Genomic DNA, 56722 nt, shown 5'->3' with positions numbered 1-56722 from the left:
CGGCGGGCTGGTGGAGGAGCCAGGCGAGGGCCAGTTCGCCGGGCTCGTGGCCGAGTTCGTCGGCGAACGCCTCGTACTGCTCGATCTGGGGACGCAGCTTCTCGAGAGTCTCCTTGGCGCGACCCTCAAGACGGCGTACGCCTTCGTTCTCCTTGCGTACGACGCCGCCGAGCAGGCCGCCCTGCAGCGGCGACCACGGGATCACGCCGAGGCCGTAGTGCTGTGCGGCCGGCAGGACCTCGCGCTCGACGTCGCGGACGAGCAGGTTGTAGATCGACTGCTCGCTGACCAGGCCGATGTAGTTGCGACGGGCCGCGGCCTCCTGGGCCTGCGCGATGTGCCAGCCGGCGAAGTTGCTGGATCCGGCGTACAGGATCTTGCCCTGCTGGATGGCGACGTCGATCGCCTGCCAGATCTCGTCCCACGGGGTGGCCCGGTCGACGTGGTGGAACTGGTACAGGTCCACATAGTCGGTCTGCAGCCGCTTCAGCGACGCGTCCAGCGCCCGCCGGATGTTCAGCGCGGACAGCTTGCCCTCGTTCGGCCAGCCGTCGCCCATGTCGCCGTACACCTTGGTGGCGAGCACGGTCTTGTGCCGGTTCGCCGGGTCCTTCGCGAACCACTCGCCGATGATCTCCTCGGTCCGCCCCGGGTAGATGGCCCGCCCGTACCCGTTCGCGGTGTCGAAGAAGTTGATGCCCTTGTCATGCGCCGCGTCCATGATCGCGTGCGCGTCCCCCACCTCGGTGTGAGGACCGAAATTCATCGTCCCCAGCACGATCCGACTAACCGACAACCCAGTACGCCCAAGATGAGTGAAATCCATATCTCCACCCTCGCGCGCTGACGCCAACTCTTCCAACAAAAGAATCAGGACAGTGCCATCACTTGAGCTTCTGAGTCAGCCTGGTCCGCGCGATCTCGGTCGGATCCGCCCCACCTTCGGCGATCGCATCCAGCAACGCGCCGAGCAAAGCGGGGTCATGCGTGTGCTGGAGGTCGAGAACCAGTTCACGGCGTGAGCAGGTACGCCGAAGCGCGGTGAACAGAGGCGCCTCCGGCTCCCGGACCAGACCGCCGCCGACCACCACCGTGACCGGGTCCGTCAGCCCGCACGTCCGCGCGAGGGTTTCGATGTAGTCAGCCAAACGCTCCGTCTGCGTCTCCACCAGCCCAGCCACCACCGGATCGTCATCGATCAGCGCCAGAACCGACGGAGCATGCGCAGCCAGCGACGCAAACGACACGGTGTTCCCGCGCCGAGTGGTGGTCTCGAGCATCTCCTCCGGAGTCGATGCGCCGAACAGAGGCGGCAGTACGGCGCCAAGCTTCGTGGACTCGCCCAGTCCCAGCTCAGCCAGATACACCGCCCGTAACGCCTCGCTGACCAGGCCCGCACCGCCGAGTGGGTGCTGCAACCACCACGACAGCGCCCACTCCTTCACCGGCCCGCGGCCTGCGAGTGCAGCGCCCGTACCCAGAACAACCGAGATGCCCTGCCCATCGAGCCGACCGCACCGAATCAGCGCGAAACCATCGTTCTTGACGCTGAACGAGCCGAAAGGCAGGGCAGCCTCCCAGAACTCCCCGTCAACGGGCCAGTCCACCCCAGCGAGCCGAAACGCCGCATGCCTGATGTCGGAGGACTGCAGGCCGGCGGAGTCCAGTACATCGCCGACCAGCCCGAGTACGACGGACTTCGCCGCCTCAGGCCCGGCCGGGGCGTAGATGTCGCCGACGCCGCCCCGGGCGAGGCCGAGGAGTTCGCCGTCGGCCGTCGTCACACCCGCCCAGGTCTTGGTGTTCCCGGCGTCGACGGCGAGAAAGGCATCCTTCACCTGAGCAGTCTCTCCGGCAGGTAGGCCGCGTGCGCCGCGGCCATCTCGTCGTACAGGTTCTCCGCGATCGACAGGTCGGGCACCAGTGGGTTTGCGACGAGTGCCCGGATCGCGTCGGCCCGCGTCCCCTCCCAGGCCGCCTTCGCCGCCAGCCTCTGGTAGTCGGCCAACTGCCGCGTGATGCCCCGGACAGCAAGCGGCAGCGGCTGCTGCGGCTCGATGTGGCAACCCTTCCGATCGACCGTGCAGTAGACCTCGACGACAGTCTCCGCATCGAATCCGGGCAATGCATTGTCAACATTAGGAAGGTTGACAGGTAGACGCGCGCCGGTGTCGTTGTAGTAGGCGCTCATCACGTCGATGGCGAGCTCGAGCTCATGGATCCCGCCGCGCGACCGGGCCGGATCGAGGTGGGGATGCGTGGCGTCAGCTTGCTCGCGGTAGTGGTCCCAGTAGCCCGGAACCGCGTCCATGATCACTTCCGAACGAGTCCGGCGCGCAGCCTGCTGGTCGCGGAACACCTCGTTGCGGAAGTAGTAGTAGTTGAAGTAGTCCGACGGAATCGACCGCATCACGACCGCGAGGTGCAGGGCCCGCTTCGAGTTCGGATCCAGAGTCGGGTCGTCCTTGCGGCGTTCCCACGCGGCGTCGAGCAGTGGCATGACGTCCTGGTCGTCGTACAGGTGTTCGTAGCTCCAGCAGTTGTGGTTCACCCCGGCCATCGTGACCTTGGCCCGCTCGGGGTCTAGGCCGGCCGCCCTGAGGACCACGGGCGGGAACACGATCGGGCCTTCGCACATCGAATAGATCGGTACGGGCGTGTAGTCCGCGACCGCCTGGGACACGATGTTGACCGGGTTGGTGTAGTTGAAGATCACCGCGTCCGGCGCGACGGCCTGCAGGTCATCGGTGATGCTGCGCATGTCGTTGATCGACCGCAGCGCCATGAAGAACCCGCCGGGTCCTTGTGTCTCCTGACCGATCACACCGTGCTTGATCGGGATGCGTTCATCGAGCGCGCGGGCCGCAAAGTTCCCGGGGCGGAAGCTCGTCAGTACGGCGTCGACGTCGGCCAAACCGGCTCGCTGATCGGTGGTCGCCGTGACGGTGATGCCGTCACCACCCTCGGCGGCGAGCTTCTTGGCGATCGTGAGGACGGTCTCGAGGCGCTCCGGATCCTTGTCGATGAGCACCACCTCCGATCCCGCGAACTCCTTCCCGTGCCACAAGAACGAAGCCATCGTGCCGGCCGCCCGCGAGGAGCCGCCGCCGATGTAGGCCATCTTGATTCGAGCCATGCTTATGAGACTCCTTCTCGTTCTGAATTCAGAGCGGCTGCTTCGTCCGCGTAGATGCGGGCATTGCGGCAGGCGTGGACGATGGTCGCCGGCCAGTTCGGGTCATAGCTGTCGGTACGCCGGATGCGATCGAACGCGTACGCCTTGTTCGGTCCCCACAGCAGCATGACCGCGGAGTGCGAGAGGCCGGCCAGTTCCGCCGTACCGATGGTGACGCCGTACGTCGGAACGTCGGCGATCGACTGCAGATTCGCGAAGGTGGAGAGGTTGTCCCGACGTGTTGAGTCAGGCAGCTCGACGACCCGGGTGGGTGCGTCGCGCGGCGTCCCGGGTCCGTTGAGGGCCACGTGGCCATCGCCCTGACCACTGGCCAGCAGGAAGAGATCGATGCCACCCAACGCGAGGATGTCCCGCTCGAAGGCACCAGGGTCGTTGGGATTGGGGGCGAGTAGACAATCCGAATGTAGACCGAGGGGCCCTATCAGGTTCCTCTGCGCCCAACCGACGCAGCTGTGGGGCGTGTGTGCGGGCAACAGTTGCCATTGGCCGGGCTGCCCGACGACGTACTCATCCATCATCACGACCCGCAAGCCGTCCAAGCGGACGCCGCACTGAGGTGCCAGCCGCTGCAGGGCTTCTGCCACGGGAGTCGCACTACGACCGGCCGGGAAGCCGACGACGTACCGATCGGTGACGGCGAGCTGGTCGAGGATCTGCTCCGCCACGATCTCGCCGATCTCGGCAGCGGAAGGCACTACGGTGATGGGGGTCGTCACGTCACTCCTTGACCGCGCCGGCCATGACGCCGCTGATGAACTCACGCTGGAAGAACAGGTACAAGGCAACGACCGGCAACGAGACGATCAGCGAACCGGCCGCCATCAGGTTGACCTGCAGCACGTGCCGGCCCTGAAAGGCGCCCAAGGCAACGGTCGCGGTCTGCTTGGTGGGATCGCCCAAGAAGATCAGGGACAGGAAGAAGTCGTTCCAGGTCCACATGAACGACAGCAGGACCAGGGTGAGGATCGCGGGACGGGCCATCGGGACGAGGATCCGCCACAGGACGTTCCACACACCCGCTCCGTCGACCGCGGCGGAGTCCATCACCGAGCGGGGGAGTGCTCTGAACGTCGCCCGCATCCAATACGTCCCGAACGGAACGCCCATCCCCAATTGGATGATCACCAGTCCCAGCCAGGAATTGGTGAGTCCGATGCGCTCGAACTCGTAGTACAGCGGAATGACGATCACCTCGGTGGAGACCATCATCCCGAGCAGGATCACCGGGAAGAGGAACCGCTCGCCAACCACGCCGAGTATGCCGAACGCATAGCCGGAAAGGATCGCGAGAATCGTCTGGCCGATCACCGCGCTCACGGTGATGACGAGGGATGCGTACATGGAATGCGCGAGGTTCCCGTCGTGCCAGGCTGCGCTGAAGTTGCCCCACGAGATCCTGGAGAGGTCCAGCGCGCCCGAGCTGTTCGGGCTCAGGGAAGTAAGTACGAACCACGCGACAGGGAACAGCACTCCGATCGTCAGCGCGATGACGATCACGTAGTTGGTGACGCGCTCGGTCCTGGAGATCATCGATCTTTGTTCTCCATGATCCGCGTGATCGCGACCGCGATACCGAGACAGAGAACGGCCAGTACGACGCCAGTCGCCGAAGCCTTACCGACATCCGGATTGACGAAAGCCAACTGATAAAGGAGAAGCGCCGGTGTAGTCGTGGATGTTCCGGGACCGCCCTGGGTCGTGATGTAGACCATGTCGAAGGTCCGGAGCGCACCGGTGATTGTCAACGTCAGGGCAATCGCCATCTGTCCACGCAGACTGGGCAGAGTGATCAGCCGGAACTCCTGCCACCTGCTCGATCCGTCCAACCGCGCGGCCTCGTAGAGCTCGTCCGGGATCGCGAGAATGCCGGCCAGGAACAGCACCATGGTGAATCCGAATCCGCCCCAGACCCCGATCATGCCGAGTGAAGGCAGCGCCCAGGTGAAATCACCGAGCCAGTTGCGGGTCAGACTGTCCAGGCCGATCAGACGCAATGCGCCGTTCAACGGGCCGTCGGGGGCGTAGATGCGCTTCCAGATGATGGCGACGACAACACTCGTCAACACCTGCGGGAGAAAGAGGAACCAGCGGTAGATGCCCTCACCGCGGATCTTCGCCCGGCTGAGCAATGCTGCGCTGATCAGGCCGAGACCCAGCGGGATCAGGCCGAACATGACGATGAGTACGAGCACGTGGACGAACGCGGCGTACATCCTCGGGTCGCGTCCGAATTCCAGGTAGTTCTGGATCCCTATCCAGGTCGGCTGGCTGACTCCATCCCATTTGTAGAAGGAGTAGTTGACCGTTTGGATCAGCGGTACCAGGACGATTGCGGCGTACAACAGAAGGGCGGGGGAGAGGAAGAGTAATCCAATCCAGCGGCGCTTCTTGGCTTGTCGCGAGACGGCCCGCGTTCTCGGCTTCGCGCGTACCGCCAGGGTTTCAGCGGTCATCGTCCGGCCTGGAACTTGTCGTAGTCGGCCTGGACGGCCTTGATCACCTCGTCAGGCGTGCTCCGGCCGGCGAGTAGCGACTGCACCTGGCCGCCGAGCGTGTCCAGCATCGAGGGTGTGGACCAGTCGAAGTACGGGACGTAGCCGTTGTCCTGGTCGAGCGCCCGCTGGCCGGCGATCTCCGTACCGAACTCGGGATTGTCCGCCGGCGCCTTCACCTCGTTGAGGAGGGGGAGCAGCCCATTCTGTACGACGTACTGCGCAGTCTCGGGGCCCGCGAGGAAGTCGAGGAACGAGGCCGCGACCTCCGGGTTCTTGCATTTGGAGCCGAGGGCAACGGCCGTGGAGGCGCCGGTGCCGACGACCTTCCCGCCTTCGACCTGGGGGAGCTGCACGTAGCCGTAGTCCTGCTTCTGGGATCCCTTGAACGCAAGGGTTCCCGTGTACTCGAACCGGAACGCGGACTTGCCCTTGAGGAAGTTGTCGCTGGCATCGGCGTACTGGATGCCGGCATGGTTCGGCGTGAGCCAGCCCTTGTCCGAGTACGACTTGAGGCGGTCCGCGGCCTCCTTCATCCCGATCTCGTCCGCCTTGACGGAGCCCGTCGAGTACACGAAGTCGTTGATCTTCTTCTGGTCGCCGAACAGGTCCTGCAGGGCCAGGAGAATCGCGGTGGACGAACCTTTGTCCTGGGAGCCATAACCGATCGGAATGACGCCGGCGGTCTTGGCCTTCGTGCAAGCGTCCTCGAACGATTGAAGGTCTTTCGGGACATCGGCGCCGATTTTGTCCAGGACGGTCTTGTTGTAGTAGAGGCCGATCAGCGATGAACTGGCGACGGGAGTGGCGAACAACGATCCCGAGCCCATCTCGCTGCCGTCGGGGCTGAACTGAGTCTGGCGCATGATCGTGCTCGGGAACTTGTCCCAACCGAACGCCTTCGAGTAGCCGTCCAGGTTGAGGACGAGGCCGGCCTTCGACAACGTGCCCAGGGACTGCCAGCCGTTGTTGACCGTGATGATGTCCGGCGGGGTCTTCTCCTTCAAGCGCAGGTTGGCGGTCTGGGTCAGCTGACCCCAGTCGACGGACGTGCGCTTGATCGTTACATTCGGGTACTTCTGCTTGTACGCCTTGACCGCGTTGGCGACCCACTGAGCGGCGTCACCGGACCACCAGTCGAGCATCGACAGCGTGACCGCGCCGGCGCCCGCGACATCGATCGACTTGGCGGGCGTGGTCGGGGCGCTGCTGGCTTTGGTGCCCTGCGGCGCGCAGCCCGCCACTGTGAACAGGCCGAGCGCTGCTCCCGACTTCAACACCGTCCGCCTGCTGACCATCGTCGACTCCTTCGTCCTGGGCTTTCCGCCACCTTACGACGTTAAAACCAGTTAGACCAGACCCAACCAGTTTGTGTTAGTCACGCTTCTGATGGTCCAGAACTGGTATAATCTGGGTGTGACAGCCGAAGATTCCGCGGTCGAGCGGATCAAGAAACGGATCCGCGAGGGGATCATCAGCGGCCGCTTCCCGAGCGGCAGCCGACTCCCGAGCGAGCGGCAGTTCGCCCTCGAGACCGGCCACAGCCGGATGACCGTCCGGGCCGGCTTCCAAGCCGCCTCCGACGACGGCCTCATCGCTCCGTCACCCCAACGCGGCTGGTACGTCCGCGATCTAGTACTACGTGAGCCGCCGAGCCGGCTGCAGTCCTTCACCGAGATGGCCCACGAACTCGGCTTCCACCCGAGCTCCGAAATCCTCGACCACCGCGAACGCCCCGCCACCCTCGACGAAGCCCACCGCCTCCACGTCGCCCCCACCGCCCCCGTGGTCGCAATCCGCCGCCTCCGCGGCATGGACGGCCGCCCGGTCACCGTCGAGGACCTGGTCATCCCGCTGGCGGTAGCCCCCTGGCTCCCGTCCGCCGACTTGACCGACGCCTCCCTCTACGAACTCTTCTCAGCCCACGACCTGGAGTTCTCCTACTCCCGCTACACAGTCCAAGCCCAAAACGCCGACGCCCCCCTGGCCGCCCTCCTGAACCTCGCGCCCAACGGCGCCATCCTGGTAGCCACCGAAATAGCCTTCGGCCAAGACACCACCCCCCTCCTATCCGGCACCAACCACTACAGAGGCGACGCCTACCAATTCACCGCCGACCTCACCCGGTAATCCGACAGGCTCGGTATCTCCTGATCAACGACTTGAACGACGGGAGTAAGTCCAAGTCATCCGTGTCGGACGGGGCGCTTCCGTGCAAATCCATACCCGGATGGGTCAGCTGGACTCGTCGAACAGTGTTTCTGCCGCCTTGTCTTGTGGTGTTGAGCGCACGAGAGGCGACTCGTCCTCGGTGTCGAACCAGCTCCGCGTCGTCGCGGCGTCGAGTGATTCAGCATCGATCCTGAGACCGAGTGCCGCGGCCAGCACATGGACGGCCAGTCGGGGCGGGATGGCGTTCCCGATCTGCTGAGCCCTGTCGCGGCCGGACCACGGGTAGTCGCGAGGAAAGGTCTGCAGTGCTCCGGCCTCCGGGGACGTGAAGCGGTCTGTGCTGCCGTTCTGCATCTCGACTCTGTTCCGGGAGATTTTCCCTGTCACCGTCGCGGACGGCTGGTCGGACCGCCGCCGCCCACGTTTCTTCGGATCGCCGCCCGTGCCGTAGTTGGAGATCACCGTGAATGGACCCGATCGGTGGAGGGTCTCATCCATCGTGCGCCACGGAAGCAAGGTGGGATCGCCGTCGGTCCGCGCAACATCTTGCCGGAACGGGCGGTGTGTCGGTGTCGGAAGTGCAGCGTGCGCCTTTCGTCGCGCGATCAGAATCGCCCGACGTCGAGTTTGCGGAACTCCGAACTGCTCGGTCCGCAGGACCCCGCATTCGCAGTTGTAGCCGATGTTGATCAGAACTTCTCGGACCGTCTTCCAGACCGGCAGTACAGCTGGAACCTGCTCCAGGACCACGGCATCGAACGCGTCGCCCGACCGATACGCTTCCAGCACCCAGCGGAGCGGCTCGAGAACGAGCCTGGTGCGCTCATCGACGGTGGTCAGGACCTTCTCGAAATCATCGCCCGAAGCCATGCTTCTTGCTGCCGTGACAACGAGACTCAGCGCGCGCCGACCGGTGCCGTTGCCGGCAACCGTATATGTCTGGCACGGCGGCCCACCGGCCAAGATCTTGGCGTCGGAGAACTGCTTCGGTTTGTAGTCGCGCACGTCTCCCTGGATGGTCGAGAGACCTGCGGCGCGCCGCGTTTCGCACGCGCCGTCGTCCCACTCGATCCCCTCGACCGTGACGCCGAGCCACCTCGCAGCAACGTCGAGTCCACCGGGTCCCGCGAACAGATCCACCATGTGCAGCTTCGACGGCAGACCGTTCTGATCCCGCGTCATGGTGCGAAAGTATAGGGCGTGCCGAACCGGTCGAAGTCCTCGCAACGCCGGCTACACCGTACGCCCTCGACCTCGACGGTTGTGGTGTTGCGGCGGTTCGGAAGACAACGTCGGCGCATCGTGAGAAGTTGGCGTTGTCATGGATATGGATCGCGCAGTCTCACGGTCGACCGCGCCGAGTGCGCAGGCCCACGCCGGTTCGCGTCCGGTACTGACGACGTCGTCGCAGACGTCGTCGAGGATGTCTCGTCAGGCGAGGCGTGATACCAAGCCCGAGATCGAGTTGCGACGGCGGTTGCACCGTCTCGGATACCGCTATCGGGTGAATCATCCGTTACCCGGGATGCCCCGGCGTCGAGCAGACCTCACTTTTACTGCGAAGCGGGTAGTGGTGTTCGTCGACGGCTGTTTCTGGCACGGTTGCCCTGAACACGGGACCAGCCCACGCAACAACGGCGCGTGGTGGGCCGAGAAGCTCCGGAAGAACGTTGAACGCGACCGTGAAACGGACGCGCGGCTCAGCGCGATCGGGTGGATCGTCATCAGGATCTGGGAACACGAAGACTCGGACGCAGCCACGTCGCGCGTCGTCGGAGCCTTGACCATGGCGGCCGGTTCGGGTGACTGTACGTAACGTTCGGTTGTCTAGTCCGATATAGGCGCAGGGGCCTGCGCGTGGACGTACTGGAGACGTGGACAGCGGGCGTGTGTATGTGATGCAGGCGAGCGACGAGTGTAGCGAGCAGGGGAACCTATGAGTGACGAGATCGATGCCAAGTACGAGGTGTTCCAGAACTTGCTGGAGACCGGTACACCCGAGGAGGCGGTCAAGTCTCTCGAGATTCTCGGCCTGCAGGACGACGTGATCCAACGGATCAGGGACCGTCACGAGCAGCGGGTCATCGAGATCCGCGAGATGGACGAGCCGCACGTCGTCTACGCGGGTAATCGATACACCTGGTACACCGGTCCCAGGTCGGGGGACAAGTGTTGGCCTGCGCTCGTCGAGCGGCTCCTCGCGTCGGGATGGGACCAGGACCCGGCGATCGATTCGCTCGATGCCGCGTCGACGAAGATCGTGTCGCTCCTGAGCCATCCGAAGGAGCGCGCGTTCTCGACCCGCGGTCTCGTTGTCGGCTATGTCCAGTCCGGGAAGACGACCAACTTCACCGCGGTCATGGCAAAGGCTGCTGATCGCGGTTACAAGCTCTTCATCGTGCTCGCGGGCATCCACAACGGTCTGCGTCGGCAGACGCAGGCGCGTCTGGTGCAGCAGCTCATCGAGCCGAACCCGACTCGTTGGGCCCAGCTGACGGACCTGGACAGAGACTTCGTTCCGACCGCGAACGCGGCGTCCTTCTTCGGCAAGAGCAACCGCACGCACATCCTGTGTGTCGTCAAGAAGAACGCGACCGTCCTGCGGAAGTTCGCCGACTGGCTGCAGTCGGCATCGCAGTACCTGGGCGACTGCCCGGCGCTGGTGATCGACGACGAGGCAGATCAGGCGACTGTGGCCACCAAGACGATCAACCCATTGATCCGTGAGGTGCTCGAGGTTCTGCCGAAGTCGGCGTACGTGGGCTACACGGCATCGCCCTTCGCGAACCTCTTGATCGACCCGAGCGCGGACGGCGACTTCTATCCTCGCGACTTCGTCGTCAACCTGCCTAAACCGTTCGGTCATTTCGGGACGGAGGTCGTGTTCGGTCGCTACGCGCTCGACGGAGAGGATCCGGAAGACGTCGACGACGGCTACAACATGATTCGTACGGTCCCTGAGTCGGACATCGAACTCGTGCGTCCGCTGCGACGCGTCGACGTCGAGACGTTCCAGCCTGAACTGACTCCGACGCTGCGGACGGCCGTCGAGTACTTCTGGCTGAGTACCGCGGCTCGACGGGTCCGCGGCACCGGGGTGAAGCACAGCACAATGCTGATCCACACCAGTGTCAACACAGTCGTCCACAATCGCTTTCGGAAGCCGCTCGAAGACCTGCGACACGGCCTGCGAGCCGACTTGCACTCGGCCGACGCCCAGAGTCGGCTCCGGAAGTTGTGGGACGCCGAGAGTTCGAAGGTTTCGGCGGCCGCGTTCGGCGAGCGCACCATCACGTTCGACGAGCTGCTCGTCGAGCTTCCGGGTGTGATCGACGACTGCAAGATCATCATGGACAACTCGAGCAGCGAGGACCGGCTGGACTACGAGTCCGGGCCGGTCGTGGCGATCGCTGTCGGAGGCAACACGCTCTCGCGAGGTCTGACCCTCGAAGGCCTGTCCGTCAGCTACTTCGTCCGAGCGGTGTCGGCGTACGACACTCTCCTGCAGATGGGCCGTTGGTTCGGGTACCGCGACGGGTACGCCGACCTGCCGCGGATCTGGATGACTGACGAACTGCAGGACTGGTTCCGACACCTGTCGACCGTCGAGACGGAGATGCGCCGCGACATCGATCTGTACATGACTGAGGACAAGGATCCGTTGACGTTCGCGGTACGCGTGCGAACCCATCCGGCGTTGCGGGTCACCGCGGCCGCGAAGATGAAGGACGCGGTGCGGGCGATGTCGGCGTACGGCGGGCAACGCATCCAGACCAGATACTTCCGGCGCGACGAGACCTGGCTAGGGACCAACCAGACTGCGGCGACGACTCTGGTGGCCCGCGCGAAGGCATCGGGTAGGCACGAGCCGGACGCCAAGCAGGGCCGACATATTTTTCGCGACGTGCCGAGCGAGCACGTCATCGACTTCCTGCGGGCCTACCAGTTCCACGAGAAGTCGCAGGAGTGCGACTCGGATCTGCTCATCCGCTACATAGAGCGCCGGAAGAAAGAGGCTGGATCGCTCACGACGTGGAACGTCGCACTCGTCGGCAATCCGGTCGACTCCGCACTTGGAAACTTCGACTTCGCTCCCGATGTCCAGGTCGGCCGAATCGTTCGTGCACGACTCGGATCGGAGGACGAGGTGGACGAGGACACCGTGGCGGACATCAAGACGCTCATGAGCCGTCGGGACGCGGCGGTCGATCTGTCCGGCGAGAACGGCAAGCTCACAGAGTCCGAGATCAAGGAAAAGCGACTCGACGAACTGCCGAACACCGGTCTGATCGTCCTCTATCCCATCGACAAGGTTTCAACACCGGCGCCGGGGCGGACGCAACGCCGGGCATTGGACGCCGATACCGATGTCATCGGAGTCGGCCTGGTCTTCCCGCAACCGGACGTCGACAGCCCGATCGAGTGGAACTACATCTCCGCCGATCTTTCCAGGATCGACATCGAGGAAGAAGACTTTTCCGCGGTGGTGTCCGAGGAGTCGGCGTGACGGTCGCTCTGCGCGAGATCGTTCAACAGCACTGGGAGGCGCTCGACCGTCACGGTCCGGCCGTCTCCGGGCTTCGTGTCGCGGATCTGCCGGTCGCGACCACCGTCGGACCGGTCGTCGCGGCGGTCGACCGCGTCGGACATCGGCACCTTTTGGTACCGATCGAGCCGCACCGGAAGGTCCGTGGCGGACTCGACGGGCCGGCACTGCTGCTGAAGAAGGCGCCACTCGAAGACGAGGCAGGACGCCGAACGTTTGCCGACTTGTGCTGCGCGCGTCCGGATCTGAACGACGTCTTCACCGGCCTCTGTGCGGACGTGCTGGCGAGCATCGAGGCTCAACCCGGAGACGCGCTGAAAGCGCTCTACCGGCAGCTCGACAGGTGGCGTGCTCTCTTCCAGACGAAGAGCAACGTGCTCGGCATCGAGCAACAGGCCGGCCTGTTCGGCGAACTGCTCGTCCTGGAGCGCCTGCTCGAACGGGATCCGGGCGCGCATCGATTGTGGAAGGGTCCGCTCGGACATCGACACGATTTTGCCTCCGCGCAGTACGCGGTCGAGATCAAGTCGTCGTTGGCGACCGACGGCCGTCGGGTCAGGATCCACGGGCTCGATCAACTCGACGCCCCAGCTGGCGGACTGCACCTGTACTGGATCCGTCTCGAGGCCGGCGCATCAGGCGGACGAAGTCTCAACGATGTGGCGAAGTCGGTTCTCGACGCTTGTGAGGACGAGAGCGCCATCCGTTCGTCATTGTCCGCGGCGGGCTACCGGTTCGTCGACGAGGCTCAGTACGAGAACACGCGGTTCGCCGTGATCGAGGAACGCCGCTACGCGGTCGACGAAGGATTCCCCCGACTTGTGGCGAGCGAAGTGTCGGCGGCCGGTCTGCCGATCAATGTCACCGATGTCGCCTACACGATCGACCTCTCGGCCGAGCCGCCCGTTCCGCTGAAACCCGAGACCGCGGACGAGTTCGTCGTTGCCCTGTTGCGCGAGGGGGCGTGATGTCGACGGAGTGGTTGTCACAGACGTTCCCTCCCGAGGGTGCAAGCGCAGCCGAAGGCATCAGGAACCAGCTCGGAAGACCCGAACTCGACCTCCTGACGATTCTCGTTCGAGAGGCCGCCCAGAACTCGTGGGACGCGCGGCGGAACGACGTACCTGGGGTCGACTTCCGCCTGTCGATCGGAAGCGTGAGCGCCGCCCATCTGTCCTCGTGGCGCGACCTGCTCCTGCGCAGCGCGCCCCTCGACGGACATCTGCCATTGCGTCGAATCCTGCGGAAATCCGATATCCGCACGCTCACAGTCTCCGACCGAGGGACCAGCGGTCTCGGTGGACCGACGCGCGCGGATGCGCTCCACAGCGACAACCACGACTTCATCTCGTTCGTCCGGAACATCGGGGAGCCGAGAGACAAGCAACTCGGAGGCGGCACCTACGGTTTCGGCAAAGGGATCTTCTACTTGCTGTCGACGGCCGGCACCGTACTGCTGCATACCCGATGCGACGACGGCAGCGGACGCCTGCAGACCCGGTTGATCGGCTGCGCCCTCTGGAAGAGCTACGTGGGCAAGGACGGAACGGCCGACCGGAGGTACACCGGCCGCCACTGGTGGGGCGACGTGAGCGACGGCATCGCCGAGCCGTTGGTCGACGACGACGCGGTGGAGGCCGCGCGGAAGCTCGGGCTGGAACCTTTTGAGGACGACGAGACCGGAACCGACGTTGTGGTCGTCGACCCGATTCTCGACGACCGCGATTCGCAACAAGCCGCGGAGTATCTGGCTGAGACTGTTGCCTGGCACCTGTGGCCGAAGATGCTTGCGCGATCGAACAGCCGCTCGGCGATGCGATTCGCGGTCCGCTGCAACGGTGACGACGTACCCGTACCGGATCCGGAAACGATGCGGCCCCTCGATCTCTTCGTGGCCGCCTACAGAAGGTTGCAGGGAGAAGGCGGCCGAGATCTCGAATGCCGTAGCCCGAAGAAGCTGCTGGGCCGGTTGGGGCTGGTCAAGGCGGTCGCCCCCGCTCTTACGCCTACCGACGCCGGGCTGACCGCCGGCGTGGACACGCTGGTGCACCATGTGTGCCTGATGCGACCGGCCGAGCTGGTCGTGACCTATCACCGCGGACCGAAGCCGCCAAGCGAACTCCTCGCGTATGCAGGTGTCTTCCGTGCAGATCAGGCTATGGACGAGGTGTACGCGCGGGCCGAGCCGCCGACCCACGACGGTTGGAACCCCCAGTCCCTGCAATCCCCGGAGAACACCTTCGTCCGGATGACGTTCAAACGCATTCAGGAGGCCTTGGACGGTTTGCTCGAGCTAGGAGGATCCTCTCGTGGAGGTTCTGCCGCGTTGGCACTGGGCGCGGCCAGCAGCCACTTCGCGTCGTTGGTGGTCGGGGTCGACGGACTCGGAGGAGCATCCGACTACGGGTCGTCGCGCGGTCAAGGCGTCGACGGGAAGAAGGGCGGTCGGCACAAGAAGGGTGACCCCCGCCCGGTCGGACCGAGGGCATCGATCGAGTACGTCGACTCTCCCTATCTCGACCAGTACAACGGGGAAACCGTGGTGGTCCAGGCGTTCCGGCTGCCCCTGGGCGGCTTTCATGTCGTCACCGCGAACGTGGCCGTCCTCGCAGGCTCCGGTGCACGCGAAACGGATCCACCGATCGGTGCCGATCAGCCTGTCGTTCTGGGGTGGCAGTCCCGCGAAGGTCAGTTCGTGCCGGATCTCTCGCCACGACTGCAGGGTGGCGACGGGATGACCTGGCGGGTGCTGGTCCGTCCGGCACACGACACGATGACCGAGGTCCTGATCACGAGCCGATCGGACGCCGAGCGATGACACGACAGGCAATGCCGTACAGGATGCCGTCGAGCGAGACCGTGGTCGCCGGAGACTGGGTGCTCGTCATGGGGGAGGAGCAGGTCTCACTGCCGGACAAGCTCCCGGACTGGGATTATCAGACCAACCTGACACTGAGACGAGTCATCGAGATCGATGCGAAGTCGTTGCGCGTCGGCGCCGGTCTGCCGCCGAGCGCGCCACTTGCGCTGGCTGTCGTCTGGACCGCGAGTGGGTCGGGTCTCAAGGCTCCGGGATATCGCGTGACGCTCTCCGGGCAGGACGAAGAGGTCTGTGAGATTGAAGTCGGGATCCCGGGTTCGGAAGTCGGCGGTCGGTTGACCTTGGAGACGGTGGCCGTTCTCGATGCTCACAACGGGAGCCCGGACCCTGCCGCGCCAGGGCGGGCCGGATCGGTACTTTGGCGCGACCGACACGAGATCCAGCTGCAAGGGGACGCTCCACAGTTCCCGATCTCGGTGATCGACTTCGGCAAAACGTCGTTTCCCAACGATGCGGCATGGCATGTCCAGATCTCCGGCAATCTCTACTCGGCGACCATGGGCGGGATGATCCTCCTGGTCAACGAGCGCAACTCCACCATGGTGCGGGCGTTCCAGAACGCGGCGCGGCCTCGCACGGTCGACAAGGCTGTGTTGTCGGCGGTCTACTGCGACGTTGCGCGGACGATGGCAGAGCATGGGCTGCGCTCGGACGAGCTTACAGAAGGTACGCCGTACCCCGAAGGCACCCTCGGTGCCACCGTCATCTCGCTTCTCGATCGCCTGTTCCCCGGAATCTCACTCGTCGAGTTGAGGCTCCGGATGGAACAGTCACCCGCACATTTCGCTTCAGAACTGCGTGCTGCGGTCAGGCTCTTCGAGGAGGTCGAATGAGTCTGTTGTACCCACGGTTGCTGATCGAGCAGGCAAAGCCCTTGCACGAGCAGTACCAAACACTGGACGTCCAAGAACTAGGCGGCCGTGTCGAAGTCTCACACCAGTCGGCCATCTATGCGGCCACCGGTGGCGATCGCGTCTCGTCCGGACAGCTCACAGAGTTGCGTGAGGGTGCCCTCCAGATCGCGATGCAGTCCGGCTTTCCGACGAAGTCGTCGCGTGATGCGCGGGGAGAGATCGATCTTCCGATGGCGCGATATCTTCACGCCGGAATGAAGATCATTCCGGCCGAGGCGGCCTCGGGTGACGTCTGGGCATTTCTCGCCTTGGTGCTGTTGCCGGATCTGTCCTACTGGAGGTACCCACGTCCTCCGGGGGATCGCGTCCTCGGCACCGACATCACCAGGCACGTTCTCGGAAGGCTCTGGTGGCGTGCCCAGCTCGTCCACTCACCCGACGAACCGGATGCCTACAAGGCGCTGGAAGTTCTCGGAGAGGCGGCTTTCGACCAGATCTACTCCCGCCGTAAGGCGCTCGGCGGCAGCCCGATGGTCGTGAAGGCGATCCTGCGAACGTGGTCGGCTCTCGAGCTGGACGGCCTCGGGGAAAGGGCCGTGTTGCGCGACTTTCTCCAGCGGTTGCTGCGACTGAGGCCGTTCGTGGCGTTCGAGGCCTTGGACCCTGTCGTGCTCGATGGAGAACTGCGTGCTGTGGCAATGGAAACGGTGGAAGCGATTCAGGCGGCAGGTGGGGACATGGTTAGGCCTACGGCAGATTGAGGCCGACCGGGACACGCCTTGAGGCCCGCTGCGGACGTAAGGACAGACATTGGTGAGATCACACCTGACGCTGCTGTTCGATCCACTCACGATCGAGCATCTTGGCTACAAGATGTATTCGCACCTGCCCAACGCACTGGCTGAACTCATAGCGAACGCCTACGACGCAGATGCGACGAAGGTTCAGGTCATTCTGCGCGACGACGAGCGGGGTCGCTCCGTGACTGTGCGGGACAACGGTCACGGCATGAATCTGGCTGATCTCCGGGAGAAGTACCTCCGGATTGGGCGCAACCGCAGAGTCGAAGGTGAAGGGCGTTCCGAGTCGGGCCGGCGTGCTGTGGCAGGAAAGAAGGGTCTGGGGAAGCTGGCGTTGTTCGGAATCGGTGAAACCATCCTGCTGACAACGAAACGCCGTGGCGCGTCGGAGAACCTGCATGTCGCGCTCAGTTGGATCGAGATCAAGAACGCGACGGGCACGGAGTACCACCCGGATCTGACCCGAAGCGAAGCGGAGCCAGGTCTCCACGGAACCACAGTCGAGCTGAGCGACCTCCGTCGGCGGACCCCCGTCAACGCGAGAGATCTGGCGCACAGCCTCGGCCGGCTGTTCGGCTACGTCGACAACGATTTCCAGATCGAGGTGATCGACGCGGCGGGTACCAGTCGTCCGATCAACCGTGATTCCCGTCTTGACGGAGTAGACAAGGACGTGGAGTGGCAAGTGCCCGGGGACTTGCCCGACGATCTGCGTGAGGAGCTTCCGAACCTCCTCGTCCGCGGACGTATCGTCGCAGCAGCAAAGCCTGTCGGCGCTGAGCATCGAGGCATTGCGCTCTATGCACACGGGCGTCTCGCCAACGAACCAGAGTTCTACGGAGTCTCGGAGTCGAGCTACGCATTTTCCTATCTCACGGGGTATCTGGACGTCGACTACATCGACGACGGCGTTGCCGATGTGATCTCGACGGACCGCCGCTCCATCAGCTGGGACACCGACCTGACCGCGGAGCTCAATGGCTATCTCCAAAGACTGCTGCAGTGGGCGTCCAGGGAACGGAGGAATGCTCGGCGCACAGCCAACAAAGAGCGGATCAGGGCGGATCACGGAGTGGATGTCGACACCTGGGTCGGGTCCATCAGGAGCAGTGAGCGCGACGCGGTCGGAGAGGCGGCCTCGATCCTGGTCTCACCGGACTCGGCCCTTGCAGATGACGACCGTACTTCGTTGCTCAGAAGTCTTCGGACCATCGCACCCGACTATGCGGACCTACACTGGCGGCATCTGCATCCGTCAATCAAGGCCGTCTCGGAGACCTACTACGAGTCCGGCCATTTCCACGCTGCGTTGTCAGAGGCCCTGAAGAGATTCGTCAACGACATCCGAAAAGTTCTTGGTCTTGACGGACAGCAGGCTGCCGCCATCGTCAATCAGGCGTTCAAAGTCAGCGGCGATGAGCCTGCACAGATCGATGTCACGCTCCCCTACATCGACTCCGGGCTCGACGTGAATACATTGAAAACCATCCGCAACGGACACTGGAGATTGTCCGACGGCGTCGTGGCGGCCTTCCGCAACCCGGTCGCTCACGAAGAGGAACTTCTACTGATCGAGACCCGGGCGATGACCTATCAGGACTGCCTGGACGCATTGAGCATCGTGTCGCATCTCTACAGACATTTCGAGCGAGCCGTGAAGTCGGCCTCACCACCGAACGATGGCCATCCCGAGCCGGTCTGACTGGGCGTCTTGATCAGAGCTCGCGGGTATTGGAGGTGCTGCGACCGGGAGCAGACCGGTGCTGCTGAGCGGGTGGTCTGGATTTCGTTGCTCCGGAGGCAGCGGCGATGTCGGAAGCGGCGGCTAGGGCTTTGCGGAGGTCTGGTGGGAGAGGCTGGCGGATGGGGGCGACTGGGCTGGATAGGTGGGTGAGGGAATCGGTGGCGGCTCGGACGGTGGGTAGGCGGGCGCCGGCTTCGCGGCCCAAGTGGGCTGCGGCTTCTTCGAAAGGGCGGTCGGCGCCGCGGTGGGCGAAGGCAACCACTTGGCGGTACGGCGGGCCGCCGTCTTCTGATTCGAACTCGCGGTAGATGAGTCGGTGGGACGGGCCGAGGTCGATGTTGTGGCGGGTCTCGGGGACGACGGCGAGCTTGATCTCAGCGCAGTCGCTGAGGTCGTGTCGGCGATACCTGAGGCGCTTGCCGGCGAACTCTTCTTCGCGACCATCCGCGAGTACGCGAAGTCCCAGTTTGAGGGCTTGGAACTCGCGAGTTCGAAGGCCACCAGGTCCCTGTGTGCTGGCGGCACGATCGAGGGCTGCGAGTCGCTGCATGACCTCCGGCAGGAGCAGGAGGCGGTACTGCGTCATTGCGGCTTGAAGTCGGACTCGTCGATATCTTCGTCGAGATCCCATCCGATTTGAGCGGCGGCTTCCTCGAGTGGGATCGACGGCTGTGGATTGTCGAGTCGCTCGCGGACAGTGTCGTAGGCGTGGTCGAAGCCGTCCTCGTCGGCGGCCAGCGCGTCGAGCCGACGCCAGACGTCCCAAGGGACGACAACAGCCTCGGGCTGACCCGCGTCGCCAAGGATGAGGGGCTCGGTCTGGCCTGAGCGGAAAAGGTTGAGGAGGCCAGGCAGGTTCTTCGACGCCGCCGAAGGCGACACCACCCAGACGCGTTCGCCATCTGGGAGGAGGTGCGGCGTTTCGTCGGGGTCCATGGCTGTCCTTCCGTGGGGCAAGAGTCATTCTCAGGATAGAAGTCGAGAGCTGACCGAGCGTGGAGTTATCCACAGGAGTCGGATCCATGGCCTTGCACAACCTTGGGTGCCGACCTGGCTCTCTACTGCAGAGCCGACACTCGAGGGCTCACTTCGAGCGGAACTCTGAGTCGTCTATTGGCTCGTCGAGATCCCAGCCGAACTCTGCTGCGACTTGTTCTATTGGGATGGATGGGGTCGGGTCGGCGAGGCGGGCTCGGGCGATTGTGTAGGTGGTGTCGAAGCCTTCTTCGTCGAAGACTCGGGTGTCTAGGGCTCGCCAGAGTTCGAAGGGGACCACTACGCCTTCGGGTTGGCCAGCGTCACCGAAGATCAGGGGGTCGTCGTGGCCGAAGCGGAAGCGTTCGAGCATCTGGGGGAGGAGGCCGGAGGCGGTTGAGGTTTTGATGACCCAGACGTGGTCGCCGTTCGGAAGGAGATGCGGCGTTTCTTCGGAGTCCATCGTGGTCCTTTCGGGGTTGGGGCGGGATCATCAGAATAGGAGGGCGCGGCTGGATGCGGCGGGGGTTATCCACAGGGGCTGGGGGCAACTGATGGGAGTGGCGGATGGGTGAAGGGCATTGGGTTGAGGTTCGGGCCATCGCCGACGAAGGACTGGATGACGGGCGGTGTTTGAAGGCGGTTCAGCAGTTGCGGAAGGAGTTGGCGGGGGAGGGGTTGCCTACTCAGGACGTTGCGGTGAAGGCGATCGGGGTGGCGTTGGTGGGTGGCCCGAAGGCGGCGTCGACGGTGGTCGCCGTACTGCGGGATTGGGTTCGGCGGCGGAAGAATCCGGGGCGGATTGTCGTGTCGTCGGGGACGGCTCGATCGAGATGGAGCGGGCGACGTTTGACGAGCGGGCAGTGGAGCTCCAGGAGTTCTTGAGCAAGCACTGAGACGCTCGTTTGAACACGAATCAGGCGTTGTCGGGTGGGTGGACGGGGCGTAGCGTCGAGTACAGGATTCTGGCGACGCGGCCGGGGGGCTGGTGCGGAGCACGCGGGGGCGCGTGCGATGCACGTGTTGCGTGGGGGGAAATCACGCGATCCGCCGTGAGGAGACTGCCTGGCTCGAGGGGCGGGCCGGGGGTGGGGATCTCCGAGGGGGCAAGACGAATGAGGTCTTCGTTGAGGTGCCGGCGTACGAGCCGGTGCAGGATTCGGGTACACGTCGCTCACAGAGCTGTTCGTTGCGGCCTAGGGGGCGATCGACGGAGGTACGGCGTCCGGCCGCATCGAGCCTGGTGGCAGCAACGCCACAGCGCCTGAGGTCGGCCCGAAGGAGGAAGCTCTGCCCGGAATTCCCTCCAGTCGGGTGGAGCCCAAAGGAGCCCGGAGTGCGCAAGCACTCCGGGCTCTCTATGTAGTGCCTACAGGTTGCGGAAGAAGGTCCGGATGTCGGCGGTCAGCTCCGCGGGGCGTTCGAGGGAGGCGTAGTGGCCGCCGGTCTCGAAGTTGGACCAGTGCACGATGTTGGTGTTGTCGCGTTCGGCCAGCGGGCGGATCGTCTTGAAGTCGTCGGAGAACACCGCAACGCCGGTCGGCGCGTGGTTCTGGGCGGGTTCGGTGCCGGCGTGGGCCTCTTCGTAGTGATAGCGGCCCGCCGCGGCGGAGCTGTTCGTGAACCAGTACAGCGTGACTTCGGCCAGGATCTGCTCCGGCGTGACCAGGCTGGTGCCGTTGCCGAAGCTGTTGAAGAGTTCGTTCCAGGCCAGCTGCCCGACCGGTGAGTCGGAGATGCCGACGGCAACGGTCTGTGGCCGGGTGGAGTTGATCGCGTTGTACCCGCCGACCGACTGGAACCACTTCAGGTGCTCGAGCGCCGCGTAGTCCTCCGGCGTGAACTTCTCGAACTCGGCCGGGTCGCCGGACGGGAAGGAGAACAGTTGCAGCACGTGCAGGCCGAGGAAGCCGTCGGGGTTCAGCAGGCCGAGCTCCCGCGAGATCATCGCGCCGCCGTCGGACCCATGAGCGCCGTACGACGTGTAGCCGAGTCGGCGCATCAGCTTGTCGTAGGTCCGCGCTACCCGGGCCATGGTCCAGCCGCGGTCGACGAGCGGCGTACTGAATCCGAAGCCCGGCATCGACGGGACGACGACGGAGAAGGCGTCCTCGGCCGAGCCGCCGTACGCGACCGGGTCGGTCAGCGGGCCGATCATGTCGAGGAAGTCGATGAACGACCCCGGGTAGGTGTGCAGGAGGAGCAGCGGCGTCGCGCCTTCGACCTTCGACGGTACGTGGATGAAGTGGACGGTCTGGCCGTCGATCTCGGTCAGGTAGTGCGGGAACTCGTTCATCCGCGCCTCCTGCTGACGCCAGTCGAACCCGTTCTGCCAGCGGTCGACCATCTCGCTGAGGTAGTGGTTCGGGGTGCCGTACTCCCAGTCGTCGCCGGGTACGGGCTCGGGCAGCCGCGTCCGCGCCAGGCGGACGAGCAGATCGTCCAGGTCAGCCTGGGCGATGTCGACGGTGAAGGGCCGGATGCTCTCGTTCGTGTTCATGGCTTTACCGTAGAATCCGTATAGGAACATTAGATTCCTATATGGGAGACGGATGTGCTGGAAACTTCGTCGCGGTTGCTTTCCTTGCTGGCGTTGCTCCAGACCCGGCCGGCCTGGACTGGCAGTGAGTTGGCCGAGCGGCTGGAGGTGACTACGCGGACGGTTCGCAATGACATCGATCGGCTTCGCGAGCTCGGGTACCCGGTCGACGCGGCGCGTGGTCCGGCGGGGCACTACCGGCTTGGAGTTGGCGCGAAGCTGCCGCCGCTGTTGCTGGATGACGAGGAGGCGGTGGCGGTCGCGGTTGGATTGCGTACGGGCGCCGGCGTCGTCGGGATGGCGGACAGTAGTGCTCGGGCGCTGACCAAGCTGGAGCAGGTCCTGCCGCATCGGCTCCAGCGGCAGGTGAACGCGATCCACCGGGCGATGGAGAAGGGGCCTGACAACACCGGCTCGAACGTCGAGGATCCGCTGATCGACTCGACTGTTCTCACCACTGTGGCGGCGTGCATCCGTGACGAGCACTATCTGCGGTTCGACTACGAGATTCCGACGGGTGCGATGATGCGTGGCGCTGGGTCGGGCCGTGGAGCCGAGCTTCCGATTCTGGTGGAGCCTTATCGGCTGGTTTGTTGGCAGCGGTATTGGTACCTCGTTGCGCGGGACGAGAAGGGTGAGTGGCGTACGTACCGGGTCGACTGGATGTCGTTGCGGATGGCAACAGGTCGCCGCTACCAGCCGCGGCCGATGCCCAGCGAGGATTACACCGACTTCGTCCTGCGGGATGTCGCGTCGACCGGTTGGCAGGTGCACGCGCGGATCACCGTCTTCGCCTCCGCCGACGAGGTCCTCTCCCGCATCCACGCCGCGGTCGGCATGGTCGAACCGATCGACGACAGTACGTGCGTCCTCGTCACCGGCGCCGACTCCCTCGAAGTCATCGCCGTCTACATCGGAATGCTCAGCCTCGACTTCCACGTAGACGGCCCACCCGAACTCCTGACCCACCTAAAAACAATAGGCACCCGCTACCTCAACGCGATCAGTTAGTTGTCGGTGCCGAGGCCGGCGTTTCGGGCTTGGATTATGGCTGTGGAGCGGTCGGCTATGCCTAGTTTGGTGAAGATGGTGGAGACGTTGTTGGCGACCGTCTTGGCGGCGAGGTTGATGCGGTCGGCGATGGCTGTGTTGGAGAGGCCGGCGGCCAGGAGGTTGAGGATTTCGCGTTCTCGGGTGGTTAGTTCGGGGAACGGGTCGGCGCTGGGTGGGGGTGCGGAGAAGAAGCCGAGGACGCGGCGGGCTACGCCGGGGCCGAAGATGGCTTCGCCTGCTGCGACGGCTCGGATGGCGCGGGCGATCTCTTCTTGTTCGGCGCCTTTGACCAGGTAGCCGCGGGCGCCGGCGCGCATCGCGGCGAAGACGGAGTCGTCGTCTTCGAACATGGTCAGGACGAGGACGGCGACCGACGGAGCCGAGCGGGCGAGTTCGCGGGTGGCCGCGAATCCGTCCAGGTCGGGCATCTGCAGATCGAGTACGGCGACATCGGGGCGAGCCGTGATGACTTCCCGAACCGCCTCACGTCCAGTTGAGGCGACACCCACGACCTCGATGCCGGGCAAGGACGTCAGCAATGCTTCGAGCCCGGCCCGGACGATCGGGTGATCGTCGGCCAGCACGACCCGGATCATCGTCGCTCCACAGGAAACACAACTCGGGTCATCGTCGCTCCCAAGGAAATTCGACCCGGGTCATCGTTGCTCCAAAGGGAAGCGGGCGCGGACCAGGCCGCCGCGGGGGGTGGGGCCGGCTTCGAACTTGCCGCCCAGCTCCGCAGCACGCTCGCGCATCGCCTGCAGGCCGACGCCGGGACGCCAAGCCCCGTTCGGCGGCCCGTCGTCGTTCACTTCGATCTCGAGATCGGTTCCACAGCGCAACGCTAGTACGGCGGAAGTCGCGCGGGAGTGCCGTACGACGTTCGTCAGCGCCTCGGTCGCGATCCGGTAGGCAGCCACCTCTAGCGCCGCGGGCAGTGCCGGGAGACCATCGGCAGACACCTCGACCTGGATCAAAGCACCGTCGGCACGGAACGACAGTTGGTCGGCCCGTTGCCGCAGCGCGCCGACGAGACCGAGTTCGTCCAGCGCAGGCGGTCGCAGATCGTCGACAAGCCTACGTACGTCGCCAATCGCGGTCCGCGTGTCTGCCCGCAACCCCGCGAGGAGTTCGCGTGCTCGCACCGGCTCGACGTCGATCAGGTTGGCAGCGGCGTCGGCGGCAAACGCGACACCGGTGAGCGTGGGTCCGAGGCCGTCGTGGAGATCGCGGCGGATCCGGCGGCGTTCCTCTTCCCGGGCCGAGACGAGCTTCTCGCGGGACGACTGCAGCTCGGCCGACAAGCGGGTTGCATGCACGGCGACGGCGAGTGGTACGGCGACCAGCGCAAGCACATTGCGATCCGCCGACGCCAGCCGGGATTCACCCGACCGCAGACCGATGTCGAGCGTCCCGACGACCTGTCCGCCGTACTCAAGTTCCAGCGGTACGACGGTCTGCGGCCGGGTACCGTCCGCGGCGACAATCCCATTGTCGACAATCAGAGCGGCGTACGGGAGGCGGAGGGCGGATCGGACCGAGGCAACGACACCGGGGAGGCCGGCCGAGAGTTGTTCGCCGACGCGCGACGCAACCCGGGCGGGGTCGCCGCGGTCGCCGTACAAGGCCCGGTCGACCAGGAGCTGAAGCCGGGGGAGGATCGGCGCGATGATCAAGGCCACCAGCACCGTGACCGCGGCGGAGCGACCCACCTGCGATGCGATGAACGAGTCGAGCAGTGCGACCAGAGCGGCATAGGAGCCGATGGCAACCAACGAGAGCAGCGCCCAGGTCAACGCTCGCGACACGACCAGTCGGATGTCGAGCAGCTGGTAGCGCACGATCGCCACCGCGACGGCGATCGGGATCAGCGGAATCGCCAGCAGGACAAGGATCGGCGTACCCGCGACGAAGGCCCACGGGGTGACGAAGAGGATCGCGATGACGGATGCCAGTAGCAACCACAGGAGTTGCCGACGGCCCATTTCATCAGCTCGGCGGTATCTGATGAACAGACAGACGACAGCCAACAGGATCGCGACCAGGTTGCGCAGTTCGGTCGCGGTCCAGAGCGGTTGGAGTGCGTCGTACGACGAAATCGACAGATAACCACGTGGTACGCCGGGAGCGGGCGGGGCGCCGTCGGTCGCCATCTCCAGAACGAAGAAGGGCGACGTGACGATGATGCCGATCGCGACCCAGCGCCACTGTGGCGACAGCAGCCGGCCGGTCGGGAACAGCAATAAGGACAACGGGAGGAAGAGCGCGATCGACCAGGGCCACGACCAGAGGAACAGCGAGACGGCCAGGCGCTGAGCGACGATCGGCGCGCCGGACTCCACCAGCACCTGACCGAGCGGTGCGCCCAGCGCGGTCGTGGCGTGGCCGATGCCGTCGGCGATGAACAGCCAGCCGATCGGGTTCGACGGGCGATGCCACGCGATCACCGCGCCGCACAGTCCGAACGTCAGCCCCATCAGACCGTTCGTCACCACGAAACCTTCGACCAGGTCGTGCCAGTTCCAGCTCAGTACGGCGGCCAGCACCAGCGCGGCGACCACCTCGGCGATCACGAACCCACCAAGGCCGCCGGCCAACGCCCGTCGGCGCGGCTCCAGCGGGTTCGATCCTGTGGTCATAGAGGCAGTGTGCTCCCGGAAGTGTCCCGGCGTCCCGGGATTGCGTTCCCGAGACGCCGGGGAAGCGCTGCTGCGAGTGATCCCGTCGCGCCGGGATCGCAGCCCCGGGTGGGCTGGGGAACCGCCTGACTACGGGGGATTGCGGGCCCAGGTGCGGGACCGGGGCGGGAGCCGATGGTGGAGCCATCGAAACCTGATGAGGGGGTAAACACAATGTCTCGGATGAACAAAGCCGGCCTGATCGTCCTCGGTCTGCTGGCCGTGCTGGATCTGCTCGGGCCGGTGCTGACCGACGGCGAGCACCCACCGATGGAGATCGCGGTCGGTGGCTCGGTGGTCGGGCTGATCAGCCTGGTCTTCGTCGGCCTGGCCTGGCGTGGGAAGCGGTGGGCACTGGCTCCGCTGATCACGCTGCGGCTCGCCTCGGCGCTGCTCGCAGTACCGGCGTTCTTCGCCGCCGATGTACCTGCCGCCGCGGTCGCGGCCGCCGGCTTCGGAGTTGCGGCGACGATCTTCGGCGTGGTGGCGGTCCTGCTGCCGACGCGGGAACTGGTCGGTGCGCGATGACGCAAACGATGGAGCGTACGACGGGTGCCGACGTACGACCGCTGTCCCGCTGGGTCGCGGCGCTGGTGCTGCCGATCGGGCCGGCTGCGATCGCGCTGCTGCGGTACTTCTTGCCCTACGACACGGTTGACGACGTTCCGACGATCGTCAATAAGATTGTCGACAATCTGGATCGCGCATCGTTGGTCGCGTGGTTTGGGTACATCGGGATCCTCACGTTGGTTCCCGGGGCCTACGCGGTTGGCCGGCTGACTCGCCGACGGGCGCCGTGGGTGACCGCGATCGCGCTGTTCCTCGTCGTACCGGGGTATCTGTCGCTGCCGTGGACGGCATCGAGTGACCTGTTCACCTGGTCCGCGGGAACGGCGGGAGTGGACGCTGGGTCGATCGCGAAGGCGGTTGATGTGACGCACGGGTCGATGAACCTGGCCGGCGCGGTGTTCGTGCTCGGGCACGTCCTCGGGACGATCCTGCTCGGCGTCGCGATGTGGCGGTCGCGGATTGTCGTTCGATGGGCCGCGGTAGCGGTGATGGTGTCGCAGCCGATTCACTTCATCGCCGCGATCATCATTCCGAATCACACGCTCGACCTGATCGGCTGGGGTCTGCAGGCAGTCGGGTTCGCCGTGGTGGGGTTGGCGATCCTGCGGATGCGCAACGACGAATGGCAGCCCTTGTCCTAAAGGGGATTGCTCAGAGGGAAGGTGCAGTTCGGGGGTGGGCTCGTCCGGCATCACGTGCCGGACGAGCCCGCGGTTGCTAGGTCAGAGGCCTTGTTGTTTGAGGAAGGTGACGGTCCGGGCCATGGAGGTTGGCCAGGCGGGACCGAAGGCGTGTTCTTCGCCGGGGTAGGTGTACATGGTCGCGTTCTTGCCGGCGGCCTTGAGGGCGGCGAGGGTTTCGCGGGACCAGGCGATCGGGCAGGTCGAGTCGGACGCGCCGTGGTGGATCAGGACCGGTTCGGTGACGCGGTCGAAGAAGTTCACGGCGGACAGGTTCCGCCAGAAGGTCGGGTTGCGCGCGGGTTCGCCGTACGTGCGCAGGATCGTGGTCGCGATCGGACGATCGGGGCGGGTCCAGCGGTTGAAGTTGTCGACGGCATCTGAACTGACCGGCGCGAAGACGACCGCGGCCTTGACGAGACCGGGCTGGGCGACGAGCACGTTGTAGGTGATACCGCCGCCCATCGACCGGCCGAGGAGTCCGATGCGTGCAGGATCGACGTACTCCGAGGTCCGCAGAGCGAGGACCGCATTGATCACGTCCTCGGTGTAGCCGAGCCGCAGGTCGAGTTCGGAGCGCGGATCGTCGGACGATTGCGCGTGATTGCGGTAGTCGGTGTGCAGTACGACGTACCCGCGCCGCGCGAGGTAGTCCTGCTCACGCATCAGCCCGCGGCCGTTGGTGTAGACGGCTGGGTCGATGTAACCGTGGTTGAGGACGAGGGCAGGGTGCGGTCCTGGGGTCGACGGGACGTTCATGATCCCGGAGATTGTCAACAATCCGCTTGTGTACGTGACGTGGTAGCGGGTGTAGGCGGCGTTGCGCGCCAGTACGCGGGCGAGGCGGAGGTTGCCGCCGTTGTACTTCTTCACCATCAAGGCCTGCAGAGACACGGGATGCGGGACGGTCGTCGGGGTCGGCGCGGCGGTCGACGGCGGCGATGACACAGGTGGGGGAGTGGACGGCGAGGGGCTCCCGGACGGCGAGAGGCTTTCGGAGGGCGTTGGGGCGACGGATGGCGGGGCAGGAGTTGTGGAGTTTGCGCTCGGGGCTGACGCAGGGGGTGCCGCGTCGTCGGTAGTACAGGCGACCACGGCCGTCATCACGAACGCGACGACCCCCGCCCACGCCATCCGCCGGTCCATGTCTTCCAGTCTGCCGCTGGACGGTGCGCAACCGGTCGAAAGTTCTCACAACGATCGGCCGGCCGATGCGGCTCGGTGAACGCCGAGGCACCGACCCAGCTGCGGCTCCGGCTCCCCGGCTGGTCAACTCGGTCGACAAGGACAGCTCGACGCCATGATTCGCAGACGGCGACTGAGACGAGGGAGCTGCGGCGCGCTGAGCGAAGACGCGAAACGCACTGGACCGCGTCGGCCGGCGGGTGGGTGACTGATGACGCTGTGTCGTTGTGCCGGAAGAATTCTGTTGGAAGGCGCCACGGATTGCAGGACTACTGGCGCGTACCGTGAATTGTTCGCGCTTTTCTGATGGGCGTGACAGCATTCAGATTCTTCAAGTTGGGGGGCTTGAATATGTCACGAGCCAAACGAGCGATTCATCAACGCCGCGGTCCGCTACTGCTTGTCGTCGGGGTGGTCGCCGCAGTGACCGTCGCCGCCGGGGTGGCGCTCGCGCAACTCGGTGGGCCGTCGGACCAGCCGACCGGTCAACCCACACTCAGCACGACCCATCCCGCACATAACGCAAGCCACGCAGCGAGTGCGCCAACGAGTGGGCCTGCGACGAACGAACCTGCAAAGCCCGCAGCGAGCCAGCCTGCAAAGCCCGCAACGCCTCAGCCGAAGCCGAAGGTCATCAAGAGCGCCGCCGATGCCTGCGCCGACGAGATCCGGACAACCGAAGCAGTGGTGACCTCGGCCTGGGCCGCCGCCGAACATTGGCGCCAACATGTGCAGGCCCGTACGGATTTGCTCAGCGGGAAGAATTCCGAGGAAGCCACAAAAGCGATCTGGAAGCGCACCAGACTCGCCGGTCCCGCGGATATCGCCACGTTGGATTCCGCAGTCTCCGCGCAGGCGAAGGCCGCGGGCGGTTGCAAGAAGTTGTCGGGTACGACGGCAACCGTCTGTAAGAAACGACTCTCAGCGCTCGATCGGGCCGCGAAGGCTGATCGGGCGGCCGCGGGTGATTGGGAGAGTCACCTGTCGATGATGGCGGCTCACGCGGCCGGCGACTTCGATGCGGAGCACGCGCAGGATATGTGGGTCGCCGCGTGGACGGCCGCGCCGAAACACCTCGACGCAGCCTCCCGAGCCAACGCCGCCCTCACCGCAGCCCCAGACTGCCCCAGCTAACGGAAGCCGCAGCTGAGGCGCGCCCCAGCCGAGAGCCCAGCTGACGGAGCCCCAGACGACGGAGCCTTAGCTGACGGCCACACACTCGTCAGCTAGCACCGGCGTGCGGCGTCGGCGTGGCCATTGGACGATCAGTACGGCGGACAGCACCAGCGCGCCACCGAACCACTGGACCGCTGTGAGCTGCTCACCGAACACCAGAGCGGCCGCGACCACCGTCACGACCGGCTCGAGGATGGACAGGATCGACGCCACCGATGGCCCGACCCGAGCCATCCCCGCGAAGAACAGCAAAATCGCCGCAACCGTACTCACCAGCGACAACGCCCCCAGCCACAACCACCCCACCGGCGCGAAGTCCAGCGAAGGCCCACCCCGCAGCAGCCCAACGACCAGGAACGTCCCGAAAGCCCCCACGCAAACCAACGCAGCGAGCGCCAACGGCGGCACCTCAGCCCGATCGCCGACCAAGATGTAGCAGGTGTAGACAATCGCCGCGCCCAGCCCCAGCACGACCCCGAAAAGATCGAATCGCCCACTGAGAGCCCCGCTGAGCACCAGCCCGATCCCGGCCAGCGCAATCCCCAACGCCCACACCCTCCGCCGCGACGCCCGCTCACGTCGCAACACCACGGCACCGACCATCACCAGCACCGGATAGACGTACAGCAGCAAGGCGACCAGCGACGCATCGAGCCGCGTCAGCGCGGAGAAGTACAGACCCGACTGCGCCGCATAGCCGAAGACACCCATGCCCAGCCCGATCAGCACAGCCCGCCGAGACAGACCACGGAACGCGCCACGCGCTAGCGCGATTGTCAACAAAACAACTCCCGCCAGCCCGAAGCGGACCAGCAGCAACGCATCGACCGACACGCCAGCGTCGTACGCCAGCTTGCCGAACACGGCCATCGCCCCGAACCCGGCGGCGGACAGAAGACAGAAAAGGATCCCCACGTCATCGATGGTCAGGCCCGGAGATTGTTCACGTCTATCACGGCTTCCTGGACGAGACCGTGTAGCTATTCTGAACAAATGCTGGATCTGCACCGCCTCCGCCTACTGCGCGAAGTCCACGACCGCGGCACCGTGCACGGCGCCGCGCGCGCCCTCGGCTACACCCCGAGCGCGATCTCGCAGCAGCTGTCAGTCCTGGAGCGAGAAGCCGGTACGCCGTTACTCGAGCGGATCGGCCGCAACGTCCGACTGACCACGGCCGGCCAGGTGCTCGTCCGTCACGCCTCGACACTGCTCGAGGGAGTCGAGGCGGCCGAGGCGGAGTTGGCCACGATCGCGGCCGGCCGAGTGGCCGGGCTGGTCCGGGTCGCGTCGTTCCAGTCCGCGTTCCTGCGCATCGTCGCCCCGGCCATCCGTGCGCTGGCCGCCACTCATCCCGACATCCGCGTCGAAGCCAGCGAGCTCGAGGTCGAGCAGGCCGCGCCGGCCCTGCGACTCCAGCAGCTGGACGTGATGATCGGCGACGAGTACGACGGCCAACCGCGAGCAGTGCACGCAGACCTCCATCGCGAGTCATTGCTCCGCGAACAGATCCGCGTCGTCCTCCCCGAGGACCACCCCGAAGCCGCCGCCGAACGAGTATCGATCGCGCGCCTGGCCGATGTCCCGTGGGCCTCCTGCCATCCCGGCACCGGCCATCGCGAAATGCAGGTCCGCGTCTGCCGAGAACTCGGCGGCTTCGAACCGGACCTCCGCTACAGCTCCGACGACTTCCTGATCCTGCTCGAACTCGTCCGTACGACGGGAGCCGGCGCACTGCTCCCGGACCTGGTGCTCGCCCACGGCACGGCCGGTGTCGCCGTACGCCTACCTGCCGAGGGTGAGGTCGGACGCGGGGTCTTCCTGCTCACCCGCCGTACCCAGAACCCGACCGTCGCCGCGGTCGCGGATGCGCTGCGAACCGCAGCTAGCCAAGCCACCCCAGACTCGTAAGCGTGTCCGTCGTCGGCTTGTACTCACAGGCCGCGACGCCCTGATAGCCGGCCGCCTTCAGCGCATCAAGCGCCGCGTCGATCGGCAACGATCCCGACCCCGGCTCACCACGGCCCGGACTGTCCGCGAGTTGCACATGAGCGACCTGCACAGTCGACGCCGTGCCGATGAGATCGACCCCGTTGCTACCGAGATGGAACGTGTCGAACAACAGCGACAGATTGTCGACATCCTTCAATGGTCCGTCGAGCAAATCCTGTACGTCGTCCGCCGTCAGCAACGGATAGCGCCCGTTGAGCCCCTCGGTCAGCGGTTCGATCAACACGGTCCCGCCGAGAGCATCGACGGCGGAGGCCGCCGAACGGATCGCAGCCACAGCAGTTGCCGCCTGCTCAGCAGGGGCCCAGCGATCGTCGGTCTGCCCGTAGAGCAGATTGAAGAGCCGGCATTCGGTCCGCTCCGCGATCGCGACGACCGCACGAACGTTCGCTGCGAGCTCAGCCTGCCGATCCGGATGCGACGCCACACCACGCTCCCCGCCGGGTATGTCCCCGCCGTAGAAGTTCAGGGCATTCAAAGACACCCCAGCGGCTTCAATCCCACGCACGAACGAGTCGATCGAGGCCGCAGAAGGATCGGGTACGGCGATCGGCCACCACGACTCGACCATCCGGAAACCGGCGGCAGCAGCCGCGGCGAACCGGTCTGGATAGGGCAGTTCGGTGAAGAGCATCGAGACGTTCGCACTCAGCTCATGGCCCCGGTAGTCCATGCGGATGAGCCTAACATCAGCTCTTGCCAGTCGTGCATTCTTGTCTAACAATCTTAAGACCCGACGACTCCGGAGGCGCGATGCACACCGAGCCCGAGCAGACCGCAGCAGTCAAGGCGCGAGTCGACTCCGATCCGGACTGGCCGTTGGCGGCCACCCGCTGGGCCCAGATCACCTTGGCCGAGGACGATCCCGCGCACTTCGACGCGGACTTCTGGCTGCGGCTGATGCGTGACAGCAAGGCCAACGCGACCTGCATCAGCGCGGGAGGGTACGTCGCCTACTACCCGACCCGGCTCGAGTACCACCACCGCAGCACGTTCCTCGGCGACACCGACCCGTTTGGCACGCTCGTCGAGGGTGCCCGCGGTCTCGGCATGAGCGTGATGGCCCGCGTCGATCCGCACGCGGTCCACGCCGACGCCGCGGCCGCACATCCCGAATGGCTGGCCCGCGATCGTGACGGCAACCCGATCGAGCATTGGGCCTACCCGGGAATCTGGCTGACGTGCGCGTTCACGCCGTACCACCGTGAGTTCATCACCGAGGTGATCCGCGAGATCGTCCGCGAGTACGGCGTCGACGCGGTCTTCGCGAATCGATGGGAGGGCTACTACGGCATCTCGTACAGCGAGGCCGCACAGCAATCGTTCCGGGACGAGACCGGCCTCGAGCTCGCCGCCGCGGAACACGCCGAGGGCTGGTCCGAGTACGTCACCTGGCGGCATCGGCGGCTCGGTGAACTCGTCAGCATCTGGGACCAGGCCGTCCGCGACATCCGGCCGCATGCCCGCTTCGTCCCGAACCTCGGTGCACTCGCCGCCCGGGACCTCGCGCACGACCTGGCCGAACCACTCGCACCGATGTTCATCATCGACAAGCAGGGCCGGCACGGGATCGAGGCGCCGTGGGCTGCGGGCCGCAACGGCAAGCGGAACCGCGGTGTCTTCCCCGATCGGCCGGTGCGGCTGATCACCTCGGTCGGCCCGGAACACAAGTACCGCTGGAAGGACTCGGTCGCGCCCGGCGAGGAGACCAAGACCTGGATCGTCGACGGGTTCGCGCACGGGGCGCTGCCGTGGTTCACCAAGTTCAACGCGAGTATTGCCGACAATCGCTGGGTCCAGCCGGTCGTCGACGCCTTCAATCTGCACGCGCAAGTCGAGCCGGTCCTCAAAGATCTGCGGGTGACCGCCGAGGTCGCGCTGCTCGACCCGACGCGGACCGGGCAGCTGCACGCCGGCGACCAGGACCACGAGGACGGCTTCTACCAGGCCCTCGTCGAGGCGCGGATCCCGTTCGAGTTCGTCTCCGACCAGCTCATGTCCGCGGAACGACTCAGCCCGTTCAAGGTCATCCTCCTCGCGAACGCGGAGCAACTCAGCGACGAGCAGTGCACGATCCTCCGCGAGTACGTCGAGACCGGCGGCTCACTCGTGGCGGCGTACCAAAGCTCCTTGTACGACGAACACGGCGACGCGCGGGCGGATTTCGGGCTGGCCGATGTGCTGGGCGTTCGGTTGAGCGAGCCGAGCCGGCGGATCCAGAACAACTACATCGCGCTGATGGACGAGCACCCGCTGAACGCGGGCTTCGAGGGTACGACGCGGATCATTGGCGGCACCCACATTCTGGGCGTCGAGGCCGACGGCGTGATCCCGTTCCGGTTCATCCCTGACTTCCCGGATCTGCCGATGGAGGAGGTCTATCCGCGGGAGGCACCGGATCGACCGGCAGTGGTCTGCACCGAGAACGCGAACGGCGGACGCACGGTCTACTTCCCGTTCAACCTCGGCGCAATCTTCTGGGAAGCCTTGCAGTCCGACCACGGCCGGCTGATCGCGAACGCGGTCGGCTGGGCGCTGGGCAAAGCGCCGGAAGTGACTGTCGAAGGTGCCGGGCTGGTCGATGTCGCCGTACATCGTGGTGACAGTGGGGTGGCCGTTGCCTTGGTCAACCTCACCAACCCGATGGCGATGCGCGGCCCGATCCGCGAGACCCTCCCGCTGCCGCCGCAGCGCGTCTCCGTCGCCGTACCGGACAAGGCCGTGAAGGTGCGCCTGCTCGTGGCCGGCGTGGACGTCGAGCCGGTGATCGCGGACGGCCGGGCTGAGGTGGTCATCCCGACCGCAGGGCTGCTCGAGGTCGTGCACGTGGATTGGAGTGACGCATGAGGATCGGGTTCATCGGTCTCGGCGTGATGGGGCGGCCGATGGCGGCCAATCTGATTGCCGCCGGCCACGACCTCTCCGTCTACCGCGGCCGGACCGACGTCGGTGCGCATGTGTGCGGGTCGGCCAATGAGGTCGCCGAGCTGTCCGAGGTCGTGATCCTGATGGTCCCGGACACCCCGGATGTCGAGTCGGCGCTGTTCGCGCCGGCCGGGGTCGCCGAGGGGTTGCGGGCGGGATCACTGGTGATCGACATGAGCTCGATCTCGCCGACCGCGACGATCGGGTTCGCGCAGTTGATCGAGAAGTTGGGCTGCGACTACCTGGACGCGCCGGTGTCCGGTGGTGAGATCGCCGCGCGGGACGGTTCGCTGACGATCATGGCCGGCGGTCGCCCGGAGGTGTTCGAGCGAGCCCGGCCGATCTTCGACGTACTCGGGAAGAACGTCACGTTGATCGGTGGGTCCGGTGCGGGGCAGACGGCGAAGGTCGCGAACCAGATCATCGTTGGGCTCACCATCGAAGCGGTGGCCGAAGGCCTGCTCTTCGCCGAGCGGGCCGGGGCGGACCCTGCCGTGGTCCGGCAGGCGCTGATGGGTGGGTTCGCGAGCTCGCGGATCCTCGAACTTCACGGCGAGCGGATGCTGCGGGAGACGTTCGAGCCCGGGTTCCGGATTCGCTTGCACCGCAAGGATCTCGGGCTCGCCGTGCAGGTCGCTGCCGAGCTCGATCTCGCTTTGCCAAACACGGCTGCCACACAGCAACTGATGAACGCAGCCATTGCGGACGGCGACGGCGAACTGGATCACTCCGCGCTGTACCGGACGTTGCGCCGGGATCACTCATGAGGCTCTGGTGGCACGAACCGTTCCGGATGTTCCAGACCAACCTGCGCGAAATCGACGCCGGGCTGGACGTGGACAAGGTGCTCGACTACCTGGTCGAGTTCGGCGCCAACACCTGGTTGCTGAGCGTCGGCGGGATCTTGTCGAACTACCCGACCGATCTGGACTTCCAGACCCGCAATCCCCACCTCGCCAAGCGTCCGTCCGGCGATCTGGTCGGTGATGCGGTCAAGGCTGCCGCACAGCGTGGGATCCGGGTGATGGGCCGGATGGACTTCTCCAAGATCGACCATCGCCGGGCGGAGGCCCACCCGGATTGGTGCTTCGTCGGACCGACCGGGGCGCATCAGGTCTACAACGGCCTGACGAGTGTCTGTCCCAGCGGCGACTACTACCAGGTCAAGCTGTTCGAGGTACTGGACGAGGTGCTCGACCGCTATCCGCTCGACGGCTTCTTCTGCAACTGGATGTCGTTCAACGAGGTCGACTACAGCCGCGTCTACCACGGTGTCTGCCACTGCGTCTCTTGTCAGGAGCGGTACGACGGTCAGCTGCCGGACGGCAAGGGGTCACCCGGCTACGACGCTTGGCAGCAGTTCGCAAAGCAAGTGCTGGCCGATCTGACCGCGCGGATCCGGCAGCACCTCGCCGACCGTCGCCCGGAGGCCCCGCTGGTCCTCGGCGATCGCGCCGACATCGTCTTCCACGAGGCGAACAACGCAGTCGGCCGTCCCCTGTGGCATCACCGCACCAGCGAAAGCGTGAGCGCGGCGAAGACCTACCGGCCGACCGTGCCGGTCCTCACGAACTCGGTCGGTTTCGTGGACATGCCGTACCGGATGGCGAGTGAGGATCCGAACCACTTCGCCCAGTACCTGGTCCAGGCGATCGCTCGCGGTGCCAACTCGTCGACGTACATCATGGGCACTCCGGACGACAATCCGTACGCCTGCCTGCCGATCGCCGGCGAGCTGACCCGCTTCCATCGTGATCACGAGGACGTCTATCGCGACCTGGTGCCCGCGGCTCGAACTCTCCTGGTGAGAGGGGCGAACACCCGAGAGTTCCAAGGGCTCTACCTCTCGCTGCTCCAGCGACATGTGCCCTTCGATGTCCTGCCACAGGATCGTCTCGGCGACGTCGATCTGAGTCGCTACCAGGCGGTCGTGCTGCCCGATCTCGGTCCGGTCGACCTGGGGGAGTACACCGGTCGAATAGTTGCCACGGGCACCACCGACGTCAAGCAACTTCCGGTCCGGCGGCTTGCCCGGTACGACACTGAGGAAGCTACTCGCGCCCTGCATCTGGAGGGTGGCGTGCCGGTCTTCGGCGCCTTCGACGTGATCGAGGCGTCCGGCCAGGTCGCGCTCCGCGCCTTCTCGCGAGCGCCGTACGGGCCGCCGGAGAAGTGCTACGGACATGAGCAGTTGGAGCACCCCGGGCTGGTGAAGCAGGGCAATGCGGTGCTGTTCCCGTGGACGATCGGGCGGGCGTACCGCGAAGTGGGGTTGAGCGTGCACCGGGACCTGTTCGTGGATCAGGTGGGTGGCGCGATGGAGACGGATCTGCCGGAGCAGGTGGAGATCGTGGTGGGGCGGTCCGCGGCGGGATTCGTCGTACATCTGCTGAACAGGTCGGGCGATAGCGACCAGCGGTTCGCCCCACCGGTGCCGGTCGGACCGGGGCGCCTCCGGGTGCCGGACGGCGTACGCGAAGTCGAAGCACTCAACGCGGGGGAGCACCTGCCGGTCGAGGACGGCTGGGTGCAGGTACCAGAGATCGAGTTGTTCGAAGCACTGGTCTGCGGGTGAGGAGAGCGAGATGGATCGACGTGAATTTCTCAAGTTGTCGCTAGGCACCGGACTGGCTGCGGCGGCGGTGACCGGCTGCAGCGGTAGCGGTGGCGGCCCGTCGGGTGGCGGCGGTGACGTGACGCTGCGCTATGCCTGGTGGGGCAACAACATCCGGCAGCAGAACTACACCAAGGCCCTGAAGCAGTTCAGTACGGCGAACCCGTCGATCACGATCGAGCCGGAGTTCGCCGACTACACGGCCTTCCAGGAACGGATGACGACCCAGATCGCCGCCCGCGACGTACCGGACATCTTCTGGATCGCGTCGCCGCAGGTGATGACGTACCACAAGAGCAAGCTGTACCGGAAGCTCGACGACATCCCGTCGCTGAAGTGGGACGACTACAGCAAGGATGACCTCGAGACCTTCAAGCTCGCCGGCGAACTGAACACGGTGCCGTTCGCGATCTTCACCCCGGTGATCCGCTACAACGAGACGGTCGCGAAGGCCGACGGGGTGACGGTTCCGGCCGAGGGACCGGGCTGGACGTGGGACTCCCTGGCCGAGCTCCTCATTGCCTATAGCAAGAACAATCCCGGGAAGCGGAAGGGTACGCCGTACGCGCCCGATCACGACCTCACCTTCGAAGCATGGCTGCGGCAGCGTGGTGAGCAGCTGTGGACGGAGGACGGTCAGGCCGGGTTCACCGTGGACGGACTCGGGAGCTGGCTCGACTGGTGGGAGAAGCTGCGCAAGGCCGGGGCCGCGTTGTCGCTGAGCGAGCAGGAGGGGATGGGCCCGGACTGGGCGCAGGTGGGGAAGAAGGTCCTGGTGAACTTCGGCAACTCCAACCACATCATCGACGACGCGAAGATGTTCCCGAAGGAGAAGTTCCGGCTGCGGGCGGCGCCGGTCGCACCGACCTCGACGGCCGGGCACAAGTACCTGTACTTCCCGCGGATGGCGATCTACCAGCGCATCGACGAGGGCAACCTCGAGGCGGCCGGCAAGGTGCTCCAGTACAACGTCAACGACCCGGAGATGCTGAAGACCGTCCGGCTGACCATGGGCGCGCCGACGAACCCGAAGGTGGCCGAGCAGGCGAAGGCGTTCGCGAGTCCGGACGAGACCGAGATGCTCGCGGTCGTCGCGAAGGAGCGTGCGGCCGAACGCAAGCCGCGGTACGAGGCGCCGCCCGGTTCCAGCACCTGGCGGACGGCGATGACCCGCATCTGCGAGGAAATCGCGCTCGGCAAGACCGCCGTACCGGATGGAGCGAAGAAGCTGCTCGACGACATCAACGCCGGGATCAAGCGGGCCGCATGACACGCAGACCTGCCTTCCATCTCAACCGCCAGGGGAGGGCGGCCCATGTCTTCCTGATTCCCTGGCAGCTGGGCTTCCTCGGGATCACCGCGGTGCCGTTGTTCGCGTCGCTGTACCTGGCGTTCACGAACTACGACATCCTGAACGCACCGGAGTGGACCGGGCTGGAGAACTTCCAGCGGATGATCCACGACGACCAGTTCTGGGCGTCGGTGCGGGTGACGCTGGTCTACGTGGTCGTGTCGGTGCCGCTGCAGCTCGGGTTCGCGTTGATCCTGGCGCTGATCCTCGACCGCGGGCTGAGCGGGCTGGCGTTCTATCGCAGCGCGTTCTACCTCCCGTCGCTGCTCGGTTCTTCGGTGGCGATCGCGATTCTGTGGCGGGAAATCTTCGGCGACGACGGCCTGATCAACAAAGGGCTCGCGCTGATCGGGATCCATGGCGAGAGTTGGCTGCAGAATCCTCGGACCGCGTTGGCCACGCTGATCGTGCTGAATGTCTGGACGTTCGGTTCGCCGATGGTGATCTTCCTGGCCGGTCTGCGACAGATTCCCGACGAGCTGTACGAGGCGGCTCGGGTCGATGGCGCCGGGGTCCTCAAGCAGTTCGTGCACGTCACGGTGCCGTTGCTCACGCCAATCATCTTCTTCAACCTGATCCTGCAGACGATCGGCGCGTTCCAGACCTTCACCCAGGCGCACATCATCAGTGGTGGCACCGGCGGTCCGGCCAACTCGACGCTGTTCTACACGCTGTACGTGTACCAGCAGGGATTCGTTGCCTTCGACATGGGTTATGCGTCGGCGCTCGCGTGGGTGCTGATGGTCGCGATCGCCGTGGTGACCGCGCTGCACTTCCTGGTGTCGAAGTACTGGGTCTTCTACGGAGACAGCTGATGACGGCCCGACCGGTGCTGAAGCACCTGGGACTGCTGGTGTTCGTGGCGATCATGATCTATCCGCTGATCTGGATGGTGGTGAGCGCGTTCAAGCCCGGTGACCAGATCCTGACCGAGCCCGGCATCATCCCGAAGGACCTGACCTTCGAGAACTTCAAGGACGGCTGGCATGTGCTCAACCGGCCGTTCTCGGTGTTCTTCGTCAACTCGCTGATCGTCACGATCGGGTCGATCCTCGGCAACCTGTTCTCCTGCTCGTTGACGGCGTACGCGCTGGCCCGGCTGCAGTTCCGGATGCGGACGGTGTACTTCGCGATCACACTGGCCTCTGTGATGCTGCCGTTCCACGTGCTGGTGATCCCGCAGTACATCTTCTTCTCCCAGCTCGGGCTGGTGAACACCTACTGGCCGCTGCTGATCCCGAAGTTCCTCGCCACCGACGCGTTCTTCGTGTTCCTGATGGTGCAGTTCATCCGGACGCTGCCGCGGGAGCTCGACCGGGCCGCCTGGATCGACGGCGCCGGCCCGTTCCTGACCTTCTGGTACGTCGTCCTGCCGCTGATGCGACCGGCCTTGGTCACCACCACGATCTTCACGTTCATCTGGACGTGGAACGATTTCTTCGTACCGTTGATCTACTTGACCAGGACGCAGGTGTTCACCGTGCCGGTGGCGCTGAACTCGATGGTCGACTCCGAGACACAGAGTGGGGTGGGCATGCTGTTCGCGATGTCGTTGCTGTCACTGATCCCGATCCTGATCTTCTTCGCGGTCGCGCAGAAGTACCTGATCCGCGGAATCGCCACGACGGGACTGAAATGATGAAGATCGTTGTAGTGGGCAAAGAATCACCGGCCGTGCTGGCGGCGTCCGACGGGGCCGAGGTCCGGTTCGTCGACTCTCTGGATGATGCCGCCGACATCTTCGGCGAAATGGAAGCAGTCATCGGCCGGGTCCGGCCCGAGGTGCTGGCGAAGGCACCGCGGTTGCGCTGGGTGCACAGTCCGTCGGCGGGCGTCGACGCCGACCTCACGCCGGAGATGCTGGCATCGCCGGTGGTGCTGACGTCGAGCGCCGGCAACGGTGGGATCTCGCTGGCCGAGCACTCGATCTTGCTGATGCTCATGCTGAATCGCGACGTACCGCGGTGGATGCGGGCGCAGGCCGATCACCGCTGGGACCACTTCGTCCACAGCGAGTTGGCCGGGCTCACGGTCGGTATCTACGGTCTGGGCAACTCCGGAATCGACCTCGCCCAGAAGGCGAAGGCGTTCCACATGCGAGTTCTCGGCGTACGACGTCGGCCCGAGCTGCCCACGCCGTACGTCGATGAACTGGTCGAGCTGGACCGGTTGCTCGCGGAGTCGGACTTCGTCGTGGTCACGACCCCGCGGACGCCGTCGACGGCCGGGATCATCGACCGGGACGCGTTCGCGCGGATGAAGAAGTCGGCGTACTACATCTGCATCTCGCGCGGCGGGATCGCGGATGACGACGCGCTGCTGGAGGCGTTGCAGACCGGTCAGATCGCCGGTGCCGGGCTGGATGCGCACGGGGTGGAACCGTTGCCGGCGGAGAGCCCGTTCTGGTCGTTGCCCAACGTCATCGTCACACCACACAACGGCGCAACGAGCACCGGGACCAGGCGGCGCAGCCAGGAGATCATCGCCGAGAATCTCCGCCGCTTCATCGCGGGCGAACCGCTGAACAACGTCGTTGACAAAAGCGCCGGTTACTAGGCCAGTACACTTGCCAGACCAGTTCTCCCGAGGGGGTGGAGTGAGTACCGAAGCGCGCCTGGAGCTCGGTCCGTCGTCGCTGACCGACGCCTTGTACGCGTCGATCCGCAAGCGGATCGTGAATGGCGAGATCCCCCAGGGCGAGAAGCTCACCGAGGTCCGGCTCGCGACCGAGTACAACGTGGCCCGGCCGACGGCGAAGGCCGCGCTGGAACGGCTGACGGCGAACGGTCTGCTCCGCCGTACCGCCCACAAGACGGCTGTCGTTCCGGTGCTCGACCAGGACGAGATCAGGGACCTGTTCTTCAGTCGCGTCACGATCGAGAAGGCCGCGGTGTCCGCGTTGGCGGTGACCGGCGAGGTGCCGGCCGACGCCGCGCGGGCCCAGGTCGCAATCGAGTACGCGGCCCGCGACCGGTTGTTCGAGGACCAGGTCGAGGCGGACATCGCGTTCCACTCGGCGCTGGTGTCGGCCGTCGGCAGTCGGCGGTTGTCGCGGATGCACGAGCTCATCCTGGGTGAGGTGCACCTGACGATGGGTCAGTACAAGGCGCATCGCAAGGCGGCTCCGTCCACGGTCGCGTCCGAGCACGCGGCGATTCTCGAGGCGATCCGGGCCGGCGACGCGAGCACCGCCGCCGACCGGATGGCCTACCACCTCGACCAGGCGCAGAGCCGGCTCCTCACCACGCTGACCGACGGATCAGACGAGGTCGTGCCGGAGTAGGACCGTGCGGCCGTCGAACGTGCGGGTGTCGGCGAGGCGCAGGGTGCGGCCGTCGGCCGGACGGTAGCCCGGCTTGCCGCCGCCGAGGACGACCGGGTGCACGATCACGTGGTACTCGTCGACCAGGCCGCGCTCGGCCAGGGCGGCCGCGACGCTGGCGCTGCCGGTGAGCAGGATGTCCTTGCCGGGCTCGTCCTTGATCGCCTTGATCTCGTCGGCGGTGCGGACGATCCGGGTGTTCCAGTCGGCGCTTTCGAGGGTGGTCGAGAGCACGACCTTGGGCGTCGTACGCCAGACCGGCGCGAACGCGACCGCGTGCTCGTCCGGGTTCATCTCCTCGGCGTTGGGCCAGTACGACGACATCATTTCCCAGACCGTCCGTCCGTACAGGAACGTGTCGGCGCGCTCGGTCAGGCTCATCGAGTACTCGCCCAACTCGTGACCGAGTTCGGCCCAGCCGAACTCGCCGTTCGGACCCTCGATGAAACCGTCGAGCGACTGGTGCACGTAATACATGATCTTCCGCATGATGTCCTCCAGGTGATGTCTGCCTTGTACCCCCTGGTCGGGGCCGACGGGCGGGCTTTGACATCGGCCGCCAACATTTTTCAGGCATTGACGCCACGCCGTTGGCGAGAGAAGGTCGGGGGTGAACGGGCGGGTCCTGGGGGAGGACCGGTGTGCCCGTCGGGGGTTCAGACGCTCTTCGGGGTGAAGGCTCGCGTTGCCCTCGACGCCGGCGACCGGCCTGCGTGGCGTGCGTCGTACGCGCGCCGCTCTGCCGAACACCGACATGCCGGGGAGCGGACATGAGCACGATGGAAGACCTGAGGGAACGGACCAGGGGACAGATCTTCACCGCGGGTGACGAGGGGTACGACGCGGCCCGCCGCGTCAACAATGCGATGCACGACAAGCGGCCGCAGGTCGTGGTGCGGTGCGAGAACGCCGGTGACGTGATGGCCGCGGTGGACTACGCGCGGACCAACGAACTGGATCTCGCTGTCCGCGGCGGCGGTCACAGCGTGCCCGGGTTCGGCACGGTCGACGACGGTGTCGTGATCGACCTGAGCGGGATGCGGAACGTGCGGGTGAACCCGGTCAGCCGGACCGCGCGGGCCGGCGGTGGCGCGACCTGGGGCGACTTCAACGCGGCCACCCACGCCTTCGGGCTGGCGACGACCGGCGGGATCATCTCGACGACCGGTGTCGGTGGGCTCACGCTCGGCGGCGGGATCGGGTACCTGGCCCGTGGGCTCGGGCTGTCCTGCGACAACCTGATCTCGGCCGATGTGGTGACGGCGGACGGGCAGTTCCTGATCGCCAGTGAGAAGGAGAACGAGGACCTGTTCTGGGCACTGCGTGGTGGCGGCGGCAACTTCGGCGTGGTTACCGCGCTGGAGTTCCGGCTGGCGCCGGTCTCGACGATCTTCGGCGGCCCGATGTTCTTCGAGTTGTCCGACGCGACCGCCGTACTGGAGGGGTTCCGGGAGCTGATCGCGGACGCACCCGAGGAGCTCGGCGGGTTCCCGGCGTTCCAGATCGCGCCGCCCTTGCCGTTCATCCCGGAAGACCGGCACGGCGAGCCGTTCGCCGCGATCGTCGGCTGCTGGGCCGGTGATCCCGATCAGGGCGAGGCGCAGATCTCGAAGTTCCGCGAGTTCGCGCCGGTGCTGGCTGAGCACGTCGGCCCGATGCCGTACCCGGCCCTCAACGGTATGTTCGACGCGCTCGTACCGCCGGGCCTGCAGCACTACTGGAAGGCGAACTTCGTCACCGAACTGACCGACGAGGCGATCCAGGCGCACCTGCGGCACGCGCCCGGTCTGCCGGCGGTGAACTCGACCGTGCACATCTATCCGATCAACGGCGCCTGCCACCGGGTCACGCCGGACTCGACCGCTTTCGCCTACCGGGATGCGAACTTCGCGACGGTGATCGCCGGCATGTGGCCGGACCCGGCCCAGAACGAGGCCGGCATCGAGTGGGTCAGGTCGTACTACGACGACGTGGCGCCGCACTCCGAGTCCGGCGGATACATCAACTTCATGGCCGACGACGACCAGAGCCGGATCCGGGACAACTACAAGGGCAACTACGACCGTCTGGTCGAGGTGAAGCGGAAGTACGACCCGGGCAACCTCTTCCACCTGAACCAGAACATCATGCCTTAGGCAACAAACAGTCAGCCCGTACGGCGGACGCCGTACGGGCTGACTGTGGTGGCGCTTCTACAGGGTCAGCAGGCGCTGGAAGAAGGCGCGGTAACGCTGCAGGGCCGAGCGGAGGTCCTCGGTGCTGGGCTCTCCGTCGGACCACTGCTTCTCCAGGTCCTGGTGCTGCTGGTCGAAGGTGTCCGAGAGACGCTTGAGCAGGTCGTCGACGAGCTTGTCGGCCTCGCTCACCGCGTTGCGCGGGTCGTCCACGAACCCTTGCTGAATGACCTCCCACCGGGACCGGAAGTCCACCACAGCGTCGGGATTCACCAACGGCTGCTGGCTGAGATCCTGGGGCTCGCTTGCGGTGCGATCGGTGGTCGCGGCGTCGGTCGTCACCGGGTCGACCGCCGTCCGGTCGTCCAACGCGTCACCGGTGGTCCGGTCGTCCAGGGCATCGCCCGTACGCCGGTCGTCGAGGGCGTCGCCTGTACGGCGGTCGTCCAACGCGTCACCTGTACGCCGGTCGTCCAGCGCGTCGCCTGTACGGCTTTCGTCCAGGGCGTCGCCGGTGGTCCGGTTGTCCAGGGTGTCGTCTGTGGCGCCGTTGCGCAGGCCGGCGTCGGTGCGGTCGGTGCCGGGTTCGGTGAAGACGCGGTCGTCGTCGGTCACGACGCGGTCGTCGTCGAGCGCGTCGGGGCGGCGGTCATCGGGCGTTGTCATGCTTGTGCTCCTTCTCGTCGTCCGGTTGGGTGTCGTCGTTCGTGAGCAGGGCGTCGACCAGCGAGCGGTACGAGGTCACCGCCTGGCGGAGCTCCTCCGTGTCGGTCTCGCCCTGGGCCTGTGCGACCGCGACCCGATGGGCGTCGCGATAGTGGGAGGCCACGTCGGGATGGTCGACCGAGATGTCGTTGACCCGCTGGTCGAACTCGTCGACCGGGTAGCCGGTCTCGCGCATCATCCGCAGTACGAGCTGATCCGCATCGGCGACGGCTTCGGCGGGACGATCGACGAAGCTCTGCTGGATCTTGGCCCACTCCTCCCGGTACAGCTGGGCGGACTGCGCGCTCAGCGGGACGATGTCGAGCTTCGACACCCGGCGTTCGCGCTCACGCAGGTCGCGCTCGGCGCTGCGCCGGTCACCCGATTCCTCGAGGCTGCGTTCGTACTCAGGGCCGAAGCGCTTGTGCAGCTGCTCCGACCGTTTGCGCTGGTACATGAAGACCAGTGCGGCCGCCGCGAGTACGACGACAACGATGATGACGATGGTCAGGACGGTATCCATCAGACCTCCAGTCCGATTTGTGGCGCGGACCTGCGATCTTTCGTCCGTGATCGCGAGGACCTCTGGCAGGCGGTCCCCAGCGCCGCCTCACATCCCCGAAGTCAGACCGGTACCCAGCGACTTCGCACACAAGCATCCGGCCGGTCACCGAGGAATCGGTGACCGGCCGGATCGGCTTGGTTCTCAGGCCTTCGGGGCCAGCTTGTGTACGACGATGCCGGACTTGAAGGTGGTGGTGCCGAGCAGGTCGAGGTGGGTCATGTCGAGGCCGAGGCCGTGGAACATGTTGTCGCCGTCGGCGAGCACCGGGAAGATCCAGAAGTGGTACTCGTCGACCAACTTGTTCTCCAGCAGGGTCTTGGAGAACGAGCCGGTGCCGAACTTGATCAGCGAGCCACCGTCCTCCTGCTTGAGCCGCTTGACCGCCTCGGCGGCGTCGCCTTCGAGCGGCTGGGCGTTCCAGGTCAGGTCGGTCAGTGTCCGGGTTGCGACGTACTTCGGCATTGCGTTGAAGGCGTCCGTGTACGGGTCACCGCCGCGCTGCGACCAGGCCTCCGCGAAGGATTCGTAGGTGGCGCGGCCCAGCACCTGCGCGTCGACGCCCTCCATCAGCGCGAGCGAGTAGCCGGAGTGCTCGTCGTCCCAGTACGGCGCGCTCCAGTCCTGCGGGTTCTCGATGACGCCGTTCAGGGACATGAAGGTGGACTCGATCAGCTTCCTCATGGTTCTGCCTTTCTTTCTCACTGTTGGTAGGGACGCTTGGTGCGCGCGTCCCGGAGCGCTTCGGCCCACCAGACGAGCTGGTCGAGCATGATCTTGGCTTCGGCCTCGTAGCCGGCCGAAGCCCGTGGCCAGCCGCCGTCCGCGGTGAACTGCTCCCAGTAGCAGGGAAGTGCCACCGTGCTGCGGATGGTGACGGCCTGGAGTTCGGTGAAGACTTGGCGCAGTTGCGCGGTCGCGTTCCGTCCACCGGTCTCCCGGCCGTAGCTGACGATCGCCACCGGCTTGGCATGCCATTCCTCGTAGTACCAGTCCAGTGCGGTCTTCAGCGGCGCCGGGAAGCTGCTGTTGATCTCGGGCGTCACCACTGCGAACGCATCCGCGTCCGCCAGCCGTGGCGCCAGTACAGCGACCTCTGTCGGCGTCTCGTCATCGGTGTCGGGGAGGGTGGTGGGCAGGTTGGTCGTGGCCAGATCGACCAGGTCGATCTCGAACTGCTGGGCGGCCTGCTCGGCCAGCCACTGCGCCACGGTCGGTCCGAACCGCCCGTGGCGGGTGCTGCCGATGATCACTGCCAGTCGCATCGCCTGCCTCCTTCCCGGGTGTCGTTCCGGCGTCTTTCCGATGTCCCAGACTCTGCCGGAACCCGTTTACGGTTTCTTTCCGGTCGCTGGGCCGGATGTCGGAATAGGCTGCTGAGATGCGCTTCGGGGTACTCGGACCGGTAACGGCCTGGACAGATACGGGTACGCCGGTCGTTGTGCAGGGCCTCAAGGTCCGTGCGCTCCTCGCCGACCTCCTGGTCCACGAGGGTCGTCCCGTCCCCGCGGACCGCCTGATCGACGACCTGTGGGGCGTGGATCTACCCGGCAATCCGGCCGGCACACTGTCCGCCAAGGTCTCGCAGCTCCGCCGCGCTTTCGAGGACGCCGAGCCCGGTAGCCGTGCCCTGGTCAAGTCTGGCCCCGCGGGGTACTCGCTCACCCTCGACAGCTCGTCGTACGACGCCCTGCGGTTCGCTGACCTGGTTGCGGCCGGGGACCTCGGTGCGGCGCTGGCGTTGTGGCGCGGTCCGGCGTACGCCGATTTTGCCGACGAGGCGTTCGTGGAGACGACGGTGGCGCGGCTGACCGAACAGCGCCTGACTGCACTGGAGAGTTGGCACGAGGAGCGGATCGGCTCTGTCAGCGAGCTCGGTGAGTTGGTTGCCGCCTACCCGTTGCGAGAGCGGCTCCGGGCCTCGCACATGAAGGCTCTGTACCGCAGTGGCCGGCAGAGTGAGGCACTGGAGAGCTATGAGGAACTACGCCGCCTGCTGCTGGACGACCTCGGTCTGGACCCCAGTCCCGAGCTAGTCGCGCTGCATCAGTCGATCCTCACGCAAGAGCTGCCGAATGCCCGGTCCAACCTGCCTGCTCAGCTGACGGAGCTGGTGGGCCGGAGTGAGGCTGTGAAGGACGTTGCGTCGGGTTTGAGCGCATCTCGTCTCGTGACGCTGACCGGGCCTGGGGGAGTGGGCAAGACGCGGCTGGCGATCGCGGCGGCCGCTGATGTCGCCGAGCGCTTCCCGGATGGCGTCGTACTCGTCGAGCTCGCCGCGGCGACGGCCAGCTCACTCACAGACGCTGTACAGGCCGCGTTGGATCTTCGGGACAGCACTGGCGCAGTCGTCGAGCGACTGGCGGCTGTGATGGGTTCACGACTGCTGGTGCTGGACAACTGCGAGCACGTCATCGCAGCGGTGGCTGAGCTGACGGACCGGTTGCTCGCTACGGCACCGGGACTCCGTGTGCTGGCAACGAGTCGGGAGCCGCTGGGCCTCGCTGGCGAAGTGGTGTGGAACGTGCCGCCGCTCGAGGTTCCGGCGCCCGCGCTGGACCTGGACGCGCTGAGTGAATGCAGTGCGGTGCAGCTGTTCGTGGCTCGTGCCGCTGCGGCCTCTCGCGACTTCACTCTGTCCGCAGAGACCGCCGATGACGTGGCTGTGTTGTGCCGGCGGCTTGACGGCATTCCGCTGGCACTGGAGCTCGCTGCGACTCGGGTGCGCGCGCTGGGAGTCCGTGGGCTGGTGGCACGCCTCGATGACCGGTTCCGGTTGCTGGCGACGGGACACCGGGGTGCGGCGCCGCGTCAGCAGACTCTGCTGGCGATGATCGACTGGAGTTGGGAGCTGCTCACTGCGGAAGAGCAGTCCGTCCTGCGACGTCTCGCCGTACATGCGGATGGTTGTACGGCGGAGGCTGCGGCCGTGGTCGGTGATGAGCCAGACGTGCTGGATGTACTGATCCGGCTCGTCGACCGGTCGCTCGTCGTACCCGTGCACGGGTTGCAGGGTCCGCGTTATCGGTTGCTGGAGTCAGTGGCGGCGTACTGCGTCGAGAAGCTGCGTGCGGCCGATGAGTTGGACGCGGTGCGGCAACGGCATCTTTCGTACTACACGTCGCTGGCGGAGTCGGCGGAGTTGTTCGGTTCGGACCAGGGTCGCTGGTTGGACCTGCTGGATGAGGACTCGGCGAACCTGCGGACCGCGCTGGACTGGGCGGTCTCCAGTGCGCAGCTGGACTTGGCTGAGCGGTTGGTGGACGCACAGGCCTGGTACTGGTTCCTGCGTGGGCGTCACGTGGAGGCTCTGCGGTCCTTGGAGAGTGTTCCGGGGTCTGCTCGGTTGGGGGCCTGGCGGGTCGGGTTCCTGTACCTGATGGGTGACAGTGGCGCGGCGGCGGAGCGGGATCGCTGGGCGGACTCGGCGGACGCTCGGGGGCAGTGGTGGATTGCCCACACTGGTATCGACGCGGGCGACCTCAGCACATGCTTCACGCTGCTGGAGCGCGCGTTGAAGACCTTTGAGACCGAGGGCGACCAGTGGGGCGTCGGGGCCGCGTTGTCGGCTCGGGCGAAGCATGCGCATGTCCGAGCCGATCTCGCCGCCCTGTCTGCCGATGCTGAAGCGAGTGCGCGGATCTTCCGGTCGCTGGGGGACCGGTGGGGCATGCTGCAGGCAACTGGCTGGCTCGGCGCGTATGCGGAGCTCACGGGCGATTTCGACGAGGCAGCACGGCTGAGCCTCGAGAGCGCGGAGATCGCCGAGGAGCTGGGCCTCTGGCCGGAGGTGGCCGGCGCACTGGGCATGCTCGGCTGGACGTCGGTCCGGCAGGGGCGCTATGACACAGCCCGCACGCACGGCGAGCGCGCATTGCGGTTGGCGACCGAGCAAGGTCAGCGCTCCACGGAGGCTCTTGCGGAGATCGTGCTGGCGTTCACGGCCCGGCGTACTGGCGCTCTCGACGAGGCGTCTCGGCGCCTGGAGGCCTTGATCGAGGCTGCGCGTCGGCAGAGCGAGCCTGTCCTTTATCTGTCCATGGTGCTGGAGGAGTTGGGCTTCGTCAGGGAACTGCAGGGGGACGCGGCGGGCGCGCTGGCGCTGCACAAGGAGGCCTTCGGGATCTCCGTGGAGTTCGACTCGCTCCGGGGCATGTGCTGGGCGCTGGAGGGAATCGCGGCCTGCCACCCGGACAAGACGCTGGCCGCGACCTTGCTCGGCGCTGCGGCCGCCACTCGGGCGACGGAGAACTATCTGATCGCTTCGACCGAGTCCGAGGACCTCACTCGGGCGGTCACCGCGGCTCGGGTCGCGCCGGACTACGACAGTGCCTTTGCGACCGGCTCCACCCTGTCGCCAGAGGAAGCCTTCCGCCTGCTCTAACGTTGGCCAGCAGATGGTCTGTTATTGAGATTATTCGGCTAGCGAAGTAGTTTTGCTGGCGAGCGAACCTCCGACAGGTGAAGGTGAACCATGGACTACGGCCACGAGCTGGTCTTCGGCACGTTCCTGACCCCCGCGGTCGACAATCCGGCCCGGGTGATCGCGCTGGCCCAGCTGACCGAGCAGGTCGGCCTCGATCTCGTCACCTTCCAGGACCACCCGTACCAGCCGCGCCTGATGGATGCGTGGACCCTGATGTCCGCGGTCGCCGCGCAGACCCAGCGGGTGAAGGTCGCCACGAACGTCGCCAACCTTCCGCTGCGCCATCCCGTCGTACTCGCTCGCAGTGTCGCCACGCTGGACCTGATCACCGGCGGCCGCGTCGAGCTGGGGCTGGGTGCAGGCGGCTTCCTGGACGCGGTCGCCGCGAACGCCGGCCCGGAGCTCACGACCGGTCAGAGCATCAGTGCGCTCGAAGAGGCGATCGCGATCATCCGTGAGGTCTGGACACCGACCGGCGGCGGCATTCGCCTCCCCGGCAAGCACTACAGCGTTTCCGGTGCCAAGCGCGGTCCGCAGCCGGCGCATGACGTCGAGATCTGGCTGGGTGCCTACAAGCCGCGCATGCTCGCCGTCACCGGTCGCCTCGCCGACGGCTGGCTCCCAAGCAGTGCGTACGCCGGACCCGACCAGCTCGCCGCGATGAACAAGCTCATCGACGAGGCCGCTGTCGAGGCAGGGCGCGACCCGGCCTCGGTACGACGGCTCTACAACCTGTCCGGCCGATTTGCTGGGAACGGCGGGTTCCTGCAGGGGCCGGAGGAGCTGTGGATCGACCAGCTCGCCGAGCTGACGTTGGGCGAGGGGATGAGCACGTACATCCTCGGGTCCGACGATCCGGACGACATCCGCCGGTTCGCTGAGGTTGCGGCGGGAGTGCGTGAGGCGGTGTCGGCAGCACGGGCTGGTGAGGTCGTTGCTGCTGCACCGGTCGCTCAGACTGTTGGCGGCTTCAGTGTGATGCCGACACCACCTCCGGCTGTCCGGCGGAGCGCCGTACAGGTACTGGACGAGTCGGAGCGTCCCACTGGTCCGGCTTTGGATCCGGAGCGCACGTACACGCCGTACCAGCTGTCGTCGGGTCAGCATCTGATCGACGTACACGACCATCTGCGTGCGGAGCTCGAGCAGATCCGCGATCTGGTCGAACAGGTCGCGGCTGGGTCGCTCGGTGTCGGGGCGGCGCGTTCACACATCAACACGATGACCATGCGGCAGAACAACTGGACTCTTGGCACGTACTGCGAGTCCTACTGCCGGCTGGTGACTACCCACCACTCACTTGAGGACGCGTCGCTCTTCCCGCACATCCGGCGAGCTGACCCGGCGCTCGTGCCCGTCGTGGATCGGTTGCAGGAGGAGCACCACATCATTCACGACGTACTCGAAGGTGTGGACAAGGCTTTGGTCGCGCTCGTCGATGGGTCCGGGACTATCGACGGTCTGCGGGCAGCGGTCGACCTGTTGGACGACACGCTGCTCTCACATCTGTCCTACGAGGAACGCGAGCTTGTTGAGCCGTTGGCGCGGCTCGGGGTTATTTAGCCTCACCCAGTAGTGAGGCGAGGATGTCGAGCAGGCGAAGCGTCGGCGCTTCGCCTAGCAGCCGGGCGGCGGACGTCTGCGGCTCGGCGATCAGGCGGACCTGCAGCAGCTTGAAGTCGCGGACGTTGGCCGGGTTGACCAGGTCGCGGTGCATTGCGGCCAGGAGCTCCGCACCGGCGGCCGCGTTCGTGTAGGTCATCCGGATGAAGCTGTCGCTGACCGGGTAGAGGAACGGCCGCTTCAGGTGCAGCAGCTTCGACTTCTTCGCCTGACCGAAACCGCGGTGGCCGGTGAACCTCTCGTCCAGCGCCATCGCCGCCTCGAACAGGTCGCTGCCCGGCTTGGCGTCTTCGAGCCGCGCGTCGACCGGGATCGCGGCGAACTCCTTCTCCGCTTCCACCTCGAGCAGCCACGGGATGTCCAGGGCGCGCAGGTCGGATCCGATCACCATCGTCCGGGCCAGGTCCTCGAGCGTCACCTGGTTCGGGTCGGAACCGCCGACGCACGTCATGCCCGGCAAGCCGTCGTAGTACTGCAACACGGCGCCGTTGGTCTCGGCGTACAGCCGCAACTGCGCGATCGCCTCATCGACGACGATCTTCCGAGTACCGATGTTCATGGCCACACCCTCACACTCTTGGTGGCAGACCCGCCAGCGGGCGGACCATCATCCGAACGGATTCCTCACTGTTTCCGCAGATCGTAGGCGACCCGCCGCTCAGCTCCACGCGAGGGTCACTTCCCGTTATCCACACGCAGTAATCATCCCGCCTGCGATACCTCGAAGTTCCTTAAACTCTCAGTGACAGCCCAGCAACTGAACGGAGGCGGACGGTCGCAATTGGTTGCGGCTACAGGGAAATGGGGGCACTGGTGCGGAGGGAGTCTTCGATGGCGCAGATGGTTCTGGTGACCAGCAGGCCCTGGTCGATGCCGGGCCCCAGATCGGTGCCGTCGATGAGGGCGGCGGCGAAGTCTTGGACCATCCAGACGGCGGGGCCGACGGCGGAGCGGCCGATGCGGCCGGAGAGGGGCCACAGCGAGCGCTGGCGATCGGTGACGGTGGTCAGCCCCTGGTGACTGAGGTCCGCGGACAACGAACCCTCGGTGCCGATGACGCCGAAGCGGAAGTCGACGATTCCTTCGCCGGCGTCCGGGAGCACCCAGGCCGAGCTGAGCGACGCGGTGGTGCCGTCGTCGAACGTGAGGAGTGCGCGGATGACGTCCCAGGTGTCCACTCCACGCTGTTCGAGGATGCCGCGGGATCCGACCGCGCTGACCCGGGTCGGCGTACGCCCGGTGAGCCAGGTGAGCATGTCGATCGTGTGCGGCATCAGGAACCAGGCGGGTGACGACTGCGCCGCCCAGGAGAGCATCTGCGTGGGCACGAAGTACGAATTGCTGAGGGTGGCGTTCGACGTGATCGGTACGCCGAGCTCGCCGGCCTGGATGCTCTCGTAGGCCTTCAGTACGTGCGGGTTCCACCGGTTCTCGAATCCGACCAGGCATTGCCCTCCGCCGGATGCGACCGCCGCGGCGATCGCGTTGGCATCGTCGAGCGTGGTGGCGAGCGGCTTCTCGATCAGCAGGTGGAGGCCGTGCTTCGCGACGTCGACGGCTACCTCGCGGTGTGCGAAGTCGGGCGTCGCGACGATCACCGCGTCGGGCGCGAGATCCGAGAGCAGGTCGACGTGCGTCGGGACCACCGGCAGACCCGTGGTGGCCGCGTCCTCGGCCACTCGCGTGGATGGTTCGGCGAACCCGACGACCTCGACGCCAGGGCGGTCCGCCAAGGCGTCGGCGAAGAGCCGTCCACGTAGTCCGGCGCCGACGATTCCGATTCTTAGCACGTGTGTCTGCTTTCGCTGGGGTCTAGAAGAGGGTGAAGCCGCCGTCGACAACGACGACGGAACCGGTCATGAAGCTGGACGCGTCGCTGGCGAGGAAGATCGCCACCGGACCGAGCTCCTCCGGCTCACCCCAGCGCTTCATCGCGGCCGGGTCCACGCACCACGGCTTGAACTCGGGCTGGTCCACCGGCGACATCTCGGTGAGGAAGTAGCCCGGCGCCATCGCGTTGACGCGGATCCCGTACGGCGCCCATTCGGCGGCAAGCCCCTTGGTCAGCTGGTGCACCGCCGCCTTCGAGGTGAGGTACGAGATCTGCCATCGCGGCTGATTCACGATCTGCGCCGACATCGAGCCGACGTTGACGATCGTGCCGCCACCCCGTTCGGCCATCCGCTTCGCGACCGCGCGACTGCAGTACCAAACACCGTCCACGTTCGTCGCCATCACCTCGTGCCACGACGTGTCCGGGGTTTCGAAGGCGGCACCGCCGATCCCGATCCCCGCGTTGTTGAGGAGTACGTCGATCTCGCCGAACTCGGTGCTGACCTGTTCGATCGCGCGCTCGACGTCCTCGACATCGGAGACCTCGAGCTGTACGCCGTACGACCGGATGCCGAGCTTGTCGAGCTCGGCCGCGGCCGCCTGGGCAGCGGCGAGGGTCCTCGCCGTGACCGCCACGGAGGCGCCGGCCTCGCCGAGGCCCTGTGCCATCGCGCGGCCGAGGCCGCGGCTGCCGCCGGTGACGAGTACGACCTTGCCCTCGAGCGAGAACTTCTGCAGTGCGTTCATGAATCCGTCCCGGGTTCGGTCGCTTTCCTGACTAATCAGCGAGGTATGTACACTTTCCGGACTAACTCGTTACGGTGTCAAGAGAAACCTCCGAACTCGCGGACCGGAATGGGGTGGATCCGATCGAGACTGCACCCGCCTACCGGACGCCCTCGCGGGCCGAGTCGGCGCGCCGGCTGATCTCCCAGTCGGACACCGGGCGGCTCAACCGGACGCGTCTGCTGCAGATCCTGTATGACCTGGGTCCGCGGTCCCGCGCCGACCTCGCGCGGATCGCCGGCGTCGCCAAGACGACGATCGGCTCGATCGTCCAGCCGATGATCGACGAGGGCATCCTGCTCGAGGGCGAGCCGCAGCGCGGCAGTGCGCAGGGTGGAAAGCCGCCCCGGCCCATCTGGTTCTCCCCGGCCGGGCGGCCGATCATCGCCGTACATGTGCTGCCCAAAGATGTGTACGCCGCCTTGGTGAGCCCGACGGGCACGATCCTGGCTCGTGCGTCCGGTAAGTACTCGGGCACTCGGAACTCGCGCGAGACGATCGTCGAGCGCATCGTCAGCTGTGTCGAAGAGGTCGTCCCGCCTGACTCGACCGACGTACTGGGCGTTGGGGTGGCGGTCGGCGGGATCGTCAACACCGATGAGGGCACGATCGTCGAGATGAACCTCGCGCCTCGCCTCTCCGGTCTCGCGCTCGGGCCGATCTTGTCCGGTCGGCTCGGGTTGCCGGTTCATCTTGATCTGCATCCGCGGGTGCAGGCGATCGGGGATCGCTGGTTCGGCTCCGGTCGACGCAAGTCGTCCTTCGCTTCGCTTTACTGCGCCGAAGCGATCGGCGTCGGCGTCGTCATCGATGGGGATGTGCATCGCGGTCGGGCGGGTGGTGGCGGCGAGGTCGGTCACACGATCGTCGACCTTGGGGGAGCGGTGTGTCAGTGCGGTCGGCGCGGATGCTGGGAGACGATCGCATCCCACCGCTGGTTGCGCGGCCAAGCGGCGGCGCTCGGGCTCGCGCGCCCGGAATCGATGACGGTCAAGGCCCTCACGCGGCTGGTGGCCGACGGTGTCCCCGGCGCTCGGGAGTTGCTGGAGACGTTCGCTCAGAACGTTGCTGTCGGCATCATCAACCTGCAGCAGACCCTCGCCCCCGACCTGTTCATCGTGCACGGCGAGATCGTCAACGGCGGCGAACAACTCCGGTCGCTGATCGAGCACCACGTCGTCCAAGGCGTCGCCCACCACCCGGGCGGCGAGCCGGTCATCGAGTTCGCCAACACCCAAGACGACATAGTCCTACTAGGAGCAGCAGGCCTGGTCCTATCAGAGTCCCTAGAACTGCTCACCTAACAACCCAACCACCGCCAGTTGATGCCCTCCCCACCTCCCGTCACACCTCACCCCCTCGCACCACTCACCCCTCACCACACCTCACCCACCTCCCGTCACAGCACCTCTCCTTGCGTACCTCCTTGTTGCGGTGGGCAAATTCGGTTGAGGGGTTGCGGGGTGGTGCTCATGATGGGTCGCATGATTGAGACCCGTGGAGTGCTGCTGTTCGAACCTGCTGCCGACTTGGCGCGGGCGCAGCAGCAGACGGGCCTTTGCCGGAGGTCGACGCTCGTTCAGTCGTGATCGCGGCGCTGGTCGCCGGGCTACTGGCCGGCTATGGAGTTGCCATGCCGGTCGGACCCGTGGGGACCTACCTGGTCGCGTTGACCGCTCGGAGCTCGTTACGAGTCGGCGCAGCGGCCGCGTTGGGGATCGCGTCGGCTGACGGAGCCTATGCCTTGGTCGCCGCAGTTGCGGGGTCCGCGTTAGCGCCGCTGCTCGTGCCGATCGTCGAGCCGTTGCGATGGACGTCGGTCGTCATCCTGATCGCGCTCGCCGCGATGGGAGCAGGCAAGGCCGTACGGCGGTACCGCGCACACCGGCTGTCCGTGATCGAGCAGGAGACCGCGATCGGTGCGCGCAGGGCGTACATCGGCATGCTCGGCATGACGATGCTCAACCCCTGGACCGTGATCTACTTCGCCGCTCTGGTCATCGGTGGATCGGGCGCATCGACGGCCCCCAAGCTCTTCGAGCGCGCCGTGTTCGTCGTGGCTGCGTTCCTGGCGTCGGCGAGCTGGCAACTGCTACTCGCCGGCGGTGGTGCTCTGCTGGGTCGCGTGTTGACCGGCCACCTCGGTCGGCTGGTGACCACGCTGGCGTCCAGCCTGCTGGTCGTCGTACTGGCGGTGCGGTTGGTTGCCTAGAGGCTGCGCTCGACGGCCTCGGTGGGGTTGAGGAAGAGCAGAACCGGTGGGGCGGTGTTGGGGAGGATCTCGGCGTACGCCTGCAGTTGAGGGGCGTAGTACGCGACTCGACTCTCCAGCGCCGCCGCCGGGATGGCGTCGGTCTTGTAGTCGACGATGGTCAGGCGGCCGTCGTCCTCGCGGTAGATGAGGTCGACGAAGCCTTCGAGGACGGTGCCGTCGGGTTGGACTGCACCGACGTACGACTCGCGCCAGTGTTCGCGAGCGGCGGCGCGCTTGACCACGTCAGAGGCCAGGGCCGATCGGACCAGGCCGGTGACGACTCCGGCGTACTCGAGGACGCCCTCGGCGAGGCACTGGGTCGCGACCGCGGCTTCGAGGCCGGCGCCGGTGGACAGATCGACGACCTGCAGTACGGCGTGAACCGCGCGGCCGATCGCGGTGCCGTAGCGGCCCTTGGACCAGGGCGGCAGCTCGAGGTCGCGGGGTGCCTTGGCCGTGCCTGGGTCGACGTCGGTGAGCGTGACGTCGGGGCCGGTGCCTTCGCCGACGCTCAACTGATTGCCTTCGTCACCGATCCTGCCCTCAGCCTGCCGCCGATCACCACCGCCGACCGGGAACAAGCCGTGCGACTGGCAAGC

53 protein-coding genes (1 of these 53 cut by a window edge) are annotated in these 56722 nt (G+C 65.9%); 27 read left to right on the top strand and 26 right to left on the bottom strand.

Annotated elements, in window-relative coordinates:
• The 7 genes in view from AB0L70_RS18545 to AB0L70_RS18515 are tightly spaced (at most 58 nt apart) and all read right to left on the bottom strand, a layout consistent with a single transcriptional unit that may run on beyond the window.
• Positions 1-826, bottom strand: partial view of an aldo/keto reductase gene (locus tag AB0L70_RS18545; protein WP_363685499.1) — the 5' portion only. Its footprint begins 149 nt before the window's first position; only the first 826 of its 975 coding nucleotides appear in the window; its start codon is at positions 824-826; its stop codon lies beyond the left edge, outside the window.
• 58 nt (positions 827-884) lie between these two features.
• Positions 885-1838 (bottom strand): hypothetical protein, encoded by a 954-nt coding sequence (locus tag AB0L70_RS18540; RefSeq protein WP_363685497.1) that lies wholly within the window; start codon positions 1836-1838, stop codon positions 885-887.
• Entirely contained in the window at positions 1835-3136 is a 1302-nt protein-coding gene (locus tag AB0L70_RS18535; RefSeq protein WP_363685495.1) for a glycoside hydrolase, read from the bottom strand. Before AB0L70_RS18535 ends, AB0L70_RS18540 begins: the two co-directional genes overlap by 4 nt.
• A gap of 2 nt (positions 3137-3138) precedes the next feature.
• Positions 3139-3912 (bottom strand): hypothetical protein, encoded by a 774-nt coding sequence (locus AB0L70_RS18530; RefSeq protein ID WP_363685493.1) that lies wholly within the window; start codon positions 3910-3912, stop codon positions 3139-3141.
• A 1-nt stretch (position 3913) separates the two neighbouring features.
• On the bottom strand, positions 3914-4726 hold the full coding sequence (locus AB0L70_RS18525; protein WP_363685491.1) for a carbohydrate ABC transporter permease: 813 nt from the start codon (positions 4724-4726) through the stop codon (positions 3914-3916).
• Entirely contained in the window at positions 4723-5649 is a 927-nt protein-coding gene (locus AB0L70_RS18520) for a sugar ABC transporter permease (protein ID WP_363685489.1), read from the bottom strand. The genes AB0L70_RS18525 and AB0L70_RS18520 overlap by 4 nt, the downstream gene beginning before the upstream one ends.
• Positions 5646-6986 carry an extracellular solute-binding protein gene (locus AB0L70_RS18515; protein WP_363685487.1) on the bottom strand — a complete coding sequence of 447 codons (1341 nt, stop codon included), beginning with the start codon at positions 6984-6986 and terminating at the stop codon, positions 5646-5648. Before AB0L70_RS18515 ends, AB0L70_RS18520 begins: the two co-directional genes overlap by 4 nt.
• Before the next feature lie 118 nt (positions 6987-7104).
• Between AB0L70_RS18515 and AB0L70_RS18510 the strand changes: the two genes are divergently transcribed.
• The gene (locus AB0L70_RS18510; RefSeq protein WP_363685485.1) at positions 7105-7818 is read left to right on the top strand and encodes a GntR family transcriptional regulator; all 714 of its coding nucleotides are present in this window, start codon (positions 7105-7107) and stop codon (positions 7816-7818) included.
• 105 nt (positions 7819-7923) lie between these two features.
• Here AB0L70_RS18510 and AB0L70_RS18505 read toward each other — a convergent pair whose 3' ends face one another.
• Positions 7924-9087 carry a DNA cytosine methyltransferase gene (locus tag AB0L70_RS18505; protein WP_363685483.1) on the bottom strand — a complete coding sequence of 388 codons (1164 nt, stop codon included), beginning with the start codon at positions 9085-9087 and terminating at the stop codon, positions 7924-7926.
• 94 nt (positions 9088-9181) lie between these two features.
• Here AB0L70_RS18505 and AB0L70_RS18500 point away from each other — a divergent pair, with 94 nt between their 5' ends.
• From AB0L70_RS18500 to AB0L70_RS18470, 7 genes are all read left to right on the top strand, one after another.
• Positions 9182-9676, top strand: coding sequence for a very short patch repair endonuclease (locus AB0L70_RS18500; RefSeq protein WP_363685481.1), 495 nt, complete (start codon positions 9182-9184; stop codon positions 9674-9676).
• Between the two features lie 120 nt (positions 9677-9796).
• The gene (locus tag AB0L70_RS18495) at positions 9797-12367 is read left to right on the top strand and encodes a Z1 domain-containing protein (protein ID WP_363685478.1); all 2571 of its coding nucleotides are present in this window, start codon (positions 9797-9799) and stop codon (positions 12365-12367) included.
• Entirely contained in the window at positions 12364-13374 is a 1011-nt protein-coding gene (locus tag AB0L70_RS18490; RefSeq protein ID WP_363685476.1) for a PD-(D/E)XK motif protein, read from the top strand. The genes AB0L70_RS18495 and AB0L70_RS18490 overlap by 4 nt, the downstream gene beginning before the upstream one ends.
• A complete protein-coding gene (locus AB0L70_RS18485) occupies positions 13374-15224 on the top strand; it encodes a hypothetical protein (protein WP_363685474.1) in 1851 nt (616 codons plus the stop codon). Before AB0L70_RS18490 ends, AB0L70_RS18485 begins: the two co-directional genes overlap by 1 nt.
• An 11-nt stretch (positions 15225-15235) precedes the next feature.
• Positions 15236-16120 carry a hypothetical protein gene (locus tag AB0L70_RS18480; RefSeq protein ID WP_363685472.1) on the top strand — a complete coding sequence of 295 codons (885 nt, stop codon included), beginning with the start codon at positions 15236-15238 and terminating at the stop codon, positions 16118-16120.
• Positions 16121-16137: 17 nt separating this feature from the next.
• Positions 16138-16902: a DUF6339 family protein gene (locus tag AB0L70_RS18475; RefSeq protein WP_363685470.1), complete on the top strand. Its 765-nt coding sequence runs from the start codon at positions 16138-16140 to the stop codon at positions 16900-16902.
• Between the two features lie 52 nt (positions 16903-16954).
• A complete protein-coding gene (locus AB0L70_RS18470; protein WP_363685468.1) occupies positions 16955-18643 on the top strand; it encodes a TIGR02391 family protein in 1689 nt (562 codons plus the stop codon).
• A gap of 13 nt (positions 18644-18656) precedes the next feature.
• On the opposite strand, the gene AB0L70_RS18465 is transcribed toward AB0L70_RS18470, so the two are convergent.
• The 3 genes from AB0L70_RS18465 to AB0L70_RS18455 all read right to left on the bottom strand — a co-directional run bounded on the left by AB0L70_RS18465 (position 18657) and on the right by AB0L70_RS18455 (position 20123).
• Positions 18657-19271: a hypothetical protein gene (locus tag AB0L70_RS18465; RefSeq protein WP_363685466.1), complete on the bottom strand. Its 615-nt coding sequence runs from the start codon at positions 19269-19271 to the stop codon at positions 18657-18659.
• On the bottom strand, positions 19268-19621 hold the full coding sequence (locus AB0L70_RS18460) for a hypothetical protein (protein ID WP_363685464.1): 354 nt from the start codon (positions 19619-19621) through the stop codon (positions 19268-19270). Before AB0L70_RS18460 ends, AB0L70_RS18465 begins: the two co-directional genes overlap by 4 nt.
• 148 nt (positions 19622-19769) lie before the next feature.
• The gene (locus AB0L70_RS18455; protein WP_363685462.1) at positions 19770-20123 is read right to left on the bottom strand and encodes a hypothetical protein; all 354 of its coding nucleotides are present in this window, start codon (positions 20121-20123) and stop codon (positions 19770-19772) included.
• Between the two features lie 104 nt (positions 20124-20227).
• Between AB0L70_RS18455 and AB0L70_RS18450 the strand changes: the two genes are divergently transcribed.
• Positions 20228-20545 (top strand): hypothetical protein, encoded by a 318-nt coding sequence (locus AB0L70_RS18450; protein WP_363685460.1) that lies wholly within the window; start codon positions 20228-20230, stop codon positions 20543-20545.
• Between the two features lie 484 nt (positions 20546-21029).
• Here the strand turns inward: AB0L70_RS18450 and AB0L70_RS18445 are convergent, their stop codons facing one another.
• Positions 21030-22160 (bottom strand): epoxide hydrolase family protein, encoded by a 1131-nt coding sequence (locus tag AB0L70_RS18445; RefSeq protein ID WP_363685458.1) that lies wholly within the window; start codon positions 22158-22160, stop codon positions 21030-21032.
• Between the two features lie 54 nt (positions 22161-22214).
• Between AB0L70_RS18445 and AB0L70_RS18440 the strand changes: the two genes are divergently transcribed.
• Positions 22215-23210: a WYL domain-containing protein gene (locus tag AB0L70_RS18440; RefSeq protein ID WP_363685456.1), complete on the top strand. Its 996-nt coding sequence runs from the start codon at positions 22215-22217 to the stop codon at positions 23208-23210.
• Here AB0L70_RS18440 and AB0L70_RS18435 read toward each other — a convergent pair.
• Positions 23207-23848 (bottom strand): response regulator transcription factor, encoded by a 642-nt coding sequence (locus AB0L70_RS18435; RefSeq protein ID WP_363685454.1) that lies wholly within the window; start codon positions 23846-23848, stop codon positions 23207-23209. The genes AB0L70_RS18440 and AB0L70_RS18435 overlap by 4 nt on opposite strands.
• A gap of 60 nt (positions 23849-23908) precedes the next feature.
• Positions 23909-25891: a histidine kinase gene (locus AB0L70_RS18430; RefSeq protein ID WP_363685452.1), complete on the bottom strand. Its 1983-nt coding sequence runs from the start codon at positions 25889-25891 to the stop codon at positions 23909-23911.
• 222 nt (positions 25892-26113) lie between these two features.
• Between AB0L70_RS18430 and AB0L70_RS18425 the strand changes: the two genes are divergently transcribed.
• Together AB0L70_RS18425 and AB0L70_RS18420 are read left to right on the top strand one after the other, a co-directional pair.
• A complete protein-coding gene (locus AB0L70_RS18425; RefSeq protein WP_363685450.1) occupies positions 26114-26458 on the top strand; it encodes a hypothetical protein in 345 nt (114 codons plus the stop codon).
• Complete coding sequence (locus tag AB0L70_RS18420) at positions 26455-27141, top strand: hypothetical protein (protein WP_363685448.1); 687 nt, start codon at positions 26455-26457, stop codon at positions 27139-27141. The genes AB0L70_RS18425 and AB0L70_RS18420 overlap by 4 nt, the downstream gene beginning before the upstream one ends.
• Before the next feature lie 81 nt (positions 27142-27222).
• Here AB0L70_RS18420 and AB0L70_RS18415 read toward each other — a convergent pair whose 3' ends face one another.
• Positions 27223-28128: an alpha/beta fold hydrolase gene (locus AB0L70_RS18415; protein WP_363685446.1), complete on the bottom strand. Its 906-nt coding sequence runs from the start codon at positions 28126-28128 to the stop codon at positions 27223-27225.
• A 588-nt stretch (positions 28129-28716) separates the two neighbouring features.
• Here AB0L70_RS18415 and AB0L70_RS18410 point away from each other — a divergent pair.
• Positions 28717-29499: a hypothetical protein gene (locus tag AB0L70_RS18410; RefSeq protein ID WP_363685444.1), complete on the top strand. Its 783-nt coding sequence runs from the start codon at positions 28717-28719 to the stop codon at positions 29497-29499.
• Between the two features lie 66 nt (positions 29500-29565).
• Here the strand turns inward: AB0L70_RS18410 and AB0L70_RS18405 are convergent, their stop codons facing one another.
• A complete protein-coding gene (locus tag AB0L70_RS18405) occupies positions 29566-30456 on the bottom strand; it encodes a DMT family transporter (RefSeq protein ID WP_363685442.1) in 891 nt (296 codons plus the stop codon).
• Between the two features lie 78 nt (positions 30457-30534).
• Between AB0L70_RS18405 and AB0L70_RS18400 the strand changes: the two genes are divergently transcribed.
• Positions 30535-31449, top strand: a complete 915-nt coding sequence (locus AB0L70_RS18400; RefSeq protein ID WP_363685440.1) for a LysR family transcriptional regulator — start codon at positions 30535-30537, stop codon at positions 31447-31449.
• Here AB0L70_RS18400 and AB0L70_RS18395 read toward each other — a convergent pair.
• Positions 31424-32221, bottom strand: a complete 798-nt coding sequence (locus tag AB0L70_RS18395) for a TIM barrel protein (protein ID WP_363685438.1) — start codon at positions 32219-32221, stop codon at positions 31424-31426. The two genes, AB0L70_RS18400 and AB0L70_RS18395, sit on opposite strands and share 26 nt — an antisense overlap.
• An 80-nt stretch (positions 32222-32301) precedes the next feature.
• On the opposite strand from AB0L70_RS18395, the gene AB0L70_RS18390 reads away from it, so the two are divergent.
• From AB0L70_RS18390 to AB0L70_RS18355, 8 genes are read left to right on the top strand one after another with little or no spacing between them, the layout of a single operon-like run.
• Positions 32302-34395: a family 10 glycosylhydrolase gene (locus AB0L70_RS18390; protein WP_363685436.1), complete on the top strand. Its 2094-nt coding sequence runs from the start codon at positions 32302-32304 to the stop codon at positions 34393-34395.
• Positions 34392-35240: a 2-hydroxy-3-oxopropionate reductase gene (locus AB0L70_RS18385; RefSeq protein ID WP_363685434.1), complete on the top strand. Its 849-nt coding sequence runs from the start codon at positions 34392-34394 to the stop codon at positions 35238-35240. The genes AB0L70_RS18390 and AB0L70_RS18385 overlap by 4 nt, the downstream gene beginning before the upstream one ends.
• Entirely contained in the window at positions 35237-37048 is a 1812-nt protein-coding gene (locus AB0L70_RS18380) for an alpha-amylase family protein (RefSeq protein WP_363685432.1), read from the top strand. Before AB0L70_RS18385 ends, AB0L70_RS18380 begins: the two co-directional genes overlap by 4 nt.
• A gap of 10 nt (positions 37049-37058) precedes the next feature.
• Positions 37059-38357: an ABC transporter substrate-binding protein gene (locus AB0L70_RS18375; RefSeq protein ID WP_363685430.1), complete on the top strand. Its 1299-nt coding sequence runs from the start codon at positions 37059-37061 to the stop codon at positions 38355-38357.
• Entirely contained in the window at positions 38354-39253 is a 900-nt protein-coding gene (locus AB0L70_RS18370) for a sugar ABC transporter permease (protein WP_363685428.1), read from the top strand. Before AB0L70_RS18375 ends, AB0L70_RS18370 begins: the two co-directional genes overlap by 4 nt.
• Positions 39253-40077, top strand: a complete 825-nt coding sequence (locus AB0L70_RS18365; protein WP_363685426.1) for a carbohydrate ABC transporter permease — start codon at positions 39253-39255, stop codon at positions 40075-40077. The genes AB0L70_RS18370 and AB0L70_RS18365 overlap by 1 nt, the downstream gene beginning before the upstream one ends.
• A complete protein-coding gene (locus AB0L70_RS18360) occupies positions 40077-40994 on the top strand; it encodes a D-2-hydroxyacid dehydrogenase (protein WP_363685424.1) in 918 nt (305 codons plus the stop codon). Before AB0L70_RS18365 ends, AB0L70_RS18360 begins: the two co-directional genes overlap by 1 nt.
• 40 nt (positions 40995-41034) lie before the next feature.
• Positions 41035-41721 (top strand): GntR family transcriptional regulator, encoded by a 687-nt coding sequence (locus AB0L70_RS18355; protein WP_363685422.1) that lies wholly within the window; start codon positions 41035-41037, stop codon positions 41719-41721.
• Here AB0L70_RS18355 and AB0L70_RS18350 read toward each other — a convergent pair.
• Entirely contained in the window at positions 41698-42249 is a 552-nt protein-coding gene (locus tag AB0L70_RS18350) for a dihydrofolate reductase family protein (protein ID WP_363685420.1), read from the bottom strand. The genes AB0L70_RS18355 and AB0L70_RS18350 overlap by 24 nt on opposite strands.
• Before the next feature lie 281 nt (positions 42250-42530).
• Between AB0L70_RS18350 and AB0L70_RS18345 the strand changes: the two genes are divergently transcribed.
• Positions 42531-43895 (top strand): FAD-binding oxidoreductase, encoded by a 1365-nt coding sequence (locus AB0L70_RS18345; RefSeq protein ID WP_363685418.1) that lies wholly within the window; start codon positions 42531-42533, stop codon positions 43893-43895.
• A 57-nt stretch (positions 43896-43952) separates the two neighbouring features.
• Here AB0L70_RS18345 and AB0L70_RS18340 read toward each other — a convergent pair whose 3' ends face one another.
• From AB0L70_RS18340 to AB0L70_RS18325, 4 genes are all read right to left on the bottom strand, one after another.
• Positions 43953-44600 (bottom strand): hypothetical protein, encoded by a 648-nt coding sequence (locus AB0L70_RS18340; RefSeq protein ID WP_363685416.1) that lies wholly within the window; start codon positions 44598-44600, stop codon positions 43953-43955.
• Positions 44584-45162 carry a hypothetical protein gene (locus AB0L70_RS18335; protein ID WP_363685414.1) on the bottom strand — a complete coding sequence of 193 codons (579 nt, stop codon included), beginning with the start codon at positions 45160-45162 and terminating at the stop codon, positions 44584-44586. Before AB0L70_RS18335 ends, AB0L70_RS18340 begins: the two co-directional genes overlap by 17 nt.
• Positions 45163-45345: 183 nt before the next feature.
• On the bottom strand, positions 45346-45885 hold the full coding sequence (locus AB0L70_RS18330; protein ID WP_363685412.1) for a dihydrofolate reductase family protein: 540 nt from the start codon (positions 45883-45885) through the stop codon (positions 45346-45348).
• A 17-nt stretch (positions 45886-45902) separates the two neighbouring features.
• Positions 45903-46466, bottom strand: a complete 564-nt coding sequence (locus AB0L70_RS18325; RefSeq protein WP_363685410.1) for an NAD(P)H-dependent oxidoreductase — start codon at positions 46464-46466, stop codon at positions 45903-45905.
• 116 nt (positions 46467-46582) lie between these two features.
• Between AB0L70_RS18325 and AB0L70_RS18320 the strand changes: the two genes are divergently transcribed.
• Both AB0L70_RS18320 and AB0L70_RS18315 read left to right on the top strand, forming a co-directional pair.
• Positions 46583-49585, top strand: coding sequence for a BTAD domain-containing putative transcriptional regulator (locus AB0L70_RS18320; protein WP_363685408.1), 3003 nt, complete (start codon positions 46583-46585; stop codon positions 49583-49585).
• Positions 49586-49675: 90 nt separating this feature from the next.
• Entirely contained in the window at positions 49676-51190 is a 1515-nt protein-coding gene (locus AB0L70_RS18315) for an LLM class flavin-dependent oxidoreductase (protein ID WP_363685405.1), read from the top strand.
• Here AB0L70_RS18315 and AB0L70_RS18310 read toward each other — a convergent pair.
• The 3 genes from AB0L70_RS18310 to AB0L70_RS18300 all read right to left on the bottom strand — a co-directional run bounded on the left by AB0L70_RS18310 (position 51183) and on the right by AB0L70_RS18300 (position 53830).
• Positions 51183-51809 carry a DUF6308 family protein gene (locus AB0L70_RS18310; RefSeq protein WP_363685403.1) on the bottom strand — a complete coding sequence of 209 codons (627 nt, stop codon included), beginning with the start codon at positions 51807-51809 and terminating at the stop codon, positions 51183-51185. The two genes, AB0L70_RS18315 and AB0L70_RS18310, sit on opposite strands and share 8 nt — an antisense overlap.
• Before the next feature lie 232 nt (positions 51810-52041).
• Entirely contained in the window at positions 52042-53040 is a 999-nt protein-coding gene (locus tag AB0L70_RS18305) for a Gfo/Idh/MocA family oxidoreductase (protein WP_363685401.1), read from the bottom strand.
• Positions 53041-53062: 22 nt separating this feature from the next.
• Positions 53063-53830: an SDR family oxidoreductase gene (locus tag AB0L70_RS18300; protein WP_363685399.1), complete on the bottom strand. Its 768-nt coding sequence runs from the start codon at positions 53828-53830 to the stop codon at positions 53063-53065.
• 74 nt (positions 53831-53904) lie between these two features.
• Between AB0L70_RS18300 and AB0L70_RS18295 the strand changes: the two genes are divergently transcribed.
• Together AB0L70_RS18295 and AB0L70_RS18290 are read left to right on the top strand one after the other, a co-directional pair.
• The gene (locus tag AB0L70_RS18295) at positions 53905-55173 is read left to right on the top strand and encodes an ROK family protein (protein ID WP_363685397.1); all 1269 of its coding nucleotides are present in this window, start codon (positions 53905-53907) and stop codon (positions 55171-55173) included.
• Between the two features lie 281 nt (positions 55174-55454).
• Entirely contained in the window at positions 55455-56081 is a 627-nt protein-coding gene (locus AB0L70_RS18290) for a LysE family transporter (protein ID WP_363685395.1), read from the top strand.
• On the opposite strand, the gene AB0L70_RS18285 is transcribed toward AB0L70_RS18290, so the two are convergent.
• Positions 56078-56722: PD-(D/E)XK nuclease family protein (locus tag AB0L70_RS18285; protein WP_363685393.1), on the bottom strand; the 645-nt coding region annotated here is incomplete at its 5' end. The genes AB0L70_RS18290 and AB0L70_RS18285 overlap by 4 nt on opposite strands.

Origin of the sequence: Kribbella sp. NPDC051952, assembly GCF_040680855.1 — a bacterium.
In the GTDB taxonomy this organism is placed as follows: domain Bacteria; phylum Actinomycetota; class Actinomycetes; order Propionibacteriales; family Kribbellaceae; genus Kribbella.
Note: the sequence above shows the minus strand (reverse complement) of the source record. Positions and strands in the feature narration are given on the sequence as shown.

What these genes read in the sequence shown, in the direction of transcription:
- AB0L70_RS18535 (WP_363685495.1), bottom strand. Translation starts at nt 3,136, where the DNA reads ATGGCTCGAATCAAGATGGCCTACATCGGCGGCGGCTCCTCGCGGGCG.
- AB0L70_RS18525 (WP_363685491.1), bottom strand. Translation starts at nt 4,726, where the DNA reads ATGATCTCCAGGACCGAGCGCGTCACCAACTACGTGATCGTCATCGCG.
- AB0L70_RS18520 (WP_363685489.1), bottom strand. Translation starts at nt 5,649, where the DNA reads ATGACCGCTGAAACCCTGGCGGTACGCGCGAAGCCGAGAACGCGGGCC.
- AB0L70_RS18515 (WP_363685487.1), bottom strand. Translation starts at nt 6,986, where the DNA reads ATGGTCAGCAGGCGGACGGTGTTGAAGTCGGGAGCAGCGCTCGGCCTG.
- AB0L70_RS18500 (WP_363685481.1), top strand. Translation starts at nt 9,182, where the DNA reads ATGGATATGGATCGCGCAGTCTCACGGTCGACCGCGCCGAGTGCGCAG.
- AB0L70_RS18495 (WP_363685478.1), top strand. Translation starts at nt 9,797, where the DNA reads ATGAGTGACGAGATCGATGCCAAGTACGAGGTGTTCCAGAACTTGCTG.
- AB0L70_RS18485 (WP_363685474.1), top strand. Translation starts at nt 13,374, where the DNA reads ATGTCGACGGAGTGGTTGTCACAGACGTTCCCTCCCGAGGGTGCAAGC.
- AB0L70_RS18480 (WP_363685472.1), top strand. Translation starts at nt 15,236, where the DNA reads ATGCCGTACAGGATGCCGTCGAGCGAGACCGTGGTCGCCGGAGACTGG.
- AB0L70_RS18465 (WP_363685466.1), bottom strand. Translation starts at nt 19,271, where the DNA reads ATGACGCAGTACCGCCTCCTGCTCCTGCCGGAGGTCATGCAGCGACTC.
- AB0L70_RS18460 (WP_363685464.1), bottom strand. Translation starts at nt 19,621, where the DNA reads ATGGACCCCGACGAAACGCCGCACCTCCTCCCAGATGGCGAACGCGTC.
- AB0L70_RS18455 (WP_363685462.1), bottom strand. Translation starts at nt 20,123, where the DNA reads ATGGACTCCGAAGAAACGCCGCATCTCCTTCCGAACGGCGACCACGTC.
- AB0L70_RS18450 (WP_363685460.1), top strand. Translation starts at nt 20,228, where the DNA reads ATGGGTGAAGGGCATTGGGTTGAGGTTCGGGCCATCGCCGACGAAGGA.
- AB0L70_RS18445 (WP_363685458.1), bottom strand. Translation starts at nt 22,160, where the DNA reads ATGAACACGAACGAGAGCATCCGGCCCTTCACCGTCGACATCGCCCAG.
- AB0L70_RS18435 (WP_363685454.1), bottom strand. Translation starts at nt 23,848, where the DNA reads ATGATCCGGGTCGTGCTGGCCGACGATCACCCGATCGTCCGGGCCGGG.
- AB0L70_RS18430 (WP_363685452.1), bottom strand. Translation starts at nt 25,891, where the DNA reads ATGACCACAGGATCGAACCCGCTGGAGCCGCGCCGACGGGCGTTGGCC.
- AB0L70_RS18425 (WP_363685450.1), top strand. Translation starts at nt 26,114, where the DNA reads ATGAACAAAGCCGGCCTGATCGTCCTCGGTCTGCTGGCCGTGCTGGAT.
- AB0L70_RS18420 (WP_363685448.1), top strand. Translation starts at nt 26,455, where the DNA reads ATGACGCAAACGATGGAGCGTACGACGGGTGCCGACGTACGACCGCTG.
- AB0L70_RS18410 (WP_363685444.1), top strand. Translation starts at nt 28,717, where the DNA reads ATGTCACGAGCCAAACGAGCGATTCATCAACGCCGCGGTCCGCTACTG.
- AB0L70_RS18400 (WP_363685440.1), top strand. Translation starts at nt 30,535, where the DNA reads ATGCTGGATCTGCACCGCCTCCGCCTACTGCGCGAAGTCCACGACCGC.
- AB0L70_RS18395 (WP_363685438.1), bottom strand. Translation starts at nt 32,221, where the DNA reads ATGGACTACCGGGGCCATGAGCTGAGTGCGAACGTCTCGATGCTCTTC.
- AB0L70_RS18390 (WP_363685436.1), top strand. Translation starts at nt 32,302, where the DNA reads ATGCACACCGAGCCCGAGCAGACCGCAGCAGTCAAGGCGCGAGTCGAC.
- AB0L70_RS18385 (WP_363685434.1), top strand. Translation starts at nt 34,392, where the DNA reads ATGAGGATCGGGTTCATCGGTCTCGGCGTGATGGGGCGGCCGATGGCG.
- AB0L70_RS18380 (WP_363685432.1), top strand. Translation starts at nt 35,237, where the DNA reads ATGAGGCTCTGGTGGCACGAACCGTTCCGGATGTTCCAGACCAACCTG.
- AB0L70_RS18375 (WP_363685430.1), top strand. Translation starts at nt 37,059, where the DNA reads ATGGATCGACGTGAATTTCTCAAGTTGTCGCTAGGCACCGGACTGGCT.
- AB0L70_RS18370 (WP_363685428.1), top strand. Translation starts at nt 38,354, where the DNA reads ATGACACGCAGACCTGCCTTCCATCTCAACCGCCAGGGGAGGGCGGCC.
- AB0L70_RS18365 (WP_363685426.1), top strand. Translation starts at nt 39,253, where the DNA reads ATGACGGCCCGACCGGTGCTGAAGCACCTGGGACTGCTGGTGTTCGTG.
- AB0L70_RS18360 (WP_363685424.1), top strand. Translation starts at nt 40,077, where the DNA reads ATGAAGATCGTTGTAGTGGGCAAAGAATCACCGGCCGTGCTGGCGGCG.
- AB0L70_RS18350 (WP_363685420.1), bottom strand. Translation starts at nt 42,249, where the DNA reads ATGCGGAAGATCATGTATTACGTGCACCAGTCGCTCGACGGTTTCATC.
- AB0L70_RS18345 (WP_363685418.1), top strand. Translation starts at nt 42,531, where the DNA reads ATGAGCACGATGGAAGACCTGAGGGAACGGACCAGGGGACAGATCTTC.
- AB0L70_RS18340 (WP_363685416.1), bottom strand. Translation starts at nt 44,600, where the DNA reads ATGACAACGCCCGATGACCGCCGCCCCGACGCGCTCGACGACGACCGC.
- AB0L70_RS18335 (WP_363685414.1), bottom strand. Translation starts at nt 45,162, where the DNA reads ATGGATACCGTCCTGACCATCGTCATCATCGTTGTCGTCGTACTCGCG.
- AB0L70_RS18330 (WP_363685412.1), bottom strand. Translation starts at nt 45,885, where the DNA reads ATGAGGAAGCTGATCGAGTCCACCTTCATGTCCCTGAACGGCGTCATC.
- AB0L70_RS18325 (WP_363685410.1), bottom strand. Translation starts at nt 46,466, where the DNA reads ATGCGACTGGCAGTGATCATCGGCAGCACCCGCCACGGGCGGTTCGGA.
- AB0L70_RS18320 (WP_363685408.1), top strand. Translation starts at nt 46,583, where the DNA reads ATGCGCTTCGGGGTACTCGGACCGGTAACGGCCTGGACAGATACGGGT.
- AB0L70_RS18315 (WP_363685405.1), top strand. Translation starts at nt 49,676, where the DNA reads ATGGACTACGGCCACGAGCTGGTCTTCGGCACGTTCCTGACCCCCGCG.
- AB0L70_RS18310 (WP_363685403.1), bottom strand. Translation starts at nt 51,809, where the DNA reads ATGAACATCGGTACTCGGAAGATCGTCGTCGATGAGGCGATCGCGCAG.
- AB0L70_RS18300 (WP_363685399.1), bottom strand. Translation starts at nt 53,830, where the DNA reads ATGAACGCACTGCAGAAGTTCTCGCTCGAGGGCAAGGTCGTACTCGTC.